Source organism: Limnohabitans sp. Rim11 (assembly GCF_001269365.1).
Lineage (GTDB): Bacteria > Pseudomonadota > Gammaproteobacteria > Burkholderiales > Burkholderiaceae_C > Limnohabitans_A.
In genome coordinates this window covers 1-54,982 of record NZ_CXOM01000006.1, presented here as the reverse complement: position 1 = coordinate 54,982, position 54,982 = coordinate 1, and the positions used below count along the sequence as shown (strand labels likewise).

General features: G+C 49.5%; 64 protein-coding genes and 1 pseudogene (2 of these 65 running past the window's edge). 35 read left to right on the top strand and 30 right to left on the bottom strand.

Going from position 1 to position 54,982, the window contains the following annotated elements; all coding sequences use genetic code 11:
- Positions 1-3, bottom strand: the beginning of a protein-coding gene (gene pyrR, locus AMM03_RS13500; RefSeq protein WP_090132452.1) for a bifunctional pyr operon transcriptional regulator/uracil phosphoribosyltransferase PyrR. The gene continues 501 nt to the left of window position 1, outside the view; 3 of the gene's 504 nt are visible here — the first part of the coding sequence; the start codon lies at positions 1-3; its stop codon lies off the left edge, out of view.
- On the bottom strand, positions 1-416 hold the 5' portion of the coding sequence (gene ruvX / locus AMM03_RS13495) for a Holliday junction resolvase RuvX (RefSeq protein ID WP_090132451.1). It extends 1 nt beyond the left edge of the window; the window shows 416 of its 417 coding nt (coding positions 1-416); it begins with the start codon at positions 414-416; only part of the stop codon is in view: it crosses the left edge, with 2 bases visible at positions 1-2. The genes pyrR and ruvX overlap by 4 nt, the downstream gene beginning before the upstream one ends.
- On the bottom strand, positions 413-1,093 hold the full coding sequence (locus AMM03_RS13490) for a YqgE/AlgH family protein (RefSeq protein WP_090132449.1): 681 nt from the start codon (positions 1,091-1,093) through the stop codon (positions 413-415). Before AMM03_RS13490 ends, ruvX begins: the two co-directional genes overlap by 4 nt.
- Before the next feature lie 26 nt (positions 1,094-1,119).
- Between AMM03_RS13490 and AMM03_RS13485 the strand changes: the two genes are divergently transcribed.
- Positions 1,120-2,610 carry a cryptochrome/photolyase family protein gene (locus tag AMM03_RS13485; RefSeq protein WP_090132447.1) on the top strand — a complete coding sequence of 497 codons (1,491 nt, stop codon included), beginning with the start codon at positions 1,120-1,122 and terminating at the stop codon, positions 2,608-2,610.
- A gap of 39 nt (positions 2,611-2,649) precedes the next feature.
- Here AMM03_RS13485 and AMM03_RS13480 read toward each other — a convergent pair whose 3' ends face one another.
- Positions 2,650-2,802 carry a rubredoxin gene (locus AMM03_RS13480; RefSeq protein WP_055361413.1) on the bottom strand — a complete coding sequence of 51 codons (153 nt, stop codon included), beginning with the start codon at positions 2,800-2,802 and terminating at the stop codon, positions 2,650-2,652.
- 78 nt (positions 2,803-2,880) lie between these two features.
- Here AMM03_RS13480 and AMM03_RS13475 point away from each other — a divergent pair, with 78 nt between their 5' ends.
- Positions 2,881-3,822, top strand: a complete 942-nt coding sequence (locus AMM03_RS13475) for a bifunctional hydroxymethylpyrimidine kinase/phosphomethylpyrimidine kinase (RefSeq protein WP_090132445.1) — start codon at positions 2,881-2,883, stop codon at positions 3,820-3,822.
- A complete protein-coding gene (gene hemL / locus AMM03_RS13470; protein WP_090132443.1) occupies positions 3,806-5,110 on the top strand; it encodes a glutamate-1-semialdehyde 2,1-aminomutase in 1,305 nt (434 codons plus the stop codon). The genes AMM03_RS13475 and hemL overlap by 17 nt, the downstream gene beginning before the upstream one ends.
- A gap of 73 nt (positions 5,111-5,183) precedes the next feature.
- Here the strand turns inward: hemL and purH are convergent, their stop codons facing one another.
- Genes purH through dusB form a run of 3 tightly spaced genes read right to left on the bottom strand, consistent with a single transcriptional unit; the run spans position 5,184 to position 8,045 of the window.
- Positions 5,184-6,764, bottom strand: a complete 1,581-nt coding sequence (gene purH, locus AMM03_RS13465) for a bifunctional phosphoribosylaminoimidazolecarboxamide formyltransferase/IMP cyclohydrolase (RefSeq protein WP_090132441.1) — start codon at positions 6,762-6,764, stop codon at positions 5,184-5,186.
- Between the two features lie 4 nt (positions 6,765-6,768).
- Entirely contained in the window at positions 6,769-7,005 is a 237-nt protein-coding gene (locus AMM03_RS13460; RefSeq protein ID WP_090132438.1) for a Fis family transcriptional regulator, read from the bottom strand.
- Positions 7,002-8,045 carry a tRNA dihydrouridine synthase DusB gene (gene dusB, locus AMM03_RS13455; RefSeq protein WP_090132436.1) on the bottom strand — a complete coding sequence of 348 codons (1,044 nt, stop codon included), beginning with the start codon at positions 8,043-8,045 and terminating at the stop codon, positions 7,002-7,004. The genes AMM03_RS13460 and dusB overlap by 4 nt, the downstream gene beginning before the upstream one ends.
- A gap of 132 nt (positions 8,046-8,177) precedes the next feature.
- On the opposite strand from dusB, the gene AMM03_RS13450 reads away from it, so the two are divergent.
- Positions 8,178-8,690, top strand: a complete 513-nt coding sequence (locus AMM03_RS13450) for a YqaA family protein (protein WP_090132434.1) — start codon at positions 8,178-8,180, stop codon at positions 8,688-8,690.
- 7 nt (positions 8,691-8,697) lie between these two features.
- On the opposite strand, the gene AMM03_RS13445 is transcribed toward AMM03_RS13450, so the two are convergent.
- From AMM03_RS13445 to AMM03_RS13430, 4 genes are read right to left on the bottom strand one after another with little or no spacing between them, the layout of a single operon-like run.
- On the bottom strand, positions 8,698-9,450 hold the full coding sequence (locus AMM03_RS13445) for a sulfite exporter TauE/SafE family protein (protein ID WP_090132432.1): 753 nt from the start codon (positions 9,448-9,450) through the stop codon (positions 8,698-8,700).
- A gap of 21 nt (positions 9,451-9,471) precedes the next feature.
- Positions 9,472-10,464: an ABC transporter substrate-binding protein gene (locus tag AMM03_RS13440; protein WP_090132430.1), complete on the bottom strand. Its 993-nt coding sequence runs from the start codon at positions 10,462-10,464 to the stop codon at positions 9,472-9,474.
- Positions 10,465-10,482: 18 nt separating this feature from the next.
- Complete coding sequence (locus tag AMM03_RS13435) at positions 10,483-11,460, bottom strand: Bug family tripartite tricarboxylate transporter substrate binding protein (protein WP_090132429.1); 978 nt, start codon at positions 11,458-11,460, stop codon at positions 10,483-10,485.
- Between the two features lie 25 nt (positions 11,461-11,485).
- Complete coding sequence (locus AMM03_RS13430) at positions 11,486-12,751, bottom strand: Rieske 2Fe-2S domain-containing protein (RefSeq protein WP_090132427.1); 1,266 nt, start codon at positions 12,749-12,751, stop codon at positions 11,486-11,488.
- A 153-nt stretch (positions 12,752-12,904) separates the two neighbouring features.
- Here AMM03_RS13430 and AMM03_RS13425 point away from each other — a divergent pair, with 153 nt between their 5' ends.
- From AMM03_RS13425 to AMM03_RS13415, 3 genes are read left to right on the top strand one after another with little or no spacing between them, the layout of a single operon-like run.
- Positions 12,905-13,888 carry a PDR/VanB family oxidoreductase gene (locus AMM03_RS13425; RefSeq protein ID WP_090132425.1) on the top strand — a complete coding sequence of 328 codons (984 nt, stop codon included), beginning with the start codon at positions 12,905-12,907 and terminating at the stop codon, positions 13,886-13,888.
- Positions 13,889-13,904: 16 nt separating this feature from the next.
- Positions 13,905-15,119 carry a Gfo/Idh/MocA family protein gene (locus AMM03_RS13420; RefSeq protein ID WP_090132424.1) on the top strand — a complete coding sequence of 405 codons (1,215 nt, stop codon included), beginning with the start codon at positions 13,905-13,907 and terminating at the stop codon, positions 15,117-15,119.
- On the top strand, positions 15,109-15,621 hold the full coding sequence (locus tag AMM03_RS13415; protein WP_090132422.1) for a MarR family winged helix-turn-helix transcriptional regulator: 513 nt from the start codon (positions 15,109-15,111) through the stop codon (positions 15,619-15,621). Before AMM03_RS13420 ends, AMM03_RS13415 begins: the two co-directional genes overlap by 11 nt.
- Before the next feature lie 7 nt (positions 15,622-15,628).
- On the opposite strand, the gene ychF is transcribed toward AMM03_RS13415, so the two are convergent.
- Entirely contained in the window at positions 15,629-16,720 is a 1,092-nt protein-coding gene (gene ychF / locus AMM03_RS13410; RefSeq protein WP_090132420.1) for a redox-regulated ATPase YchF, read from the bottom strand.
- Between the two features lie 68 nt (positions 16,721-16,788).
- Between ychF and AMM03_RS13405 the strand changes: the two genes are divergently transcribed.
- The 5 genes from AMM03_RS13405 to AMM03_RS13385 are packed head-to-tail and all read left to right on the top strand — an operon-like array spanning position 16,789 to position 21,705.
- Positions 16,789-17,511, top strand: a complete 723-nt coding sequence (locus AMM03_RS13405; RefSeq protein WP_090132418.1) for a nucleotidyltransferase family protein — start codon at positions 16,789-16,791, stop codon at positions 17,509-17,511.
- Between the two features lie 21 nt (positions 17,512-17,532).
- Positions 17,533-18,717: an FAD-dependent monooxygenase gene (locus AMM03_RS13400; RefSeq protein WP_090132417.1), complete on the top strand. Its 1,185-nt coding sequence runs from the start codon at positions 17,533-17,535 to the stop codon at positions 18,715-18,717.
- A gap of 34 nt (positions 18,718-18,751) precedes the next feature.
- Positions 18,752-19,465, top strand: coding sequence for a DsbC family protein (locus AMM03_RS13395; protein ID WP_090132415.1), 714 nt, complete (start codon positions 18,752-18,754; stop codon positions 19,463-19,465).
- On the top strand, positions 19,462-19,911 hold the full coding sequence (locus tag AMM03_RS13390) for a DUF3429 domain-containing protein (RefSeq protein WP_090132413.1): 450 nt from the start codon (positions 19,462-19,464) through the stop codon (positions 19,909-19,911). Before AMM03_RS13395 ends, AMM03_RS13390 begins: the two co-directional genes overlap by 4 nt.
- A 15-nt stretch (positions 19,912-19,926) precedes the next feature.
- On the top strand, positions 19,927-21,705 hold the full coding sequence (locus AMM03_RS13385; protein ID WP_090132412.1) for a M61 family metallopeptidase: 1,779 nt from the start codon (positions 19,927-19,929) through the stop codon (positions 21,703-21,705).
- A gap of 38 nt (positions 21,706-21,743) precedes the next feature.
- Here AMM03_RS13385 and paaK read toward each other — a convergent pair whose 3' ends face one another.
- From paaK to AMM03_RS13370, 3 genes are read right to left on the bottom strand one after another with little or no spacing between them, the layout of a single operon-like run.
- Positions 21,744-23,039 (bottom strand): phenylacetate--CoA ligase PaaK, encoded by a 1,296-nt coding sequence (gene paaK, locus AMM03_RS13380; protein WP_090132410.1) that lies wholly within the window; start codon positions 23,037-23,039, stop codon positions 21,744-21,746.
- A gap of 16 nt (positions 23,040-23,055) precedes the next feature.
- Positions 23,056-23,523 (bottom strand): hydroxyphenylacetyl-CoA thioesterase PaaI, encoded by a 468-nt coding sequence (gene paaI / locus AMM03_RS13375; protein WP_090132409.1) that lies wholly within the window; start codon positions 23,521-23,523, stop codon positions 23,056-23,058.
- 2 nt (positions 23,524-23,525) lie between these two features.
- On the bottom strand, positions 23,526-24,329 hold the full coding sequence (locus AMM03_RS13370) for an enoyl-CoA hydratase-related protein (RefSeq protein WP_090132407.1): 804 nt from the start codon (positions 24,327-24,329) through the stop codon (positions 23,526-23,528).
- A gap of 147 nt (positions 24,330-24,476) precedes the next feature.
- On the opposite strand from AMM03_RS13370, the gene AMM03_RS13365 reads away from it, so the two are divergent.
- Together AMM03_RS13365 and AMM03_RS13360 are read left to right on the top strand one after the other, a co-directional pair.
- Positions 24,477-25,256 carry an enoyl-CoA hydratase gene (locus AMM03_RS13365; RefSeq protein WP_090132405.1) on the top strand — a complete coding sequence of 260 codons (780 nt, stop codon included), beginning with the start codon at positions 24,477-24,479 and terminating at the stop codon, positions 25,254-25,256.
- Positions 25,257-25,269: 13 nt separating this feature from the next.
- The gene (locus tag AMM03_RS13360; RefSeq protein ID WP_228764705.1) at positions 25,270-26,598 is read left to right on the top strand and encodes an MATE family efflux transporter; all 1,329 of its coding nucleotides are present in this window, start codon (positions 25,270-25,272) and stop codon (positions 26,596-26,598) included.
- Positions 26,599-26,606: 8 nt separating this feature from the next.
- On the opposite strand, the gene AMM03_RS13355 is transcribed toward AMM03_RS13360, so the two are convergent.
- Positions 26,607-27,359 (bottom strand): formylglycine-generating enzyme family protein, encoded by a 753-nt coding sequence (locus AMM03_RS13355; protein WP_194942906.1) that lies wholly within the window; start codon positions 27,357-27,359, stop codon positions 26,607-26,609.
- Positions 27,360-27,433: 74 nt separating this feature from the next.
- On the opposite strand from AMM03_RS13355, the gene AMM03_RS13350 reads away from it, so the two are divergent.
- A complete protein-coding gene (locus AMM03_RS13350; protein WP_090132402.1) occupies positions 27,434-27,799 on the top strand; it encodes a hypothetical protein in 366 nt (121 codons plus the stop codon).
- A 21-nt stretch (positions 27,800-27,820) separates the two neighbouring features.
- Here AMM03_RS13350 and AMM03_RS13345 read toward each other — a convergent pair whose 3' ends face one another.
- Positions 27,821-28,828, bottom strand: coding sequence for a hypothetical protein (locus AMM03_RS13345; RefSeq protein WP_194942905.1), 1,008 nt, complete (start codon positions 28,826-28,828; stop codon positions 27,821-27,823).
- 152 nt (positions 28,829-28,980) lie between these two features.
- On the opposite strand from AMM03_RS13345, the gene AMM03_RS13340 reads away from it, so the two are divergent.
- From AMM03_RS13340 to AMM03_RS13315, 6 genes are all read left to right on the top strand, one after another.
- A complete protein-coding gene (locus AMM03_RS13340; RefSeq protein WP_090132399.1) occupies positions 28,981-30,303 on the top strand; it encodes a DUF5666 domain-containing protein in 1,323 nt (440 codons plus the stop codon).
- 89 nt (positions 30,304-30,392) lie between these two features.
- Entirely contained in the window at positions 30,393-30,806 is a 414-nt protein-coding gene (locus AMM03_RS13335) for a DUF1924 domain-containing protein (RefSeq protein ID WP_090132398.1), read from the top strand.
- Complete coding sequence (locus AMM03_RS13330; protein ID WP_090132396.1) at positions 30,807-31,274, top strand: diheme cytochrome c; 468 nt, start codon at positions 30,807-30,809, stop codon at positions 31,272-31,274.
- Between the two features lie 36 nt (positions 31,275-31,310).
- The gene (locus tag AMM03_RS13325; RefSeq protein ID WP_194942904.1) at positions 31,311-31,916 is read left to right on the top strand and encodes a cytochrome b/b6 domain-containing protein; all 606 of its coding nucleotides are present in this window, start codon (positions 31,311-31,313) and stop codon (positions 31,914-31,916) included.
- Positions 31,917-31,934: 18 nt separating this feature from the next.
- Entirely contained in the window at positions 31,935-32,600 is a 666-nt protein-coding gene (locus tag AMM03_RS13320; protein ID WP_090132392.1) for a winged helix-turn-helix domain-containing protein, read from the top strand.
- Between the two features lie 2 nt (positions 32,601-32,602).
- On the top strand, positions 32,603-33,958 hold the full coding sequence (locus AMM03_RS13315; protein WP_090132390.1) for an ATP-binding protein: 1,356 nt from the start codon (positions 32,603-32,605) through the stop codon (positions 33,956-33,958).
- A 15-nt stretch (positions 33,959-33,973) separates the two neighbouring features.
- Here AMM03_RS13315 and AMM03_RS13310 read toward each other — a convergent pair whose 3' ends face one another.
- Positions 33,974-34,378 carry a VOC family protein gene (locus tag AMM03_RS13310; RefSeq protein WP_090132388.1) on the bottom strand — a complete coding sequence of 135 codons (405 nt, stop codon included), beginning with the start codon at positions 34,376-34,378 and terminating at the stop codon, positions 33,974-33,976.
- Positions 34,379-34,415: 37 nt separating this feature from the next.
- Positions 34,416-35,156 carry a methyltransferase domain-containing protein gene (locus tag AMM03_RS13305; protein WP_228764704.1) on the bottom strand — a complete coding sequence of 247 codons (741 nt, stop codon included), beginning with the start codon at positions 35,154-35,156 and terminating at the stop codon, positions 34,416-34,418.
- Positions 35,157-35,460: 304 nt separating this feature from the next.
- Between AMM03_RS13305 and AMM03_RS13300 the strand changes: the two genes are divergently transcribed.
- A complete protein-coding gene (locus tag AMM03_RS13300; RefSeq protein WP_090132385.1) occupies positions 35,461-36,066 on the top strand; it encodes an MSMEG_1061 family FMN-dependent PPOX-type flavoprotein in 606 nt (201 codons plus the stop codon).
- A 68-nt stretch (positions 36,067-36,134) separates the two neighbouring features.
- On the opposite strand, the gene AMM03_RS13295 is transcribed toward AMM03_RS13300, so the two are convergent.
- Entirely contained in the window at positions 36,135-36,416 is a 282-nt protein-coding gene (locus tag AMM03_RS13295) for a cupin domain-containing protein (protein ID WP_090132383.1), read from the bottom strand.
- Positions 36,417-36,778: 362 nt separating this feature from the next.
- Here AMM03_RS13295 and AMM03_RS13290 point away from each other — a divergent pair, with 362 nt between their 5' ends.
- Positions 36,779-37,108, top strand: coding sequence for a GYD domain-containing protein (locus AMM03_RS13290; protein WP_090132382.1), 330 nt, complete (start codon positions 36,779-36,781; stop codon positions 37,106-37,108).
- A gap of 86 nt (positions 37,109-37,194) precedes the next feature.
- On the opposite strand, the gene AMM03_RS13285 is transcribed toward AMM03_RS13290, so the two are convergent.
- Entirely contained in the window at positions 37,195-38,043 is an 849-nt protein-coding gene (locus tag AMM03_RS13285; protein WP_090132380.1) for a GNAT family N-acetyltransferase, read from the bottom strand.
- A gap of 95 nt (positions 38,044-38,138) precedes the next feature.
- Between AMM03_RS13285 and AMM03_RS13280 the strand changes: the two genes are divergently transcribed.
- From AMM03_RS13280 to AMM03_RS13270, 3 genes are all read left to right on the top strand, one after another.
- Positions 38,139-39,401, top strand: a complete 1,263-nt coding sequence (locus AMM03_RS13280) for an MFS transporter (RefSeq protein ID WP_090132379.1) — start codon at positions 38,139-38,141, stop codon at positions 39,399-39,401.
- Positions 39,402-39,460: 59 nt separating this feature from the next.
- Positions 39,461-39,730 (top strand): DUF2164 domain-containing protein, encoded by a 270-nt coding sequence (locus AMM03_RS13275; protein WP_090132377.1) that lies wholly within the window; start codon positions 39,461-39,463, stop codon positions 39,728-39,730.
- A 79-nt stretch (positions 39,731-39,809) separates the two neighbouring features.
- Positions 39,810-40,013 (top strand): hypothetical protein, encoded by a 204-nt coding sequence (locus AMM03_RS13270; RefSeq protein ID WP_090132375.1) that lies wholly within the window; start codon positions 39,810-39,812, stop codon positions 40,011-40,013.
- Positions 40,014-40,064: 51 nt separating this feature from the next.
- Here the strand turns inward: AMM03_RS13270 and AMM03_RS14420 are convergent, their stop codons facing one another.
- Positions 40,065-40,328, bottom strand: a complete 264-nt coding sequence (locus AMM03_RS14420; protein WP_090132373.1) for a DUF2855 family protein — start codon at positions 40,326-40,328, stop codon at positions 40,065-40,067.
- A pseudogene (locus AMM03_RS14415) lies at positions 40,241-40,441 on the bottom strand (DUF2855 family protein); the annotation flags it as partial. The pseudogene AMM03_RS14415 and the gene AMM03_RS14420, both read right to left, overlap by 88 nt.
- A 501-nt stretch (positions 40,442-40,942) precedes the next feature.
- On the opposite strand from AMM03_RS14415, the gene AMM03_RS14205 reads away from it, so the two are divergent.
- The 5 genes from AMM03_RS14205 to AMM03_RS13240 all read left to right on the top strand — a co-directional run bounded on the left by AMM03_RS14205 (position 40,943) and on the right by AMM03_RS13240 (position 44,324).
- Positions 40,943-41,134, top strand: a complete 192-nt coding sequence (locus tag AMM03_RS14205) for a hypothetical protein (protein ID WP_194942902.1) — start codon at positions 40,943-40,945, stop codon at positions 41,132-41,134.
- A 162-nt stretch (positions 41,135-41,296) separates the two neighbouring features.
- The gene (locus tag AMM03_RS13255; RefSeq protein WP_090132369.1) at positions 41,297-41,542 is read left to right on the top strand and encodes a helix-turn-helix transcriptional regulator; all 246 of its coding nucleotides are present in this window, start codon (positions 41,297-41,299) and stop codon (positions 41,540-41,542) included.
- On the top strand, positions 41,532-42,074 hold the full coding sequence (locus tag AMM03_RS13250; RefSeq protein WP_090132368.1) for a hypothetical protein: 543 nt from the start codon (positions 41,532-41,534) through the stop codon (positions 42,072-42,074). Before AMM03_RS13255 ends, AMM03_RS13250 begins: the two co-directional genes overlap by 11 nt.
- Positions 42,071-43,984 (top strand): signal peptide peptidase SppA, encoded by a 1,914-nt coding sequence (gene sppA / locus AMM03_RS13245; RefSeq protein ID WP_090132366.1) that lies wholly within the window; start codon positions 42,071-42,073, stop codon positions 43,982-43,984. Before AMM03_RS13250 ends, sppA begins: the two co-directional genes overlap by 4 nt.
- A 52-nt stretch (positions 43,985-44,036) precedes the next feature.
- Entirely contained in the window at positions 44,037-44,324 is a 288-nt protein-coding gene (locus AMM03_RS13240) for a DUF6641 family protein (protein ID WP_194942901.1), read from the top strand.
- 111 nt (positions 44,325-44,435) lie between these two features.
- Here the strand turns inward: AMM03_RS13240 and AMM03_RS13235 are convergent, their stop codons facing one another.
- Positions 44,436-45,320, bottom strand: coding sequence for an NmrA family NAD(P)-binding protein (locus tag AMM03_RS13235; protein ID WP_090132364.1), 885 nt, complete (start codon positions 45,318-45,320; stop codon positions 44,436-44,438).
- Between the two features lie 124 nt (positions 45,321-45,444).
- Between AMM03_RS13235 and AMM03_RS13230 the strand changes: the two genes are divergently transcribed.
- The 4 genes from AMM03_RS13230 (at position 45,445) to AMM03_RS13215 (ending at position 50,076) form a co-directional block, all read left to right on the top strand.
- Positions 45,445-46,323 carry a LysR family transcriptional regulator gene (locus tag AMM03_RS13230; RefSeq protein ID WP_090132362.1) on the top strand — a complete coding sequence of 293 codons (879 nt, stop codon included), beginning with the start codon at positions 45,445-45,447 and terminating at the stop codon, positions 46,321-46,323.
- 430 nt (positions 46,324-46,753) lie between these two features.
- Complete coding sequence (locus AMM03_RS14200) at positions 46,754-47,611, top strand: alpha/beta fold hydrolase (RefSeq protein WP_194942900.1); 858 nt, start codon at positions 46,754-46,756, stop codon at positions 47,609-47,611.
- A gap of 344 nt (positions 47,612-47,955) precedes the next feature.
- A complete protein-coding gene (locus AMM03_RS13220) occupies positions 47,956-49,155 on the top strand; it encodes a calcium-binding protein (protein WP_090132359.1) in 1,200 nt (399 codons plus the stop codon).
- 390 nt (positions 49,156-49,545) lie between these two features.
- Entirely contained in the window at positions 49,546-50,076 is a 531-nt protein-coding gene (locus AMM03_RS13215; RefSeq protein WP_090132357.1) for a hypothetical protein, read from the top strand.
- A gap of 70 nt (positions 50,077-50,146) precedes the next feature.
- Here AMM03_RS13215 and AMM03_RS13210 read toward each other — a convergent pair whose 3' ends face one another.
- From AMM03_RS13210 to AMM03_RS13185, 6 genes are all read right to left on the bottom strand, one after another.
- Positions 50,147-50,251: a DUF4287 domain-containing protein gene (locus AMM03_RS13210; protein WP_090132355.1), complete on the bottom strand. Its 105-nt coding sequence runs from the start codon at positions 50,249-50,251 to the stop codon at positions 50,147-50,149.
- A 299-nt stretch (positions 50,252-50,550) separates the two neighbouring features.
- Entirely contained in the window at positions 50,551-50,742 is a 192-nt protein-coding gene (locus AMM03_RS13205; RefSeq protein WP_090132353.1) for a hypothetical protein, read from the bottom strand.
- A gap of 397 nt (positions 50,743-51,139) precedes the next feature.
- Entirely contained in the window at positions 51,140-51,727 is a 588-nt protein-coding gene (locus AMM03_RS13200; protein ID WP_090132351.1) for a response regulator transcription factor, read from the bottom strand.
- The gene (locus AMM03_RS13195; protein ID WP_194942899.1) at positions 51,720-53,288 is read right to left on the bottom strand and encodes an ATP-binding protein; all 1,569 of its coding nucleotides are present in this window, start codon (positions 53,286-53,288) and stop codon (positions 51,720-51,722) included. Before AMM03_RS13195 ends, AMM03_RS13200 begins: the two co-directional genes overlap by 8 nt.
- Positions 53,289-53,394: 106 nt before the next feature.
- Entirely contained in the window at positions 53,395-54,189 is a 795-nt protein-coding gene (locus AMM03_RS13190) for an alpha/beta hydrolase family protein (protein ID WP_228764703.1), read from the bottom strand.
- A 23-nt stretch (positions 54,190-54,212) separates the two neighbouring features.
- Positions 54,213-54,982 (bottom strand): IS3 family transposase (locus AMM03_RS13185; RefSeq protein ID WP_194942898.1); only part of this gene is annotated, 770 nt, incomplete at its 5' end.

Genomic DNA, 54,982 nt, shown 5'->3' with positions numbered 1-54,982 from the left:
CAAGGCAGACTCCTTAAAAATTGTTCCAAAATAATGCAAGCCGACGCAGCGTCGGCATCCTTCGCGCCATTTGAGATGGCTTCTGTGGTGCTGTAGCGCTCGTCTACTTCGTACACATTCAAACCAAAGCGGCCGCGCAGTTGTCGCGCAAACTTTTGCGCGCGCAAGGTGTTTTCATGGGCTGCGCCATCGGGGTGAAAAGGCACCCCCACCACCAAGGCGTCGGGGGTCCATTCTTTGATGCGTTTTTCAATGAGCGCAAAACGCGCATCGCCTTCGGCCACCACCGTGGCTTGGGGGGTGGCCTGTCGCAACATGCGATTGCCTACCGCTACGCCAGTGCGCTTCATGCCAAAATCAAAAGCCAAAAAACTCTGCTGCGACGCAGGCACAGAGAGCGCCTGGTCTAGGCTCATGCGTGGCCCGCCACTGTAGACAGCATCCAGGGTTGCAAACCCAGCAAGGCCAGGGCTTTTTCGTAACGCTTCTCGATGGGTGTGTCAAAAATAACGGCCGGGTCGGCTTCGACTGTGAGCCAGCTGTTTTCACCAATTTCTGATTCGAGTTGACCTTCGCCCCAAGAGGCATAGCCCAAGGTGACCAGCACGCGCTTGGGGCCAGAGCCGTTGGACATGGCTTCCAAAACATCTTTGGAAGTGGTCATGGCCAAACCGCCTGGTACGGTCAGGGTGGAGGCATAAATGGACTTGGTTTGCGGAGCTGTTTCATTGGCGGCTGAACCAGAAGAAGCTTCAGAGGCTTCAACGGCTTCAGAGAGCTCAGCGCTTTCAGAATTTTCAGAGTCGGCTTCCAACATGGGCTCGTGCAACACAAACCCACGCTCGGTTTGAACTGGGCCGCCATGCAATACATTGGATTGCAATAGGTCTTCTCGGTGTAGGGGCAACTCGACTTTGTCGAACAAATGCTTCAAACTGAGTTCGCCGGGCTTGTTGATGATCAAGCCCATGGCGCCCCGCTCTGAGTGTTCGCACAAATACACCACGCTCTTGGCAAATACAGGGTCCTCCAAACCGGGCATGGCAATCAAAAAATGATGCGAAAGCAGAGTGGAGGCAAAATCGGCAGACATGTCCCAATTTTAACGGCCTCCAACCCATGCACAAACCCTTTTCTACCGGCTTGGTCTGGTTTCGACGCGATTTACGGGTGGCAGACAATGCCGCGCTGTTCCACGCCCTCAAAAATTGCCACAAAGTGCACTGCGCCTTTGTTTTTGACACCGACATTCTGAAAGAACTGCCCACCCAAGACCGCCGGGTGGCCTTCATTCGAGAATCCTTGGTCGAATTGGACGATTTAATACGTCAAGCCGCGCTCCAAGCAGGCGTCGACGCCAAAGTGGCCAGCCAAAGCGGCCTGATTGTGTTGCATGGCCGCCCCCTCCAAGAAATCCCGAACTTGGTCAAGCAGCTAGAAGCCCAAGCCGTCTTTGCCAACCACGACGATGAGCCGCAGGCACTGGCCCGCGACGCCCAAATCAGGGGCGCCTTGGCCAACGCGGGCGTGGCTTTTCACACCTACAAAGACCACGTGGTGTTTGAACGCCAAGAGGTCCTCACCTTGGCAGGCAACCCCTACACCGTCTTCACACCCTACAAAAACGCTTGGCTCAAAAAAATTCAGCCTCAAGACTTGGCCCCTCACCCCGTGGCCGAGCATGCAGCATCGCTTGCCCCCAGGCCCAAGGCCTACCAAGCAGGCGTGCCCACTCTGCCCGACATCGACTTTGAAGTCATCGACCTTGCGGCGCTGCATTACAAACCTGGTGTATCGGGCGCCCAAGCTTTGCTTCAAGACTTCTTGCACCGCATCGACCGCTACGAAGAAACTCGCAACTTTCCCGCCATCAAAGGCCCTAGTTATTTGAGTGTTCACTTGCGTTTTGGCACCATCTCTATTCGCCAATTGGCCCAAGAGGCCTACCAACGATACAAAACCAGCGAAGGCGCCAGCGTGTGGTTGTCCGAACTTATTTGGCGCGACTTTTACGCCCAAATTTTGGCCAACTTTCCGCACGTAGCACAGCGCAGTTTCAAGGCCGAATACGACCAAATTAAGTGGGACCACGGCCCTCATGGCAAGGCCTTGTTTGCAGCTTGGTGCGAAGGCCGAACTGGCTACCCGCTAGTCGATGCCGCCATGGCCCAAATCAATCAAACGGGTTACATGCACAACCGCCTGCGCATGGTGGTGGCATCATTCCTCACCAAAGACCTCGGGGTCGATTGGCGCTGGGGCGAGAAATACTTTGCCCAGCACCTCATTGACTTTGACTTATCGGCCAACAACGGCGGTTGGCAGTGGGCCAGTTCTAGCGGCTGCGATGCCCAGCCCTATTTCCGAATTTTTAACCCCGTCACGCAAAGCGAAAAATTTGACCCCAAAGGCAAATTCATCAAGCGCTATTTGCCGCAGTTGGCGGGTCTAGAGGGTGCCGACATTCATGCGCCATGGGAAGCCAAGCCCCTGGCTTTGCAGGCGGCCGGCATTACTTTAGGAAAAGACTATCCCTTGCCCGTGGTCAATCACGCAGAGGCCCGAGAGACTACATTGGCGCGTTACGCCGTGGTGAAAAAAATCGCTTAAGACAGCCTGCAAGGCTGTCGAAGCTGGCCTTGGATAGCCTTAGATGGCCACCATTTCAAAGTCTTCTTTGCGAGCGCCGCACTCTGGACAAGTCCAGTTCATGGGCACATCGGCCCAGGCAGTGCCGGGGGCAATGCCGTCTTCAGGACAACCAGCGGCCTCGTCGTAAATCCAGCCGCAAATTAAGCACATCCAAGTTTTAGTATCAGTCACAGAGTGTCACCAGTGTCGAATAGAATGAAATGATTGTATCGGGCTTGACTGTAACCCATGACCACACCTTTACCGCCGTCAGAACTGCCAGAGGAAACCCTCGAAGGCGAAGAAGAAGCCAGCATTGCTTGCGTATTGGTGTTCAATGCCTCCGATCCCAGTGGTTCTAGCGGCATCAGTGCCGATGTTTTGGCCATTGCCTCAGTAGGTGCCCACGCCCTGCCCGTTCTGACGGGCGCTTACGCCCGCGACTCCGCCCAAATTTTTGATTTCTTTCCCCTAGACGAAGAAGCTGTGGGCGATCAAGCGCGGGCCGTTCTAGAAGACATTCCCCCGCAGGTCATCAAAGTTGGCTTTGCCGGCAGTGCCGAAAACATCAGCATCATTGCCGAACTCACCGCCGACTACGACGGCGTGCCGGTGGTAGCGTACATGCCCAACTTGTCTTGGTGGGAAGACGACCAAATCGACCAGTACCTCGACGCCTTCCGAGAACTGCTGTTGCCTCAAACCAGTATCTTGGTGGGCCATCACAGCACCTTGCGCCGTTGGTTGTTACCCGACTGGGCCAGCGACAAAAATCCAGGCCCGCGCGACATCGCCAAAGCCGCTTCAGAGTTGGGCGTGCCCTACACCCTGGTCACTGGCATCACCCTGAACGACCAACACATTGATAACGTCTTGGCCACCCCCGAAACGGTGGTGGGACACGAAAAGTTTGAGCGCATTGAAGCCGTTTTCAGTGGTGCAGGCGAAACACTTTCTGCCGCACTGGCTGCTTTAATTGCTACAGGGCTTGATTTATCAGCAGCCACAAGCGAAGCTCTGCATTATTTAGACCGCTGCTTAGACGAGGGCTTTCGCCCTGGCATGGGCAAAGTCATTCCCGACCGCCTGTTTTGGGCACTGCCAGATACCGAAGACGATGAGTCTGAGGAAGATGGCCCAGACATGAACGCCGATTTTTTTGAGATGCCAATCAATGACACAAAACACTGACCTGAACGACACCCTGTTTGAACGCGCCCGCAAAGTGATTCCTGGCGGCGTCAATTCACCTGTGCGCGCATTTCGCGCCGTCGGTGGCACTCCGCGTTTTGTGAAGCGCGCTGAAGGCGCTTACTTTTGGGATGCCAATGGCAAAAAGTACATCGACTACATCGGCTCTTGGGGCCCTATGATTTTGGGTCACGGCCATCCTGCCGTTTTGGAAGCTGTGCAAAAAGCGGCCTTAGACGGCTTCTCTTTTGGTGCTCCCACCGAGCGCGAAGTCGAGTTGGTCGAAGCCCTGCTCAAATTGGTCCCGTCCATGGACATGGTGCGCTTGGTTAGCTCGGGCACCGAAGCCGGCATGAGCGCCTTGCGCTTGGCCCGTGGCGCCACAGGCCGCAGCAAGATCATCAAGTTTGAAGGCTGCTATCACGGGCATGCCGATGCTTTATTGGTCAAAGCCGGTTCGGGCTTGGCCACCTTTGGCAACCCCACCAGCGCAGGCGTACCGCCCGAAGTGGTGCAACACACATTGGTGCTCGAGTACAACAACATCGAGCAACTGGAAGACGCTTTCAAAATTCATGGCAACGAATTGGCCTGCCTGATGATTGAACCCATTGCGGGCAACATGAACTTTGTGCGCGCCAGCGTGCCTTTTATGAAACGCTGCCGCGAGTTGTGCAGCCAATACGGCGCACTGCTGGTGTTTGACGAAGTGATGACCGGTTGCCGCGTGGCCTTGGGCAGCGCGCAAAGCGTTTATGCCAAAAGCATTCCTGGCTTCGAGCCCGACATGACGGTCATGGGCAAAGTGATTGGCGGCGGCATGCCTTTGGCAGCCTTCGGTGGCAAGCGCGCCGTCATGGAACAACTGGCGCCTTTGGGCCCTGTGTACCAAGCCGGCACTTTGAGTGGCAACCCTGTGGCCACGGCATGCGGCTTGGCCACCTTGGCCGAAATTAGCAAGCCTGGTTTCTTTGATGCTTTGAGTGCTCGAACTCGTTCATTGGTCGACGGTCTGTCGGCTGCTGCAACGGCAGAAGGCGTACCTTTTGCAGGCGACTGCGAAGGCGGTATGTTTGGCTTCTTCTTGTTGCCCACCTTGCCCAGCAACTATCCACAAGTGATGAAAACCGATGGCAGCAAGTTCAACACCTTGTTCCACGGCTTGCTTGATCGCGGCGTGTACATTGCCCCTGCGCTTTACGAAGCTGGCTTTGTAAGCGGCGCTCACACGGCGCAAGACATTGCCGATACGGTCAGTGCTGCAAGAGAAATTTTCAAAGCGCTTTAAACCAAACCGCTTGATACAAAAAAGGGCTCAGTTCATTAACTAGAGCCCTTTTTCTTTGCTGGTTAAGAAGCCATCAGTGACGGAAATGGCGCACACCCGAGAACACCATGGCCACACCGCGCTCATCGGCGGCAGCAATCACCTCGTTGTCGCGCATCGAGCCACCGGGCTGAATGACGCAATTGGCGCCTGCGTCCACCACCACATCCAAACCATCGCGGAACGGGAAGAACGCATCACTGGCCACCACGGTGTTTTGCAAACTCAAACCCGCATGACCGGCTTTGATGCTGGCAATGCGTGCTGAATCCAAACGGCTCATTTGGCCGGCACCTACACCCATGGTCATGCCATTGGCGCAGAACACAATGGCGTTACTCTTGACGTACTTGGCCACTTTCCAAGCAAACAGCAAGTCTTGCAGCTGCGTAGGTGAAGGCTGCACTTTGGTGACCACTTTAAGGTCGGCCAATTGCAACTCGTGGTTGTCGGCGGTTTGAATGAGCAAACCAGAACCCACGCGCTTGATGTCTTGCGCATTGCGGCCTTGTTCAAAAGGCGTGCCGCCTGCTTTGAACTCGGGCAAGGCAATTTGCAACACGCGAACATTGGCTTTGGCTTTAAAAATTTCCACCGCTTCGGGCGAGTAAGCCGGTGCCATCAGCACTTCGACAAACTGCTTGCTAATTTGCTGCGCAGCGGCTGCGTCCACAATGCGGTTCAGCGCAATGATGCCGCCAAACGCAGAGGTTGGATCGGTTTGGAAAGCTTTGCTATAGGACTCGAGGGCATTGGCACCGACGGCCACACCGCAAGGATTGGCGTGCTTCACGATGACGCATGCCGATTCTGTGAAGCTCTTGACGCATTCCCAAGCCGCATCTGCATCGGCAATGTTGTTGTACGACAGTTCTTTGCCTTGCAATTGCACAGCGGTGACCAACGAGCCAGGCGCTGGGTACAGGTCGCGATAGAACGCGGCTGTTTGATGCGGATTCTCGCCGTATCGCAAGTCTTGCAACTTGACAAAGCGGCCATTGGACTGCGCTGGATATTCGGTGCGCGTGCCGTCTTCCAAGTTGTACGAAGACAAGTAGTCGCTGATGGCCGCATCGTAATTGCTGATGCGATTGAAGGCAGCCACAGACAAAGCAAAACGAGTTTTGTCAGACACTTTGCCGCTGGACTTGAGCTCTTCAATGACAGTAGGGTATTGCGATGCATCGGTGAGCACGGCCACGTCTTTCCAGTTCTTGGCCGCACTGCGCACCATGGCAGGACCACCAATGTCGATGTTTTCAATGGCGTCTTCTAAAGTGCAACCGGGCTTGGCCACGGTGGCTTCGAAGGGGTACAAATTGACGATGAGCAAATCGATGGTTTGAATGCCGTGCTCTTTTAAAGCCGCCATGTGCTCGGGCACATCGCGACGCGCCAGCAGACCACCATGCACTTTGGGATGCAAAGTTTTAACGCGGCCATCCAGCATTTCTGGAAACTCAGTCACTTGCGCCACTTCGGTCACGGGCAAGCCTTGCTCGGCCAGCAACTTGGCGGTGCCACCGGTGGACACCAACTCCACCTTGAGTGCATGCAGCGCTTTGGCCAGCTCAACGATGCCAGTTTTGTCGGAAACAGAAATGAGTGCTTTCATTTTTTTACTTCAAAAGTTTGTGATCTAAAAGTTTTTTACGCAGCGTGTTGCGGTTCAAGCCGAGCCACTCCGCAGCGCGCGATTGATTTTGCTCAGCGCGTTGCATCACCACTTCTAGCAAAGGTTTTTCTACGGCATTCAGCAGCATGTCGTACATGCCGTGAGGTTCTACGCCATTCATGTCGTGAAAGTAAGCATTCAAACTATCACGGATGCATTCATCAATTTTCTTCTTGCTCATTCCATCGTCTCCAAAGCCATTTCAGGGCGAATGCCTGCAACAGCCTGAGGCATGCGCTCTATGCGCGCTGCCATCTCTTCAAAAAAATCGGCCACTGCACGAGATTGCATCTCGGCGGTTTCCAAAGTGTTCATGTGGTCTCTAAATTCATCGCCACCCGGCAAATCACGCACATACCAACCAATGTGTTTGCGCGCAGAACGCACCCCGGTCAGCTCGCCATAGAGGCCGTAGTGATCTTGCAAATGTTCCAGCAAAGCGCGCCTCACTTCTGCTACCAAGGGCGGGGCCAAGTGTTCGCCCGTGGCCAGGAAATGCACAATTTCGCGAAAGATCCAAGGACGACCTTGCGCAGCACGTCCCACCATCAACGCATCGGCGCCGGTGTACTTTAAAACTTGCAATGCCTTTTCGGGGGAGTCAATGTCGCCATTGGCCACCACAGGAATATTGAGGGCAGCTTTGACGGCGGCTACGGTGTCGTATTCGGCAAAGCCTTTGTAACCTTGCTCGCGCGTGCGGCCATGCACCGTCACCATTTGAATGCCGACGCTTTCAAAAGCCTTGGCCAAGACCAAAGCGTTCTTTTCTGTGTCGCACCAACCGGTGCGCATCTTTAAGGTGACAGGTACACCGCGGGGCGCACATGCGGCCACCACAGCTTCAGCAATTTCGATGGCCAAGCTTTCGTTTTGCATCAGCGCAGAACCCGCCCATTTGTTGCACACCTTTTTGGCGGGGCAACCCATGTTGATGTCAATGATCTGCGCACCTTGGTCAATGTTGTAAGCCGCAGCCTCGGCCATCATGGGTGCATCGGTGCCCGCAATTTGAACGGCAATGGGCCCCGGCTCACCCTCGTGATTGGCGCGGCGCGAGGTTTTCAGACTCTTCCACAAATCTTTGCGCGAGGTGACCATTTCGCTCACGGCATAACCCGCACCAAACTGTCGGCACAGTTGGCGAAAAGGCCGATCTGTGACACCCGCCATGGGCGCCACAAAAACAGCATTGGGTAAGACGTAGGGTCCGATTTGCATGGACTAGGAAGGAAGAGAAGAAAGGGCAGGCTGCTTAAAAAGGAGGCACGATTGTATTGCCTATTTTTTAGGCAAGGGAATTATTTTGAAAGAAATTTCAAAATAGAAACCTTTGGCTACACTCTGGAGCAAATGGAAGCATGGTTCACACCTTACATCACGCAATTGCTGGCTTGGCTGGCTTTACCCGAACACGGTTTGTCTACCGTGTTTGTGATCTCTTTCATTTCTGCCACCCTGCTACCTTTAGGCTCTGAGCCTGCGGTCTTTGGGCTTGTCAAAATAAATCCCGATTTATTTTGGGCAGCCATCTTTGTGGCCACCATTGGCAACACCTTGGGCGGGGTGGTCAGTTGGTGGATGGGTTATGGCACGCACCACGCCATCGATCGGCTGCGCCAAAAGAAAATAGTTAACGGTGAATCAGTCAGCTTGAATGACAAAATGAACTCACGCGCGCTTCAATGGTTAGAACGCATGGGCCCCAAAGCCTGTCTGCTGTCCTGGTTACCAGGCGTAGGCGATCCGCTGTGTGCTGTAGCCGGTTGGCTCAAAATGCCGCTTTGGCCCTGTGCCGTTTATATGGCCATCGGCAAATTGATGCGCTATGTGGTGATGACGAGTTTGTTAATGTGGGTTTTTTAAAGTTCAACTAGCGCAACACCAACAAAGTTGCCACAAAAATCAAGAAGGCCAGCAGCACTTTCCTGAACGCGTCTTCACTGAGCCGATGCCTTAGCTTTTGCCCAATGGTCAAACCTACTGCCATGGGAACCAATGCCAAAACGGAGTAACCCAGATCAACGGTTTCCATTCGACCAAAACTGAACATGGCCAAATACAAAGGCCATGCTGCATTGAGATAAATGATACTGATAGCACCCACAAACTCGTCTCTTTGCATCTTCAAAGACATGGTGTAGCTAATCAGAATAGGTCCCATTAGAGACGAAACACCACCCAATAAACCTGAAGTTGCGCCAACCAACGCACCCACCCATTTTTCACGCTCGGGCGGTATATTGAAACTGGGTTTGAACAACATGGCGACCACAGCCAACACCACAGCAAAGGCAACCAACATGTTGAGTTGCTTGACACTGAAATCCAAAGTCCATTGAACCGCCAAGACCGTCATCATGCCCTGCGTCACCATGAGGGGCCAAAAACGTTTGACGCTGGCTTTCCAATTACCTTCTTGCCAAGCTTGCCAAATATTGGACACCAAAACGGGCACCGCCACCAATGCAATGGCCTGGGTGCTACCAATCATGAGCGACATGATAGGGACAGCAAACAAGGGCAAGCCCACACCCAAGGTGCCCTTGACAAGGCCGCCCAGCATAATGGCCAGCGCGCAAGCCGCAGCGATCAGCACCCCATCGGGGCTGAGAAGAAAATCCATGTGCGGCTCTTTTCGTGCAGATTAAATTTTGAAAGCCTCGAGAGACTCAGGTGCAAATAATTCTTGCGGACTGAGTTTTCGGGGTGAGAGGCCTTGTTCGTGGTGGTAGCGCGTGAAGGTTTCAAGCACATCCACATTTTTTTCCAAACCGTAAGACCACCAATCGTTGCCAAACTCTTTGCGTGCGTCTTCGACGTGTGCAGTCAACCAAGGCAACATGGCTTTGAGGGCCGCAGTTTCATAAAGATCTTCATAGGTTTTACGCTGCGCTTCCATGAAGGCTTTGGTGAGCGACTGCGCAATCCAGCGATTGGCTTCGTAGACTTCTCTGCGAATCACCACTGTGTGCATGATGGGGAAAATTTTAGTTTCACGGTAATAAGCGCGCTCAATGTCGACATAGTTTTCAAACAAGCGCTTGACTTTGCCATCGCCCTTCAAAAAAGACGAGGGCATGCGGGCGGTATAGAGCGCATCAAGTTCACCATCGTGCAACATTTGAGACAAAGTTTGATGGGGCCCAATAGGGTGCACCTGAATGTTTGGCGGCAAGTTGAGCTTTTGCTTTTCGATGCGACCCGTTTCTTCCTCACCCCCAAAAAGATAGGGCTGGGCATCGACAGGCACCCCATAGTGATCCTGCAAAATGCCCCGTATCCAGACCGGAGCGGTCATTTGATATTCAGGACTGGCGATGCGTTTGCCAATCAGGTCTTTAGGCTCTTGAATGCCAGAGTCGGCATTGATGTAAATGCAAGAGTGTCTAAAAAAACGAGATGGGAAAATGGGAATGGCAATGAAGGGCTTGTCGGGCTTGTGCAGTGAAACACAGTAGGACGACAAAGACATTTCGCAAACATCAAACTCACGAAAACGTGCCATGCGGAAGAAAGTTTCTTCCACAGGCAAGTTCAAATAATTGAGATCAATGCCATCGACTTGAACACTGCCGTCCATCAAAGCGCGGGTGCGGTCGTAATTCCAACATGCAAAGCTGAGAGGCAGTTTGGCCATGGTGCTCTTCTATCTTCGTTATTCGGGTTTTAAGCCAGCCAGCGCCACGGCTTTGGCCAAGCGTTCGTTTTCAGACTGAATGGCTTTGGCGTAATCTGCGGCCGAACTGCCCACTGAGTCAATACCTGCGGTACCCATGGTGGCCAGCAATTCAGGGTGGTTTTTGACCGCTGCGGCTTCTGCACTGAGGCGTGCAATAGCGCCAGCGGGTGCATTGGCAGAAGCCAGTGCGCCAATAATGACAGCAAAATCAAAGCCAGGAATAATTTCTGAAATACTAGGCACCTGTGGCATCAAGGCCGATCGTTGGCCAGCATTGCTGCCCAAAATTTTGACTTGGTTGTTTTTGGCAAAGCCTGCCAAGGAAGGCAAGGCAGAGAACAAACATTCAACTTGGCCGCCAATCAAAGCAGGCACTGACTGACCCGAACCTCTGAATGGGACATGCGTCATTTGAAGTCCCAGAGCCGACTTCATGGCTTCCATGGTGAGATGGTGACTACTACCAATGCCAGATGAACCGTAGTTAATTTGATCTGGCTTTGATTTGACGTATTGCACAAACTCTTGCAATGTATTGACGGGCACTTTGGGGTGAACTGCCAAATACAAAGGTGAACGCGCCAACAAAGACACAGGCGCAAAGTCACGCTTTAAGTCATATGCAAGACTTTTGTAGATGAGTGGATTGATCGAAAACATCGAACCATCGGTGACCAAAAAAGTGTGGCCATCGTTGGGGCTGCTGGCCAAGGCCTGCGCCGCGACCACACCATTGCCACCAGGCTTGTTTTCAATGACAACACCTTGACCAATGCGTTCCCCAATGCGCAGTGCAAAAACACGCGCCACAGTATCTGGCAAGCCACCGGGTGCGTAAGGAACGATGAATTTCACTGCTTTGGTGAAATTGAAACCAGCTTGACTCCATGCTGGCAGTTGAAGGCCGGCCAACAAAGGGGCTGCTGATGCAGCCAATAGATCACGACGTTTCATTGAGATGTCTCCTGGTGTTAATTGGTTAAACAGGCTTTGCGTCAAATTGACGCCAGTCTGTGGTTTTGGGGATGATAGATTGATATGCACAAACCTGTACAGGAATACGGTTATCTCCCGTACCTATGGGCGCCTCGCCCGCCATGAAACTGCGCACAGCCTGCAGCATTCTTTGTCTGAATTCCACAATGGCCAAGTCGGATGCACCCAAGCGATCGTTGGTTCTGTCCACGATGGGGCCCATGGACACCCACATGGCCATGTCTTGATTGGGAATGCCTTGAATGCCCGTGAAGTTGCCTGCCTTCATCGCTTCGCGGTCTTGGTTGAAGCGGTTGGCATGGGTTCGTTTGGGGTTAAATTGAGCGTCTAAATCGGGACCTACTTGCGCATGCAAAAACGCACGCCATGCTTCGTGATCGGGTGTTGTGTCTGGCGACCCCCAAGCCATAAAGTGAAAGGCTGTATGGTGATCGTCTATCGGCACATTCAAATTGGCCACGTTGTACTGATCATTGGGAGGGATGAGCGCTGAGGCGGGAGCAACAAACACCGTGCTACGGATGTAATCGTGGGTTTGCGCATCTTTAATGGGCCTTCGAATAGCCGCATATCTAAAACCGTAGGGCGTACGCTCAACTTGCATGCGCGGCGACTTGTCGGTGGAGGGACGCAGCCACTGCGTATCGGTGGCCTTAGCGCCATCAACGCGTGCCGGCACCATGTCAGAGGAATGCAAACTGGAGCTGTGGGCTGAATCAATTTGGCCTTCTAAAATTTGCGCCCAGTTGCATGGAATGATAATTTTGGCAACCGCCAAGCGAGACGCCTCATTGGGCGCCCAAGGTGGTGGCGTGAATTCAGGTTGGTGCTCGGGTGGGCCCATGTAGGCCCACACAAAACCGCCCCACTCTTTGGTCGGAAATGCACGGTGCTTCACCTTCTCGACCAAGCCACTGCCTGCAGGCTCAGAAGACATGTCCACCACATTGCCCGCGACATCCATCTTCCAACCGTGATAAAGGCAGCGCAGTCCACAGTCTTCATTACGGCCATAGACCAACGAAGCTTTGCGGTGAGGGCAGTATTCATCCATGACACCGACTCGGCCTTTGGTGTCCCTGAAAACCACCAAGTCTTCACCCAGAATACGCGCTTTAATGGGGGCGCCATCGGGCTCGGACACTTCCTCAATCAAACAAATGGCGATCCACTGACGGCGCATGAGTTGCCCCATAGGCGCATTGCCTTCAACACGGCACAACAAGTCATTTTCTTCTGGGGTTATCATGATTTTTCAATTCTTGGAGGCGTTCAAACAAAGGCTTGTTTTTTAACAAGCGATCAATTATTCTTAGGTATCTAAGATAATATATAAACATGACATTTGTCAAGTTTTAGAAAAACTTTTCTTTGATTTGTTTGACTCACGGCCCTTTCAACAATGACTCAAGTTACCGACCCAGATTTTTCTTCTTTGCTTGTGCAACACAAATGCCAAGTGGCCAAAGACATTTGGTTCTTCAGGCTGGTCCACCCCCAAGGACAAAATTTGCCCAGTTTCAAAGCGGGCGCTCATATCACTGTCGAGACACCCGCGGGCCAGCGTCGCAATTACTCCCTTTGCAACGACCCTGCTGAAACCAGCTTTTGTGAAATTGCCATCAAGCATGAGCACAATGGAAGGGGTGGCTCAAGAAGCATGATTGATCAAGTGCAAGTGGGGCATTTACTCAATGTCAGCGCACCCAAAAACGATTTCGAATTGTTAGATCCTGCGCATGAGGTGATTTTCATTGCAGGCGGCATTGGCGTGACGCCTTTGCTTTCCATGGCCAGACAAATGTCCAGACTTCAAGCCACAGGTGGCCAAGGACGTTTTCGTTTTTATTATTGCGCGCGCGATGCTGAAGGTGCCGCATTCATGGACGAGCTACAAGCCTTGCAAAATGCGGGCGAAGTGAGCTTTCATTTTGACGGGGGCAACCCCGATGCTGGCCTCGACTTTTGGCCCTTGCTAGAAAAACCAAGTCAAGCGCACATTTATTGTTGCGGACCGCAAGGCTTGATGGACGCCATCAAGGACATGAGCGGACACTGGCCACAAGATCGTGTTCACTTTGAAAGCTTTGGCGCTAACGCGGCCCAACACGCCAGCAACAGCGCTTTCCAAATTAAGCTTTCGCAATCTCAAACAGTGTTGCCCGTGACAGACAAGGAAAGTATTTTGGAAGTGCTGCGCAAAGCTGGGCACAGAGTTCCTAGCTCGTGCGAAAGTGGCACTTGTGGCAGCTGCAAAACTGGCTTAGTGGCTGGCCAAGTAGACCACCGCGACTTTGTCCTAACAGATTCAGAAAAATTAAATCACATCATGGTGTGTGTGTCTCGCGCATGCCATGCCAACGATGAAATTGAGATAGACCTTTGAAAAAAGTGCAAGCTCTATGACGCAAACTAAAAGCTCTCCTCTTAAGATTGGTATTGCTGGATTGGGCCGTGCATTCACTTTGATGCTTCCAACCTTTCTGCAAGACTCGCGCATCCAGTTGGTTGCGGCAACTGACCCCATTGCAGTGGCGCGAGCACAGTTTGAAAAAGATTTTCACGCAATCACTGTTGACAGTGTGGAAGCCCTTTGTAAATTGCCAGAGGTAGAAGTGATCTACATCGCCACGCCGCATCAATTTCATGCCGAGCATGTGGCGTTGGCGGCACAACATGGCAAACACATTTGGGTTGAAAAACCCATGGCCATCTCATTGGAAGAATGCACCCGCATGATGGCTGCCTGCCAACAAGCCGGCGTGCAAATGATGGTGGGGCACAGCCACAGTTTCAATGCACCCGTTCTGCATGCACGTGCACTGATTGCTTCAGGCCAATTAGGCGCAGTGCGCATGATCACTGCCATCAATTACACCGACTTTTTGTACCGCCCCCGACGCCCAGAAGAGCTCAACACATCTCTGGGCGGTGGCGTGATTCACAGTCAAGCAGTACATCAAATAGACATTGTCAGGTTGTTGGGCGGCGGCAAAGTCAGCAGCGTACAAGCATGTACCGGTCAGTGGGACCAGACCCGCCCCACAGAGGGTGCTTACAGCGCATTGTTGCAATTTGAAAACGGTGCTTTTGCCAACGTCACCTACAACGGCCATGGCCACTTTGACAGCGATGTTTGGATGGACCACGTAGGCGAGATTGGCAACCCAAAACCTGCAACAGAAAGCCTGCAGCGCTATGGTCAAGCCCGTAAAAGACTTGCATCAGCACCCAGCGCTGAGCAAGAGGCCATCCTTAAAGCTGCGCGCAATTATGGCGGCCCCCTCTATGCTCCTGCATCACTGCAGGCTAAGGCCTACCAACACTTTGGACCGGTGGTGGTCAGTTGCGATCAAGGCGACATCAGGCTCACGCCTTTGGGCGTTTGGGTCTATGGCCCAGAAAAAGAATATTTTGAAGAACTGCCTGCACCAGCCTATCCTCGCAAGGAAGTCATTGATGAATTGTTTCAAGTGCTAAGAAACTCTGGCACATTGATACACAGCGGCGAGTGGTCACGCGCAAGCACAGAGGTATGTTTGGGTATTTTGCAAGCTGCACAAAATCAACAGGCTGTTCGCATGCATCACCAAATTGGATTGCCAAATGGCTTCTGAAATAACCAGCAACACCCAAAGCATTTTGAAGCACTGGCATGAATCTGTGCCTGATGATCGCTTGGCGCATTTGGTCAAAGACACCGCACGGGCCTTTAACAAGAGACTACAAGTCAGATTACAAAAACACAATATCCCATTTGGACACTGGACTTTTTTGCGAATTCTTTGGTCTTCCGATGGACTGACACAAAAAGAGTTGAGCGACTTAGCAGGTGTGATGGAACCCACCACATTCAGTGCCATCAAGGCCATGGAAGCCCTGGGCTATGTTGAACGCAAACAGCGGCCAGACAATCGAAAGAACATGTATGTTCACTTGACACAGACAGGCAAAGCTTTAAAAAAGAGATTGGTACCCCTGGCTGTTGAAGTGAACCATGTTGCAGTCCACGGCGTATCGGAAGCCGAATTGCTCACCACACGCAAAGTACTTTTGCAAGTACTTGAGAACCTAGCGCTGGACGAGACGCAGATGGACACCAGTCCATCTGCTAAATGACAGCCACTTAACTGCTGAACAAGAAGTTCATCACGTCGCCATCTTTGACCACGTATTCTTTGCCCTCAGCGCGCATCTTGCCAGCATCTTTGGCGCCCTGCTCGCCTTTGTAGGCTATGAAGTCGTCATACGTAATGGTCTGCGCGCGGATGTAGCCTTTTTCAAAGTCAGTGTGAATCACACCGGCTGCTTGAGGTCCTGTGTCGCCCACATGAATGGTCCATGCGCGAACTTCTTTGACGCCAGCCGTAAAGTAAGTTTGCAAACCCAACAATGAATAGGCAGAGCGAATAAGACGGTTCAAGCCAGGCTCGGATTGACCCAACTCTTCCAAGAACATCTGACGGTCTTCGTCTGACATCTCGGACATTTCGGCTTCCAGCTTGGCGCAAATGGCAACCACGGGCGCATTTTGTGCAGCAGCGTAGGCCTTCAATTTGTCGAGCAAGGGGTTGTTTTCAAAACCATCTTCGGCCACATTGGCCACAAACATGGCGGGTTTGGCGGTGATCAAGAAAAACTGGTCTAGCAAGGGACGCTCTTCTTTGCTGAAGTCGATGGTGCGAACAGGCTTGCCTTCGTTCAAAGCGGCTTGGCATTTTTCCAAAATGGCCACCAACTTGATCGACTCTTTGTCGCCAGAGCGTGCTGTTTTCTGCACGCGGTGCAAACCTTTTTCCACCGCAGTTAAGTCGGCCAAGCACAGCTCGGTTTGAATCACTTCAATGTCAGAAATAGGATCGACACGGCCGGCCACGTGAATCACGTTGTCGTCTTCAAAGCATCGCACCACATTGATGGTGGCGTCGGTTTCGCGAATGTGCGCTAAAAATTTGTTGCCCAAGCCTTCGCCTGTGCTGGCACCAGCTACCAAGCCGGCAATGTCCACAAACTCCACAATGGCGGGCACGATGCGCTCGGGGGTGATGATGGCGGCCAGCTCTTGCAAACGGGGATCGGGCACTTCTACCACGCCGGTGTTGGGCTCAATGGTGCAAAAAGGATAGTTTTCGGCCGCAATACCCGCTTTGGTCAGGGCGTTAAAAAGGGTGGACTTGCCAACGTTGGGCAGGCCCACAATGCCACATTTGAGGCTCATGGAAGACTTTCTTGGATTCTGCGAATAATCCGTGATTTTAAAGGGTGTGCGTGGTCTAATTTCTCACCATGACGCTCAATCAAGCTTCTTGCACCCTTAGAACCCCCAACGCCCCCTGCCCCCGCAAGCGGGTGGTGGCCGTGGTATTGGCTGCAGGCACGGCCTCCCGCATGGGCGGCAGACCCAAAAGTCTGCTTCAAAGGGAGGGGCAAACCCTGCTGGCAAGGCTTCTCAGCAGGCTGGCCGAAGCCGGCATTGACGAAACCGTCTTGGTTTTGGGTCACCATGCCAGCACCCTTCAAGAATCCCTTTTGCAGCATGCCCCCAAGCTTTCAAGGCCTCAAGGAACAAACACCATGCCGCTGCATGTGGTGATCAACCCCACTCCAGAAGCCGGGCAAAACAGCTCTTTGCACTTGGGCCTAGCCCAGGCTGAGGCCTTAGAACCCGAATGGCTCATGGTGGCCTTGGCCGATCAACCGCTGCTTGAGTCGGGTGATTTGAAGGATTTGATAGCAGCCGTTAAACAGGCACCTGCAGGCACTCAGATGTTGCAGCCCACCATCAATGGCCAGCCAGGCAATCCCGTGATGTTGTCTAACAAGGCCATGCAGGCTATTTTGCAAACGCCTCAGTCAGGCGGCAAAGCATGGCGGCAACAAAACCCTGAACAAGTTTTTGCATGGCCAAGCACCAATGTTCATTACTGCATTGACACGGACACTCCAGAAGATATCGCAAAGCTGGCCCTAGAGCATGGCATTCAGCTTAACTGGGGGCAAATAAGCTGATCGCCTCCTACAATCATCCCTATGGCCTCCACCTCCGCCCATTTCGCTAGCCAATCCGACACTCGCTTTGACGTCTGCATTCGCGGCGCCGGTATTGTTGGCCGCAGTCTTGCACTGTTGCTAGCCGCTCAGCGATTGAAAGTTGCCTTGGTTCACAACCCGGCCAGTTTGCCTGCAGGCCACAGCGATGTTCGCGCCTACTCACTCAACTTGGCCGCCAAACAATTGCTCACCGATTTAAGGTGCTGGCCTGAAGGGGCCGCTTGCACGCCCATTCTCAAAATGCACATTGAAGGCGACCAGGGTGGCGACCTTGATTTTGAAGCCAGCCAACAAGGTGTTGACGCGCTCAATTGGATGGTCGATGTGCCAAGCCTCGAAAAAAATCTGGCTGCCGCAGTGGGCTACCAACCCCTAATTGAAGAGCGCCAAGAACCCGTCAGTGCGCCACTGACCGTTATCTGCGAAGGCCGCGCCAGCCAAACACGCGCCGAGCTGGGCGTGCAGTTTGATATCAAGCACTACAGCCAACATGCTCTGGCCTGCCGCATTCAAACAGCTGCACCGCATGGCCAAGTGGCTAGGCAATGGTTTCAAAACAGCCACGGCCCCGAAATTTTGGCTTTCTTGCCGATTGGCGGCGAAGCCAGCCACCAGTGGGCCATCGTTTGGTCTTTGACACCCGACCGTGCGCAACAACTTTCAAAGCTTGAAGCCGATCAGTTTTGTCAGCAACTTTTTGCGGCCAGTCAGGGCATTGCTGGCAGCGTGCAACTCATTAGCGAACGCGCGGTTTGGCCACTTCAGTTGGCCCGCGCCAGTCAGTGGACCGGTCTAATTGCGCCTGCATCGAGTGCCGCACCCGCCCAGGCCTTTGCACTGGCAGGTGATGCAGCGCACGCCATTCACCCATTGGCAGGACAAGGATTGAACGTGGGCTTGGGCGACGCCATGGCATTGGCCCAAGTCATTCAAGCCAAAGAATTCTGGCGCCCCTTAAGCGACCTCAAAATGCTGCGCCGATACGAGCGCGCACGCCAAGCCGAAGTGCTGGCCATGGGCTGCGTCACCGATGGCTTACAAGTGTTGTTTGCACAACCCGCGTTGCCCATTCAAAAAATTCGAAACTGGGGCATGTCTGGTTTTAACCAACTGCTTCCCTTGAAAAATTGGATGGCCCGCAAAGCCATGCAAACCAACAACTAAACCTTTCACAATAGATTTGTAGGACAAGCTCCCCATGCGTTTGATCAATGCCTTGATGGCCGCCTTGCTGTTGATGAGCAGCCATAACCTTTGGGCACAAGATGCCAATCTGAAAAAGAACTTGGCAGAGCGTTTGCCTTCTTTGCCCAAAATTGAAGAGATCAGCAAAACGCCCATGCCCGGTGTGTTTGAAGTTCGCGTGCAAGGGAATGAGCTTTTTTACACCGATGCCAAAGGCGACTTTCTGATTCAAGGCGCCTTGATTGACACCAAACAAAAACGCAATTTGACCGAAGAGCGCACGGACAAATTGTCTGCAGTTGCCTTTGACAACATTCCCCTTAAATTTGCTTTTACACAGGTAAAAGGCAATGGCAAGCGCAAGCTGGTGGTCTTTGCCGATCCCAATTGCGGCTACTGCAAGCGCTTTGAAAAAGACCTGCAAAAAATTGACAACGTAACCATCTATCACATGATGTACCCCGTGCTGGGCGAAGACTCCAAAACCAAGTCACGCAACATTGCGTGCGCCAAAGACCGCGTCAAAACTTGGAACGATTGGATGCTGCTGGGCGTTACACCGCCGGCTGTAGCATGCGACAACCACAACATCGACGCCATTGTGGAGTTTGGTAAAAAACACCGCATCAACGGCACACCCACGCTGTTTGTGGCCGATGGCACACGCGTGCCTGGTGCCATCGATGCCGCACAAGTTGAAACCTTGTTGAACTCGGTCAAGCCATGAGCGCACACGCAGATCAAACTCGCAAGCAGGTCAAGCTCTTGGCTTATGCCGGGCTACTCCCGTTTATGGGGCTGTCGGTGTTGTTGTGGTTAGTCGACCCCGACCTGCATCCGTTTGTGGCTTTGGCCTTGGCGGGCTATGGCGCCAGCATTGTGTCTTTTCTGGGCGGCATCCATTGGGGCATTGGTTTTAGAAACGCCTCGCGCATGCACAACGCACCGCTGTTTAATTTTGGCTGGGGCGTTGTGCCATCTTTGTTGGCTTGGATTGCCATCACCATGCCCGCCTACGCAGGCTTGCCTTTGCTGGCCCTTATCTTGGGCCTTTGCTATGCCGTCGATCGCAAAACCTATCCTGAGGCGGGCCTAGAAGAATGGCTGCCCATGCGATTGCACCTGACTGTGGTGGCCGCCATCAGCTGCCTCATGGGTGCTGCTGCAACCTAACTCATTGCGTTCAATATGAAACCTGACGTTCATTACACCGTCGATGCAAGCCAGCAACACACGCATCTATTTAAAGTCACTTTGCAGATTGACAAACCGCAAGCGGGGCAAATCGTTTCCTTGCCTGTGTGGATTCCTGGCAGCTATTTGGTGCGTGAATTTTCTAAAAATTTGCAAAACCTCAAGGCCAAGCAAGGCGGCAAATTTGTAGCGGTTCATCAGGAGAACAAAAGCCAGTGGCAAATTGAATCCAAGCCCGATTTAGCGCTGCAATTGAGCTACGAGGTCTATGCCTTTGACAATTCTGTGCGAACTGCATGGCTAGACATGCAGCGCGGTTTTTTCAATGGCACCAGCCTTTGCTTGCGTGTGCATGGCCAAGAAGAACTGCCCCATGCACTGACGCTCTTGCCCTTCAAAAACAGCGACTGGACTGTGGCCACAGGCCTTAGCCCTGTCAAAGTCAACAAGCAAGGCTTTGGTGAGTACTTAGCTACAAATTACGACGAACTGGTCGACTGCCCCTTTGAAATGGGCAATCTCTGGCGCGGCCAATTTACCGCCTGCGGCATTCCCCATGAATTTGTGGTGGCGGGTGCGCTGCCGTCTTTCGATGGCAGCCGCCTCTTGGCCGATACCCAAAAAATTTGTGAAACCGAAATCAATTTTTGGCACGACAAAAAGCCGAAAGCCCAAGCGCCCTACAAACGCTATGTGTTCATGCTCAATGCCGTAGAAGATGGCTACGGGGGTTTGGAACATCGCAACTCCACGGCGCTCATTTGCAATCGCCGCGACCTGCCCAGCATCGGTATGAAAAAAATGCCAGATGCTTATGTCACTCTGCTGGGCCTTATCAGCCATGAGTACTTTCACACTTGGAACGTCAAGCAACTGCGTCCCGCCGAATTTAAGCGCTACGACTACACCCAAGAAAACTACACCCAACTGCTGTGGTTCTTTGAAGGCTTTACCAGCTACTACGACGACTTGTTGTTGCGCAGGGCCAAGCTGATTGATGACAGCACCTATTTCAAGTTACTCAACAAAACCATCAACCTGGTTTTGCAAGCCCCTGGCCGCCAAGTTCAATCGGTGGCCCAAGCCAGCTTTGATGCGTGGGTGAAGTACTACCGTCAAGACGAGAACACACCCAACGCCACCATCAGCTACTACACCAAGGGTGCTTTGGTTGCCTTGTGCCTAGACCTCAGCATGCGTGCAGAAGGCACCGCCAATTTAGACCAAGTGATGCGAGGGCTCTGGCAACGCTGCCAAGGCGGCCCCATGAGCGAAACCGATTTGTTGGCCGAGCTTGAAGCCCAAACGGGTCGCAGTTGGAAAAAAGAAATCAAGGCTTGGGTGCACAGCACACAAGAGTTGCCGCTCAAAACTTTGTTGTCATCGCACGGTGTAGTGGTTCACGAAGACCCACCGCAAATGGCACAACGCTTGGGCCTTCGCGTGGCAGAGACGCAAGGCGTGGTGCAAATTAAAGCTGTGCTTCGCGGCGGCGCTGCAGAAAAAGCAGGCATGGCCGCCGGAGACGAGTGGTGGGCAGTGGCCAGCAGCAAAGCCAAATCGACGCATTGGCGCTTGAAGAAACTAGAAGACTTAAGCTTGCTTTTAGGTACTGACAAAAAAGCCAAAGCCACCATCAGCAGGGATCAAAAAGTTTTTGAATTGGACCTCAGCATGCCAAGTGATGTTCACACTTGGCGCCTGAGTGCTGCACCCGCTCAAGGTGCTGCGGTATCCCGCACCAGCGCATGGCTAGACGGGACGGCGCGCTAAGCTAGTACTAGCCCTTGACCCTTAGTGAAGGGGTCAACTTATTTGCCGCGCAGGTCTAGCACTCGCTTGGCCTTGCCTTGGCTGCGCTCTACGCCGCCTTCGGGTCGCACATCAATTTCAACACTCGAGCCAATGTAAACCTTGATCTCGTGCTGCAACATTTTGGCGGCGGCACGCGCCTCAGCGCTGTCGGGTTGAGTGCCTGGCTTGGTCTCGACAGCCACTTTCAAATTGTCCATGGGGCCTTCGCGCGTGAGAACACATTGGTAGTGCGGCGCCAACTCGGGACGCTTCAAAATGAGTTCTTCAATTTGCGAAGGAAACACGTTGACACCCCGAATGATCATCATATCGTCGCTGCGGCCTGTGATCTTTTCCATGCGGCGCATGGTGCGCGCAGTGCCTGGCAACAAGCGCGTTAGGTCGCGGGTACGGTAACGAATAATGGGCAAGGCTTCTTTGGTCAAACTGGTGAACACCAGCTCGCCCATCTCGCCATCGGCCACGGGCTCGCCTGTTTCGGGATTGATAATTTCTGGGTAGAAATGATCTTCCCAAATGGTGGGGCCATCTTTGGTTTCAATGCACTCGCTGGCAACGCCTGGGCCCATAACTTCGGACAAGCCATAAATATCGACGGCATCAATGCCCATGCGCTGCTCAATGGCTGAGCGCATGTCATTGGTCCAAGGCTCGGCCCCAAAAATACCAATGCGCAATGAACTGCTGCGCGGGTCAATGCCTTGGCGTTCAAACTCATCGGCAATGGCCAACATGTAGCTGGGCGTGACCATGATGATGTCGGGCTTGAAGTCTTGAATCAATTGCACTTGACGCTCGGTTTGACCGCCGCCAAAAGGCACCACGGTGAGGCCCAGTTTTTCGGCACCGTAGTGCGCGCCCAAACCGCCCGTGAATAAACCATAGCCATAACTCACGTGCACCATGTCGCCTGGCTTGGCACCACCTGCGCGAATGCTTCGCGCCACCACCGTGGCCCAAGTGTCGATATCGCGTTGGGTGTAGCCCACCACAGTTGGCTTTCCTGTCGTGCCGCTAGAAGCATGAATGCGCGAGCAGCCCGAACGCGGCACCGCAAACATGCCGTAGGGGTAGCTGTCGCGCAAATCGGCTTTGGTGGTAAACGGAAACTTGGCCAAATCGGCCAATGACTGGCAATCGCTGGGATGCACACCCGCCTTGTCAAACTTGGCTTTGTAAACCGGAGAGTTGTCGTAAGCGTGTTGCAGCGTGGCTTTCAAGCGCTTGAGTTGCAAGGAGCGCAACTCGTCAATGCTGGCTTTTTCAATGGGCTCTAAAGGCAACTGACTCATTTCAATAACTCCCGCTTTATTCTGGAATGACGGTGCCTGCAATTTGAGCACTCTTGCCTCTGAACATGGCAATGACTTCGCCTTTTTGATTGGTCACTTTCATGTCGTAAATGCCATGGCGCCCACTCAAGGTTTGCTCTTGGCCTACGCAAGTGAGCACATCGCCCAACTGGCCTGACTTTAAAAACTCAATACTGCAACCTGCGGCCACGGCCACTTTGTTGTAACTGTTGCACGCAAAGGCAAAGGTGGAATCGGCCAAGGTAAAGATAAAACCACCATGGCAAATTTTGTGGCCATTCAAATGCAGTTCTTTGACTTCCATTCGAAAAACCGCACGGCCTGGTTCGCACGACACCAATTCCATGCCCATGGTGTCTTTGGTAGCGATGTCCACGGCAAACATCGACTCGCCCACTTGGCGCGCCAGATCGATGGCGGCTTGGGAAGGCCCGGCAGAGACGCCAGTAGTTTGTGTGTTCATGCTTATTCGCCTTTGAATGTGGCGGGGCGTTTTTCTAAGAAGGCTTTCACGCCCTCAAAGTAATCGTGGGTTTGGCCCATGGCAGATTGCGCATCGCGCTCTTGGTCCAGTTGCTCTGACAAGCTGCGTGTGTGCGCACCCATCATGAGCTTGCGGGTGGCCACCAAGGCCTTGGTGGGCATGACAGCCAATTTGTCGGCCATGGCCAGAGCCGCGGCCACACAGTCGTCGGCCACGTCCCAAATCATGCCCCACTCCTTGGCTTGTGCGGCACCCAATTTGTCGCCGGTCATGGCCAGTGCCAATGCGCGGGGCATGCCCAAGCGCTCGACCATCAACCAACTGCTGCCCGCATCGGGAATGAGACCAATCTTGCTGAAAGCCTGAATAAAACTGGCTTGGGGCGAAGCGATGGTGATGTCGCAGGCCATGGCCACTGAGGCACCAGCGCCAGCCGCCACACCATTGACGGCAGCGATGACAGGCATGCGCATGGCTTGCAAGCGGCGTGTGGTGGGGTTGAAGGCTTGCTCAATGATGGGGCCAGGATCGGCGCGCTTGACCATGTCTGGGCCGGGTGTGAAATCAAATTCGGACAAATCGGCACCGGCACAAAAACCGCGGCCAGCGCCCGTGAGCACCAGCGCCCGAATTTCGGAGTCGGCTTCGGCTTGGTCCAAGGCAGCCCACAAGTCGTGGTGCATTTGACGCGTAAAGCTGTTCAAGGCTTGGGGGCGGTTGAGAGTGACCAGGGCCACGGCGCCGCGCTTTTCGAAGGTCACTGACAAAGAAGTGTCTTGGGTCATGGTGCAAACTCTATAAAAGCATTCAAGGGTCAAAATGTACCATTAACCGACCGATCGGTTGGTTAATGTTTTCCCTTGATTTAAGCATCTTTTTCATCCCGTTATAGTTGGGGTTAGTTGCACTCAGTATTTGATTGGAGAAACGTTTTGACCTACGAAAACATCGAAGTCCGCACCGAAGGCGGCAAAGTTGGCATCATCACCCTGAACCGCCCCAAAGCCCTGAATGCTTTGAATGGCGCCCTGATGGATGAGTTGGGTGTAGCCCTCAAGGCCTTTGATGCCGACGAAGCCATTGGTTGCATCATTGTGACCGGCAGCGAAAAAGCCTTTGCCGCAGGTGCCGACATTTCGGTCATGGCCAAGCACAACTTCAACAACGTCTACAAAGAAGATTTCATTACGCGCAACTGGGAAACCATTCGCAGCATTCGCAAGCCCGTGATTGCCGCCGTGAGTGGCTTTGCCTTGGGCGGTGGCTGCGAGTTGGCCATGATGTGCGACTTCATCATTGCCGCAGAAAACGCGAAGTTTGGTCAACCCGAAATCAAACTGGGCATCATTCCTGGGGCCGGCGGCACACAGCGTTTGCCTCGCGCAGTGGGCAAATCCAAAGCCATGGACTTGGTGCTGACTGGCCGCATGATGGACGCTACCGAAGCCGAGCGCGCCGGTTTGGTCAGCCGCGTGGTGCCTACCGACAAATTGATGGAAGAAACTTTGGGCGCTGCGCTCCTCATTTGCAGCATGGGCCAACTGGCTGTCATGGCTGCCAAAGAAAGCGTCAACCGCGCCTTTGAAAGCGGCCTTAGCGATGGCGTGATGTTTGAACGCCGTTTGTTCCACTCTTTGTTTGCCACCGACGACCAAAAAGAAGGCATGGATGCTTTCTTGAACAAACGCGCCGCCAACTTCACACACCGTTAAGCCTGGCATCGCATTGCAAAACGCCCTCACCACAGCGCCTATCGCACCCACCCTCTGGCGACTGGCGCTGCCCAACATGCTGGCCATGACGGCAGCGGCATTGGTCAGCATTGCAGAAACTTGGTATGTGGGCTACTTGGGCACCCTGCCCTTGGCTGGCATGGCCTTGGTATTTCCTTTGGTCATGCTGCAACAAATGTTGTCGGCTGGCTCCATGGGCGGCGGCATTACTTCGGCCATCAGCCGGGCATTGGGCGCCAATGATTTAGAAAAAGCCAACGCATTGGTGCTGCATGCTGCCATCATTGCGGTGAGCATCGGTGCCTTTTTTACGCTTTTGTTTAGCGTGTTTGGACATGCCATATTCAGTGCCATGGGCGGTCAAGGTGAAGCGCTGACGGAATGTTTGTCGTATGCCCACATTGTGTTTTTGGGGTCGGTCAGCATTTGGCTCACCAATGCATTTGCAGCGGTCATTCGGGGTTCGGGCAACATGCGCGTTCCGTCAAAAATTTTGCTCCTTGCGGCGCTCTTGCAAGTCTTATTAAGTGGCCTGTTGGGATTGGGCTGGGGTCCAGTACCCCGCTTTGGCATGGCGGGTATTGCGTCTGGTGTCTTGATTGCCTTTACCGCCAGTGCTGTTTATTTCTTTTTGTACCTTCGATCTGAAGGCAGCAAACTCAAACTCAGTTTGACGACACGTTTGTCTGGCCCCTTGTTCATGGACATCCTCAAAGTGGGCGCCATGTCGAGCATCTCCACTTTGCTCACTGTAGCCACCATCTTGATCTTGACCAAGTTGGTTTCTAACTTTGGCCCTGAAGCTTTGGCCGGCTATGGCATTGGCACGCGGTTGGAATTTTTGCTGGTGCCCATTACCTTTGCGTTTGGCGTTGCGTGTTTGCCCATGGTGGGCATGGCCTTGGGCGCCAAGATGGTGGAGCGCGCCAAGCGGGTGGCGTGGACAGGCGCCTTGATGGCCTGCTTGCTGGTGGGGTTCATCGGTTTGTTGGTCACCGTCTGGCCTGGCTTGTGGTCGAATATTTATACCGACAACGACCAAGTACTGCACACCGCTAGCCAATACTTTCAATGGGTTGGCCCCTGCTACGGCTTCTTTGCTTTGGGCTTGTGCTTGTACTTTGCATCGCAAGGTGCGGGCAAACTGATTGGCCCTATCATGGCAGGCACGGTGCGATTGGTGCTGGTCATTGTGGGCGGTATTTGGCTCACTCAAAACAACGGCAGCGTGGCGCAAATGTTTGGCCTGATCGCTCTGGGCATGGTGAGCTATGGAGTGCTCACTGCTATCGCTGTTTGGAAAACCAACTGGGCTCGATAAGTTGCTGATTATTTGACACACCTAAAACCGATGTACCCCACGCGCGTGTCTTTGGGCTTGGTGGCCACATTGGTTTCTTTTTGCATGTCTGCGTCGTACCACCATGACGCACCGCGAGTTACTCTTTCAGAGCCCTGACCTGTGTCGACCCACTCCCAAGCATTGCCGCCCATTTCATAGAGCCCATTGACACCTGGCGGCGTGGTCATCACCAAAACATGCCCCACACCGCGCGTGAGCGACCCTTGCGGTGCTTGGCCTTTGTAATTGCCGCAACCATTCAGGCAGTGACTCTCGCGGGCACTTTGTCCATTGGGGTAAGGATAGCGCTGGCCTTTCACAAAGCCTGCAGGCGGATTGTCTCTTTGCTCCACAAATGCGGCTTTGACCCACTCGGTATCGGTGGGCAATCGCTTGTCCTGTGAACGACAAATTTGCTGCGCCTCATCGAATGTCAAATGAACCGCAGGTTCTGCATCTTGCGCCGGTGCACCAAAAGGTGCACGCCAATTCCAACCCTTTTTTTGAGCCCAACCCGACTCGTAAATAATGCCGCTGCCTTCTTTTTCGGCCAGGCTCAAAAAGCCATTGGCAGCCGCAAAACGCTTGACTTGCGCCACAGTCACTTCATGCACATCCCACAACAAACCATGAACCAGCGTTTGTGCGCCTAGTTCTTTGGGAGGCGTGCGGCCTTGCGCCATGGCATCGTTAGCAAGGAATGAGAGCAACAACACAATTTTGAGTAAAGAGGTATTCATTTTTGACATTTACCTAAGAGGTGTAAACCGATATGCTGGTCAGTGCGTTATTGAAGCATAAACAGGAGAACCCCATGAAAAAACTGATTGCACTTTTACTGCTCACGCTCAGTGCTTCTGCTGCCATGGCGCAGCATCATGGGTATGGGCATGGGAAGGGCCATGGGAATGTTTACCGCAACCTTCATGGCCACCACGGTCACGTGGGTGGCGGTTGGGGCTGGGCGGTGCCGGCTGCCATTGGCGGCCTCATTGTTTATCAGGCCACCAGACCCCAATCGGTCATAGTTCAGCCACCCCCTGTGGTTTACCAACAAGCGCCTGTAGTCATTCAACAGCCATCCGATTACAGCAATTTGCAAAACCAAAATTGCACAGCATGGACTGAGGTTCAAAGTTCCGATGGCTCAATCACTCGCACCAGAACCTGCACGCAATAAGCAGTTTGATGGCTACGGGCTTTAAGTCGCCTTGCCCAAATTCAAAACAGCATCGGCCACTTTGCCGGTGTCTCGCTCCAAAGCCAAGATGTCTCCGCCTACGCGGACAAACGTATAGCTGGGATCAAAGTTGAGTTTCTCAACCAGCTTGGGTTCAACAGGAAAAGTTTTGGTGCCTTGCGGCAATTTTTCACCAAATTTCCAAGCCACTTTGAAGCCAGTTTCGCAGGCGTCATTGCGCCAGTTCATGCCTTCAGGACATTTGCCGGGCGACAAAGTTTCCATAAAGAATGAACGCACAAACTGCCGCCTGATTTTTCCAAAATAATTCAGCGCAGGTACGCCAAACTCTGGTGGAAAAACAAACATAGGTTCAGTGGGCAAGGGGTACTTGCGAGACATGTCTTCTTCGGGTGGCTTGGCGCCGCCCATGTTGATGTTGATATTGGGTCCGCCACCTGCAGCGGGCATAGCAGCAGGTGCGCCGGCTACCGCCACCACTGTAGGAGCAGCACCAGCGCCAGCGGCGCCCACAGTAGCAGCCGGAGCGGGGCCTGACTCGGTGGTTTTGGCAGGTGCTGCATCTTCACGGCCTTTACCTGGGCCTTGAACTTCAGGACGGTAGTAGCGACTGACGGCGGCATGATCTCCGCCCATTCGCTGTTCCATGATGCCATCAATGACCGCACCCAATGCAACCGTGTCAGAGGTTCCCAATAAGGAAGCCTTGCTAGAAATTAGAATGGACATTTGCATGGGAGAGCAAAAACTGCCGTTCTTTTTTAACCACTCTATCGCCTTGTTCTGGCGCTCAAGGGGGTCATGGTGGGTTAAGGCGAGATGCCTAAATTCGGCAATGACACACGAACCAGTTGGGGCAGCGGCAGCGGCAGCAGGCGCACCCCTAGCGCGGGTCTGCGCATGCGCTGTAGCAAGCATCAGTAATCCGACGGTACAAGCTAGCCAAAACTGAGTTCGATAGTGTTTCAAGTATTTAACTTTCAATTCGAGCGAAGGTGAACCAAACATGTGGCCACATAGTCTTATCGACAGTTGGCAGAATATCTAAAGCTTAGCGGCTTAAGAATTCCTTAATGTGAGGACATGAAACTACAGCCATCTTAAAAGGTGGTGTTGAAATGTCAAATTCTCATTTAAAAACAAAGGTTTGGATCGCAGCAATGCTTGCTGCAGGCGTCTTGAGTGGCTGCGGGGGTGGTACTGGCGATACATCGGCAGCTGTCGACAGCTCAATTTCCATTGCAAGCAGCAACACCTTGCCTATAGCGGGCATGGTAAGTGGTTTGGGCTCCATTGTGGTCAATGGCGTGCGTTATGAAACCATTGGAGCCAATGTTTACGATGCCGATGACAATCATGTCCTGAACAGCCCTTTGGGCATTGGCATGACAGTTAGCCTTGAAACAGCCAGCAACACCACTTTCAACACGGCCAACTCAATCCATGTTCAAAGTGGCATCCAAGGCACTGCCGCCAATTTGAATGCGTCAACAAATACGCTCACAGTGGCTAGATTACCAGTGAGCACCGATGCTTCCACCTTGATAGTCAAAAGCAATGGCACTGTCGGCGTCTTTGCAGACTTGGTGAGCGGGCCTGTAGAAGTTTACGGACTGCCCCAAACAGATGGCAGCTTTAAGGCCACTCGCATCGAGATTGAAACCAGCCCCGCCAATGTGCAGTTGGTGGGCGTGATCAGCCAATTGAACACCAGCAACGGAACCTTCACATTGGGAACCGGTAACAACTCTGTCAGTATTAGCTACGGCACATCAACGCCCTCAACGGGATTGACCAATGGCGTGGTTGTCTCAGTTAGAACCAATACGCTAGTCAATTCAAGCCAATACGCAGCCACACAAATCTATTTACGCGCTTCAACGGCAAGTGTGTTTACTGAGTACCAAACCAATTACACAGGCACATCGGGCGTTCGAAATGAAGCCAACGAGCTCTACGGCATGGTCAGCGGTTTAACCAATTCAAGCACTGGCTGCTCGCTGCAGGTTCAAGGTATTCCGGTTAGCGTTACAAGTGCCACACTCTGCAGCTCATTGCAAAATGGCGACTACGTTGAGGCCAAAGGTTTACTTAGCAACGGCTCTTTGGCGGCCTATCGAATTGAATTCAAAACAACTGGCGGTGAGCGCAATTTAGGCAACTACGCTGACGATGAAAACGACAATGACCATGATGATTTGAAGTACCGTCGAATTGCTTCAACCACACCCTCAAACAATTCATCGTCATCCGATAACTCAAGTACCAACATGGGCACTTATGAGGTTTACGGCACTCTGAGCAACTGCACCACAAGCACCTGCTCGTTCACGAGCAACGGGGTTGCCATGAGCATTGATATCAGCACCGCTATTTGGGAACATGGCATGCAGGTCACCAGCGGCGTCGTTGAAGCCAAAGGTTATATGCTGAGCAACAATGTTTTCAAGGCCATCAAAATGGAAAGCAAAAACAGAAGTTAATTTTTCTGAAACTTGAATAAGCCATCCACGTTCAATGGGTGGCTTTTTCATTTAAGAATTTCTTCAGACTGGCTTGTCATGATCACACCATGACATCAAGTAACAAACTTTCACATTCAAGACGCTGGCTGACCTTGATCACGTGTTTTTGGACCGGTATAAACGCATACGCCGCAGACACTTCGCCTGCCACGCTTCAAACCCAATACGAAAAACTGTCGGGTCAGCCTGCGGATTCTGCGCGCGGACAGAAGTTCTTCAACACCACGCACGCCAGCGAATGGTCGTGTGCATCGTGTCATGGCAATCCTCCCACACAGGCCAGCAAGCATGCCAGCACAGGGAAAAGCATCGCTGCACTGGCGCCTAAATTTAATCCTGATCGTTTGACAGACAACGGCAAGGTCGAAAAATGGTTTCGCAGAAATTGTAAAGACGTCCTCAACCGCGAATGTACAGCCAATGAAAAAGCAGATGTCGTCGCATACCTTCGGAGCCTATAAATGAAAGCTTACTTTTTAAAAATAGCAAGCGCTTGCCTCGTTTCATGCACGGTGTTTTCTGCATCTGCAGATCGCCCTCTGATGCCCGCCAAAGTATTGCCAGCCTATCAAACCGAATGTGCTTCATGCCACATGGCCTACCCACCAGCCTTGTTGTCCAAGCCGGCATGGCAAAAAATAATGTCTGGCTTAGACAAGCATTACGGCACAGATGCCTCTTTAGATGGCCCCACACAAAAGCAAATAGGTGTATGGCTGCAGGCTCAGGGTGGCACCTACAAACGCGTTGAAACCAGCTCCCCCGAGGAGCGCATCACAAGCACGCAGTGGTTTGAAAAAAAACATCGCAGCATCGATAAAAACGTATGGCTTCGAAAATCCATCAAAGGAAAAGCCCAGTGCCAAGCCTGCCACACCAGCGCAGACATTGGCGATTTTGAAGACGACCGCGTTCGCATTCCGCTCTAAACAAAGGTCTATATGACATTCAATACAACTAGCACCATGTCAACAGTCGCATCGACTGAAAAAGCGCCCACCCGACTGATCGTCGAACTTCCCATGAGAGTGTTTCACAGCCTCATGGCACTGTCATTCACAGGCGCCTACATTACTGCAGAAAGTGAACGCTTTAAACTGCTCCATGTCAGCCTAGGCTACGTTCTCTTTGGTTTGGTAGTTTTTCGGCTGCTTTGGGGATTTTGGGGGCCACGCCAATCGAGCTTGACTTCGACTTGGCGCAAATTAACCTTACCGCAAAGTTTTCGTCAACTGCTTAGCGTCACTCTTGCAGGCGCGGCATTATTGACGCTAGGTGTCGCCATCCTTTTGTCGGCCAGTGGCTATCTGATTTACAACGAACTGGCCGGTGAGTGGATGGGTGAAATGCATGAGTTTTTTGGCAATTCTTTGTTAATGCTGGTCTTCGTACATTTGGCCGTGATTGCATTTTTAAGCTTTACCAAACAGTCGCAAAGCTTGCGCCCCATGTGGTCAGGTCGCAAAGCAGGGAATGGCCCCGATTTGGCCAAAAGCAACCACTACGTGGTGGCTACCCTGTTAAGCTTAGGTGTCGTTGTGTTTTTGTGGTTCCAGTTCACTTCCAATTAATTTGCTAACGCTTTCACCATGCGCGTACTTCTGGCTGAAGATGATGAAACACTGGGCTCCGGTATCAAAGCCGGACTGGCTCAACACGGCTTTCAAGTTGATTGGGTCAGAGATGGTGTGGCTGCCGAACGCGAAATCCTGGCTCAAATGCACGAGGCCATCATTTTGGACATGGGCTTGCCGCGCCAGGATGGCATGCAAACTTTAAAAAATGCTCGGCTTCATAAAGTCAAAACACCTGTGCTCATTTTGACGGCACAAGACGCCGTAGCATCTCGCATTGAAGGCCTAGACGCTGGTGCAGATGACTATTTGGTCAAGCCAGTTGACCTGTTGGAATTGGGCGCGCGTCTTAGGGCTTTGGTGCGGCGCTCGCATGGTGAAACTCAAAGTATCCTGACAGTCAATGGAATTTGTCTCAACTCAACAACACGTACGGTCACTTTGCAAGACAGCACCGTGGAGCTCTCGTCCAGAGAATTCGATTTGCTGTTGACCTTCATGATGCATGCTGGCAGGGTACTCACCAGAGAACAGCTAGAGAAGCACCTTTACAGCTGGGGCACGGAAGTCAGTAGCAATGCCATTGAAGTTCACATCTATCACTTGCGTAAAAAATTTGGCAACGATGTCATCCAAACCATTCGAGGTGTTGGGTACGTCATGCCTAAATCTCAAACTTAAAAATGACGCATCACAACCGGTCTTTGCAAAATAGATTATTGGCGTCTTTGTTGGGCGTCACAGCCGTTGCATGGTTCGCGGTCTTAGGATTAACTTGGTATGAAACCGATCACGAATTAAATGAATTGTTGGATGCGCACCTGGCGCAAACCGCTTCATTTTTGGTAACACAGGTGGGCGATGGCCACGAAGATCACGACGACTTCACAACGACCCCCACACTTCACAAATATCAGCCCAGAGTGGCCTTTCAAATTTGGCACGAGAACCAGATTTTGGCGCGCTCAGAAAAAGCACCCCAAAAGGCATTTCGTTCTGACTTCCAAAATGGTTTTGCCAATTTAGAAATTGATGGTCAAGTTTGGCGCGTCTTTAGCACTCAGGGGAATGCCCAAGATGTTTGGATTCAGGTGGCTGAGTTAGGCAAATATCGACAAGACATTTTGTACGCTGGTTTAAAGAGTGCCATTTATCCCTTGTTCTTTGCATTTCCTTTACTGGCACTTTTCATTTGGTGGTCCATTAGAGTTTCCTTGTCGCCTCTGCGCACTCTAGGACAAGAGATTGGTGCCAGAAAAGTATCGTCTCTAGAACCCCTTGCAGAAGTTGAAGCCGTAGCGGAAGTGCAACCTTTGGTCAAAGCGCTCAACTTGTTATTCAAGCGCGTGGACGTTCAAATGGCCAACGAAAGGCAATTTACTTCCGATGCTGCCCATGAACTCCGAACACCCATCGCTGCCATTCGCATGCAAGCACAGGTTGCCTTGGGTAGCACGCAAGCTGATGCTCAAAAAGCGGCCCTAGATGCGTTGATTCATGGTTGCGACAGGGCCACCCGACTTATTTCGCAGATGCTGGAGCTGTCTAGATTGGATGCCATTGAATCCACTCACGAACAATCAGAGTGTGAACCTGTCGATGTGGTCTCTATCACGCGAACTCAATTGGCAGAGTCGGGCGCAGCTTGGATGGAAAAAAATCAACAGCTTAGTTTTGAGTCACCAGACAATTTGCACCTTCGCATCAATCCGGCTTGGCTGGCCATCATCATTCGAAACTTGGTCGACAATGCCATTCGATACAGCCCGGTGGGTTCAAGTATTCGAGTTAAATGGCTTGAGGGGCCGGCCCATACTTTGCTGGTCGAAGACAGCGGACCAGGCATGAGTGCGGCAGACATGAACCGACTAGGCGATCGCTTTTTTAGAGTACCAGGGCATGACACCACGGGTTGTGGACTAGGTTGGTCTATTCTGAAGCGCATCAGCAGAATTTGCCATATCCAAATAACGCTGAGCAAAAGCGAGGCGTTGGGGGGCTTAATGGTTCAGCTGACTTGGCCTGCTGAGGCGATCTAAGCTCAATCAGTTAGGTTAAGCAGCCTCTACTTGCTTAAACTGAACAATGTTTCCCTCTGGATCCCAACCATCCAACACCACAAAACCTCGAAAACGCCAAGCTTGCTTGAGGGGTTTAAGATGACCGCCCGTTGCTATGGCTGCAGCCCGAACAACTTCTAAGTCTTCCACTACAAACGTAGGCTTCATGGGTGTCTCATCACGGGGAACCGGCGGTGAGGCTATTTCGATGCTGTTGGCATAGGTTTTTGAAATGGCATGTATCACCACTTCATGACCCTGCCCCACTAACAAGTCATGGGTTTTGTCAGACTCTTCTAACTTTAAGCTTAAGGCTTGTTGATAGAACGCAGAAACTTTTTCCTTGTTCTTGGCAAAGATGACAAGGCCTTGGAGGGGTAAGTTCAGTTTATGAGACATATAGGCTGTTCGTTCTGGATAACTCTAAACGAGTGCTTCAATTGAGTCTTCGTCCCTCAATCTTGACGGGCAATTGCTGGATATCGTGCATGCCATAGAGCCCCACTATTTCGCCCGACAATCTATCACCATCAATTTGCGCTTTCACTGATTTCAATAGTTTGTCTTGGTTCAAATAGCTAAAGTGCAATTGCGCACCCTCTAAGCGAACACCCACCAAATTTTGTTGTTGACCTTGAAACGCAAGCGTGCCAGCTGCCCTTTGAAAAACTTGATCAAATTTGACGGTTACGAAAGGCATGCCCTCAAGACCCGTGATATTCCAAGTGCCCCCAACTTTGGCTGGCACGGTCCAGAAATAACCCGTTTCTCTGCCTGCACGAATCACCTGATCGGGCTCCCAGTCGGCCATAGAGAAGGTGTTTGATAAAACACGAGTGCCAGGTTTCATGGCCAAAATGCTGGGTCGGAGTTGTGCATTCAATTCCTCCAGCAAATACAAAGTAAGCACCGTGGCTTTAGAGAAATCTTCTTTGAAAATATCGCCATGAATAACGCGTACTTTGTCTGCAACACCAGCGCGTTGCGCGTTGCGGCCGGCCAGAGAGGCCAGCTCTTTGTTGTATTCAATACCCAATGCTTGGGCGCCAAAGTTTTTGGCAGCTGCAATAGGAATTTTTCCGTCGCCTGCACCCAAGTCAATTAACAAATCGTTGGGCCCCACTTGAGCTGCTTCCAACAACTTATAAACAAGATCGTCGTTGGTCGGGAGCCACATGACATCCTTGCCCATTTGCCCTCTTTTAGGAACATAACTTTCTGTTGGCAGCGTTCCACATGATTGCAGCAGAAAAATAATAGGCAAAAAGAAAACAAGCCGGATATTGAAAGTCATATGTTCAGGGGGTAGTCGTTTTACTCAAAACGCTGATTGCTTACAGATTTCAATCTGCTTGCGATTTCCATGTATGGTTAGTCTATCTTGATATATAAACTTCGTCATTAATATTAGCAATTGGATCAAGCAGCCATGCAGTTGATCAAGGTCACCTATCTAAAAATAAACTAATTACGTTTTTCGTATGCAAATTCAAACTCTTGAACAATTGCGCGCCCTTTACAAGACACCCTCTGAACGCGCTGTCTTGAAGGAGTTGACGTACATTGACAAACACATCCAAAGATTCATTTCTTTGTCACCTTTCCTGACCATCAGCAGCGGCAATTTGCTTCATCAAATGGATTGCTCACCGCGAGGTGGAGAAGTAGGGTTTGTCAAAGTTTTAGATGTACAGACCCTTCTGATTCCAGACTCTCCGGGCAATAACAGACTGGACACTTTATCGAACATTATCGAAACCTCTCAGGTCGGATTGCTGTTTTTTGTGCCAGGCATTGACGAAGTGGTTCGTGTGAATGGCAAAGCGACTCTTCAGACCGACCCTGATCTACTAGCGCACTTCAATGACATGAAGAACAGGCCCAAACTGCTGATCAAAGTTGGGGTAGAGGCAGCCTATATGCACTGCCCTAAAGCAATGATGCGGTCCACGTTGTGGTCAGTTGAAAGCCATCAAAAATTTGATGCAATGCCAACACTGGGTGAGATCATTCAAGATCAAACCAAAATGACTTCGCCCGTCGAAACGCGCGAGGAAATGTTGAAGCGTTACTTGCCTGAGCTTTAAATTAAAGATGGACTTCAGGTAGGTAGCGCGTATATGACAAGTACGGAAGCAATGCCGAAAACAATGGTTTATGTCTTTCGTGCCACCCAAAAAGTAGCACCGTTCGGGCCATACTGCTCGGCATGCTCGGTGCCTCGGGCGATAAAAAATCCTTGGCCAGGCTCTAATGTCTGAGAACCCTCAGCTAGCTCTAACTTGACCTGACCTGCCACCACCTGAACTCTGGCATCAAAAGGGTGGACATGCTTTTCAAGGACAAGGTTTGGCGCCCATTCTTTTTGAACGACCTCATCAAAACCGTCGTCCATAGCTTGTGCTGTAAATTCAATGAGGTTTTCGCATGACTTCATCTAGATAGCTCCAACCGATGCATGAGCATCAGAAATTTTGAATGAGAGTGTGGCGGTGAATTTTGAGGATGAACCATTTACCGATTGGATACATCTTATGACAGGATGATGAAAGCATTCAACCTATTTTCATTTGACGCTCAGTGAGTCATCACTCTGGAAAACCCTTGTTAAATGATTCCAAAAAGCTATTTCATTTCTATCTCAGCAGCGTTAAATTGAACCCTGCGGTTCATCGCGAATTACTTTTTAAACTTGAAGAAATTCAAGATTGGTCTGCTCGGGCTACTGGCAGCGGATTAAGCAGCTGGGTTCGCAGCAACTTAGCGCGTCAATTACCTATCTAAAAACGGAGACACATCATGGCTTTGTATCTAGTTCGTTCACGCTACACAACCACAGCTTTCCAAGGCATGCTTTCTGCACCTAGCGATAGAGGCGAGGCAGCGAAAGCACTGTTCAAATCTTTGGGCCTTAAAACTTATGAAGTTATGTTTTCAATTTCCAATGGCAGCATCGTTTGCTTAATTGAAGGCACTTCTGAGCAAATTACGGAAGCCCAGATGATCACCATGGCAAGCGGTGCATTCCAAGAAATTCAAGTAGAAGAATTGGTTTCAACCAAAGCGATGAAAACAGCGATGACCAACGCTGGTGCAAAAGCAGCCAAATACAAAGCGCCCAATAAATAATTGGCGAATCTGCTTTGAGCTCAATTCAAGGAAGGCAAGCTGTCGAAAAAAACGACACTTGCCGACCAGAACTTGAACCCTGCATATCAACCCAACAGGGAAGATGACGTTTCAGCTTTCAAAGCAATTTGACAACTAACAGCTTTAAATCCTAACTTGCTGTAAATCTTATCTGCCGTCGAATCAGGCTCGCTAACAATGATGAGTTCCTGCACTTGACTCTGCTCAAAAGAATGCTGCGCAAGCATGCCACAAAGCTTGGTTGCAAATCCGCGACCACGCCATTTGGGATGTGTGATGACATCTCTGTATCTTCCCTTAGAGCCATCTTGATCAAAGAATAAGCCACAAGAAGCAACAGGCAGGCCTTGATACAACAGGAGCCACCAATTGCCCTGGCCCAAATTTGCTGCCTTTAGTCGCTGATCAAATTGCCACTCAATAAAATCTGCAGTAACGCCTGTTTCAGGTGATGCCTCAAGATCGGCCAATGCAATCTTTAATGCACTTTTGGCTTGATCTTCGGTATTTACTTGGATCAATTCAACTTCAGATTCCAACGCAGCACTACTGACATGAAATTGAAAGTCGCTTCTTTTTGCAAGCCTCACCATGGTCACATCTAACTCAGCATTTGAAGCTGCTGCTATTTTTGAAACATCAGGCATGACTCCATCAAAAGGAATTTCCCACTCTAATATCTGCCACAAAATTCCTTTTTCTTGAGCAAAATGTTCTAACCATTGACTTCTGATATGAGGCAAAGACGCAAGCGTGACTGGGCTATTCGATACGAGGTAATTGCCAAACCAATAGTCTGATCGCGACTTGGTTTTGTAAACGATAAATTGATCCGTCACCTCTGCATTTGTATCAGGGCAACGCGCAAAGCAATCACTCAATGAGCCCAATCCATATTCTTTGGGGAGAGACATTTTCAATTTCCTAACAATCAGATTTATCTCACATAATGCAAGTAGCTAGATTCAGAGTTTAAAACGCTTGAGCTCAAAAACAGGTAATTGACTGTATGACAAACTTAACCTCAATTGAAGCCCCAAAAAATAGCCACCCCCTGGTCTATTTACTTTTGATCATTCCGTTTGGCGCGTCCATGGGGTTCTTGACTGTCACCGTTGTGTATTTACTGGGGCGGGCAGGTGTTGATGCTGTGGCCATTGCCGCACTGGTGGCTTTGAGTTTTTTGCCGCACACCCTTAAATTTCTTTACGCACCTTTGGTAGACCTCACCCTCACCCGCAAAAAATGGTTTGGTCTATCCAGCATTACGAGTGCTATCAGCCTTGCCATGCTGGGGTGGGTTCCTGCCATTGAAGCCAACCTGCCATGGCTAGAAGTTTTAGTTCTGGCTTCTGGCATTTCAACAGCGTTTTTGAGCATGTCCGTTGAAAGCCTGATGGCGCACAATACTTCGCCCGAGCAATTGGGTCGCACAGGGGGTTGGTTTCAAGCTGGCAATTTGGGTGGCGGCGGTCTAGGGGGCGGCTTAGCTTTAGTCATTGCAGAAAACACGACGCACCAGTGGCTGCCGGGCTTGGTTCTTGCCACCATCTGCTTGCTGACGGGACTGGCTGTTCGCTATACCCATGAACCTCAGCAAGAGCCTGCCCCTCAAGCGCCGACCGTTCAACCGGTTGGCATCATGGCCCAATTTCAACTGGCTTGGAACGGTCTAAAAATTGTTTTTTTAGACTTGTGGCAAGTTGCCAAGTCACACAGAGGCTTTCTGGGCTTGTTCATTTGTTTTTTACCCATTGGTTCAGGTGCAGCTGGCATCTTGTTTCCCCTGATTGCTGAAGAATGGGGTGCCAATGCCAATGATGTGGCCGTAACCAGTGGCGTTCTTAGTGGCTTGCTGTCTGCCTTAGGTTGCTTGGTGGGAGGCTATTTGTGCGACAGGATAGACCGCAAGATTGCGTACTGCTTGTTTGGCCTTTTCATGTCTGTGTGCTCAGTAGGCATGGCTTGGGCGCCACACAACCTGTCCATGTATTACGTCTTTGTAATGGCCTATGCATTCATTACTGGACTGGGGTATGCGGCGTTCACAGCAGTTACTTTAGAAGCTATTGGCACAGGTGCTGTGGCTACCAAGTTCAGTATTTTTGCATCGCTTTCAAACACACCCATCGCCTATATGGGCCTACTCAACAGTTACTTTTATAAAAACGCAGGCAGCAATGCCGGTTTGTATTCAGATGCTGCAATGGGCGTTGCGGGTGTAATGCTCTTTTTGCTAATCCGGAAAATAATACCTTTTCGCAATTCTTAGGATTTAACTATTTGAATTGATCGTAAAAACTAATCTTTAATTTAATTGAGAGACCCAGCATGACCATTGAACTGTCCAAAGAAGTAAGGCAGCAAGCCATTTCCTCCATTGAGCGATATTTTTTAGAGAACATGGATGAAAAGATTGGCAATATTGCGGCTGGTGCGCTGCTTGGTTTTTTTGTTGATGAAATAGGTCCTGTGATCTACAACATGGCTGTTGCCGAGGTGCAAGAACGAATTCAAACGCGGGTGATGGAAATTGATTTAGAGGTCAACGAAGACCCATTTCAGTATTGGCGTAAATACGACCATATGAAAAAAAGATAGGCCAAAACCTGATGGCACCTTGCATTTCAGATGTAGCATTGATACTATATATTGACTTGACTTAAAAGAGGAAATTTCCATGTTCGATTGGATTTCAAAAATTTTCAATTCAAAGCCTGAGCAACCCATCGAACTGTCCGAAGACGAAAAAAAAAGCTCAAGTGATGACTTCATGACTCAAGCGCTTGTTTTTCCTAGTGCCAACAACGCACTACACCCCAATGGCTCAGCCGATAGTTCAGATGCGGGCAGCAGCGATGGCGGGGGCTCTGCTGGAGATTGATGGGGCTTGCCCCTAAAACCCAGTAACGCTACAGCCTTACCTGTTCAAACCCTAGCTTTTAAGTGACAACATCAGGCCCACTTTTGGATCCACATTGCCTGATAACACTTGTGAATAAATATTCGATACAGCCGCTGGTCCGTTATGAGCCTCAACTGACAACCAAGGCGCATGAGGGTTTGTAACCCTATCAATGAACGATTTCCAATCCGCAATAATCCGCTGCATCAGGACAGCATTGCCCCATTCGCCACTCCGCTTTGCAACCTGTGCTGGTGCAAAAAAGAATGTAGCTCGCGGCCCAGGCTTTGGCAAAAATTCAGATTCGCAGCAGAGGTAAGCCCTACTACCTTAATGTTAGATCGATGTTGAAGCTGAACTGCTGTGGCGTAGGCTATTTTGCTGGATGCGCTAGAAAGCAAAATCGTATCAGCCTCAAAGAAGTTCTAATCAGCCAGAAAATCAATGCTTTTCATTTGTGATGCCATAACAATTAAATTTGAAAACTAGATACTTCTGCGAGTGGCGTTATCTCAATCTAACTGACGAGCGTATTTAGACCTATCAAGATGGGGACAGTGATGGAACCCAGCACCACGAACCGTCGTTTTATACGACACTGATTGACCACGTCAACCCACGAGCATGATTGACCCGATGAACTTAAACTTGACTCAACGATTCTTACGCAGGGCTAAAAATCGGCGCTTAAATTCTGCTTTGTAATACCCTTTGGAACTAACTTCGTTTTATCGCACCAAGACATCCCTGAATACCCCAAAATTTATTCAAAAGTTGTAAGAGTCAAAATAAACTAGCTATTTCCAAGAAATTCAAAAGGCTATGCCAATTAAGTCAAAAGGTGGAAAGTAAATCTAGGCTATCTTAGGGTATAGATTTATTTTTCTCATCAACCTTAAGGAGCCAATATGTTTCAAGTAGTCGTTCAGTCTGCTATGCGTCAATTGAAATCAAAATTGCGCTTACCTGCACCACCTACGCAGTCAACGGAAACAGGTAAGAAACCTGAATCCAAAGACAAAACAGGGCTCATCTTGGTGCTTGCGATTGGTGGTGGAATATTGATGATGGCTATATTTTCAAATCTTCCGACAAACTAGGTTCGGAGTTGTTGGGTCAACCCAATCTCACGGTTCACGCGAGTTAGCCTAACCTGAATCAACGAGTTTTACTGATCGTTTGACCTTTTGAAGGACGTCCTCCAAGGCCTCAAACTTTATTCAAAAGTACCATGAGTGCTATGTAGCATTTATACTATCTTCATGAGCCGCAATGAAGAAATTCCCGTTTACAACCGCATTGCCGAGCAGCGCGAGCTGCTGGGCATGTCGCGCCAGCAATTGGCCGAATCTGTGGGCGTGCACTATCAAACCATTGGCTACCTAGAGCGGGGCGAGTACAGCCCCAGCTTGGTGCTGGCCATGCGAATTGCCGATGTTTTGGGAAAAGACATTCAAAGCCTCTTTTCTATCCAACCTTTTCCAAAAGGCAAATCACATGACAGATAAAAAAGGCAATAAATATTATTGGTCTGCAGGTGTCACCAAGAATGAAGTCATTGAAAGCTTGAACGACAACAGGCCGTCTAGGTTTCGCAATCAGTTCAACCGTCGAGTTTTGGTGCTCTTCACGGCGGCTTGTCTCATCGGTTTGAGTTTTGTTTTCTTCATTGACCAACCCAAGCTGAAATCCTATTTAGAAATTGTTTTGCTAGTCATTGTGTTTCTTCTGTATTTCCAATTGCGCAAGTCGGTTAGAAATGTGGCAGACGCTCCTGACGAGTTGTTAGATGAACGGCAAATAGCCATCCGAAATTCAGGCTATCTGCATGCTTACCGCTGGTTGTCGGCGGTCATATTTGTATATGCCATTGTGTTTATTGGATTTTTTGAAATATTTTCTGGCTCTTTGAATGGAGCCACCAATGTCAAATTCTCGCAGCCACTCATTGCTTTTTGCATGTGGGTGGCTTGCTTGCCTTCCATGGTGTTAGCGTGGTTACTGCCTTCTGAGCATTCAATTTCTGAGGAGTCAAAATGAAAACCCTTTTTCAAAAAATCAAAAGCCTTTATGCGCTGATCAATCGGGGCATTCTCAAAGTGTCCGACTGGATGATCAGTGGGTTTCGCGTGGCGCTGGTCTTTGGTTTTGTCTTGTACGCAGTAGGTATCGGTTGGTTTGTTCTTTATTCAGACAAAGTGAGCCTTGAAGATCACACGGTTTTGGTCATGGACCTCAAAGGTGTCTTGGTTGAAGAATCGCCAGGCGGCCTGAAAGACAAGCTCATTGGTGAGCTTCAAGGCAATACCCCTGAAACAGTCCGACTGCGCGATATTGTCATGACGCTTGAGCTGGCAGCCAAAGACAAGCGCATCGACAAAGTGCTTTTAAAACTCAACGACTTTCAAGGAGGCGGTTTGGTTTCTTTGCGCGAGGCAGCCAGTGCCATTGAAAAATTCAAAGCCTCAGGCAAGCAAGTGGTGGCATGGTCTAGCTTTTATGACCAACGCCAATATTATTTGGCGGCGCATGCCAACCAAGTGCTATCGCACCCCATGGGCGGTGTGCTCATTGAAGGCTTGGGCAGAAGCCGCAATTATTACAAAGATGCATTAGACAAACTTGGAATCAAAGCCAACTTAATTCGAGTGGGCCAATTTAAATCTGCTGGTGAACCTTATGTGTTGAATGCTCCCTCGCAGCAAGCCTTGAAAGCCGAGGCCCATGTGTATGACGCGTTGTGGGCTTTGTACACAGGCGGCGTTGAAAAGGCGCGCAATTTGCCTGCAGGCAGCATTGATCAAAACATTGGCAAGCTGCCCGACGCGCTCATCAAGGTCAAAGGCAATCCAGGCCAATTGGCACTCGATTGGAAATGGGTCGATGGTTTGCAGACTTTTGAATCATTGCGTGAAACGCTCATGAAAGAAGTGGGCAAAGACGAAGACATTCAATCTTTCCGTCAGGTTGGCTGGAAAGACTATCTCACCTCTGAAGTGAAGAGAGTCAAAGGGGAGCACATTGCCATTGTGGTGGCCGAAGGTGAAATTGGCGATGGCCGCGCACCAGCCGGCAAAATTGGTGGTATCTCCACATCTGAGCGCATTCGAAAAGCGGCTGAAGACAAAGATGTCAAAGCCATTGTGCTCAGAGTGAATTCTCCTGGTGGCAGTGTTTTGGGCTCTGAACTCATTCGCGAGCAGCTGCAAATTGCCAAAGACAAAGGCAAACCCATTGTGGTGTCCATGGGCAACTTGGCGGCATCCGGTGGCTATTGGATCTCAATGGCGTCTGATGTGGTCATTGCTGATCCGGCTACCATCACTGGCTCTATTGGTGTGTTTGCCATGTTGCCCACTGGTGAAGGTTTGATGAGCAAAATTGGTATCAATACAGGTGGCTACCAAACCAGCTGGCTTGCGGGTGCTTACGATCCTCGAAAAGCCTTAGACCCCCGCATGCAGTCTTTGGTGCAGTCGAGCATTGAACACATCTATACCGATTTTATTGGCAAAGTGTCTGCCACTCGCAGCATCGAGCTTGCCAAAGCAGACGAGCTAGCCCAAGGCAGAATTTGGACAGGTGCGCAAGCAGCCAATCACAAGCTGATTGATCGACTCGGAAGTTTTTCCGATGCCGTTGAAGAGGCCCGAAGCCGGGTTGCCAAACTGGATGGTGCCAACGCCAACGGGAAAGAGCTCCCTATTCGTTATGTGGGACCCCAAACCTCACCTATCGAAAAATTTGCCCAAAAATTCATGGGTCAGATTGGCTGGATTTCTGCTGAATCAGTGGCCCCTCCAGCTTGGAATGTGTTGTCAGGACTTTCGGGCGCTGATGCTTTGATGCTGAACAGATTGGGACAAGATTTGAGCTGGTTGCAAACGGTTATTGACAAAAAACAACCCTTTGGTGCTGCGGCGCACTGCTTGTGCAATGTGTTGCCCTAAAAGGTGGAGCGTTTGATGGAGGCATGCCATATTCAGATTTTGACAATAATATTTGTCTACTGAATTGGGGGAACGCCACACTGGCATACGCCGTCAGGTGGAAATGCCCAAGCGTGTTCGACCTTGGTGGTTTACTACTGAATCAGGAAAACTTGCCTTGTCAGTGCGTTATGGCACTCGGGTGCTGGAACTAGCTCGGGGCAAAGTGGCAGTGGAAGTTGGCAGCGAGAAAGATTTAGTGCCCACACTAGAACTAATCAAGACTGCCGTGCTCAATGGAGAGTTGGACACACAAATTGATGCCGCTGCCAACAAGCTGCGGGATGGGTTTAGTCAGTAAATGTCGCAAATTGAACAAAGGTGCTTGATTGCACCTTTGTTCGTTCATCGTCCCGTTGCTGGACGATCATTCCAAACCACCAGCACCATCAACTGTCGTGTAAAACGACACCTAAGCCTGAACAATTCGCTCACCGTTGGCATATTTGCCATGGAAACGAAACCAATCTTCCGCCGACATTGCATCAGGCAGAACTTTTTTAAACGCTTCCGGCGTGCCAAGCGGCCCTTTCTGCACCTCGTAATATAAAAACATATGATGCAAATCTTTCAAGAACAGTCGACGGAAAAAGATGGGCATCGCCAGCTTGGCCTTAACAGGCACTCCACTGACTTTGGACAACGCCTCAGCCACCTGCTCCAAATTGCCTTGCCAACCAATGACGTCGAGTGACTGACTCAGCCATTGATCAGGTGCCTTCAATTGAATGGCCGCCGCCCTGCCAATGTCATAAGTGGCGCAGAACTTATTGTGATGAAGCGACAAGAACTTCACAACGCCTTTCTTCAAAGGATTCCAATTGGCCGCGTCGTCTAAATTTTCAAAAAAAGCACAGGGGCGCAATATTGAAAACGGCACTCCCGACGAACGTAAATATTTTTCTAGATCTACTTTGGCATGCAAGTGAAGCACGTGCTCGTCAAAAAACTCTGCGTCAGCCACACTCATAAATATCAAATGATTGACACCCGCAGCCTTTGCAGCATCTATCGCGGCACGACCCTGTTCAAACTCTAAGTTGGCATTCTTTTTAGCTGCCGCAAAATAATCAGTGATGACGAATACTTTTTTAGCACCGCTCTGCGTAAATGCTTTGTCTAAATCTTCTCGCTGGGTGTAGTTACACACAACTGGCTTAACACCCATTCCAGGTAAGCTGCTATTGCTAGACCTTGTGGTTCCATAGACTTCAAAACCAGCCTCTAGAAATGCCTTGCTGACATTGCGTCCGACCTTACCCGTTGCGTTGAGTACTAAGACTTTTTCTGATGACATTGCGTGACCTTTGATTGATTCTTGAGTTGCTTAAAGCAAGCGACTCATTGGAAGTGATCTTATGCGCTCAAATAAGGAACGAAAGACCTTAAAATGAGACGAATCATCCCAATAATGAAACGAAATGAACCTTGAAGATTTGTCCGACTTTGTGCTGGTTGCCACGCATGGCGGCTACGCACAGGCGAGCCGCGTAAGTAGTCGGCCCAAGGCCACACTGTCTCGGAAAGTCATGTCGCTAGAGTCAGCATTGGGTGTGCGTCTATTCGAACGGGGCGCTCGAGCCGTCCATCTCACTGAGGAAGGCGCTTTGCTTTTAGAACGCGCTGTGAACCCATTGCACGAGCTTAATGAAGCCGCGCAACAACTGCGAGATGGCAGCTCAAAACCCCAAGGTCGTTTGAGAATCAATGTGCCGACACTGTTTGGGCAAATGTTCATGGGTCGATTGGCGGCCCAATTCACCACGGCATATCCAGAGGTTCAACTTGCAATCACCATGGAAGATCGCGCAGTAGATCTGGTCACAGAAGGCTACGACTTAGTGATTCGCATCAATCCTGAAACCAACTCAGAATTGGTAGGACGATGTTTTGTGCAGGACGAGGTGCTGGTGGTATCTACACCGCAATTCAAGAAGAAATTTCTCAATGTCAAAAAACACAATCAACGCTTACCGGTTGTGGTTCGCTCATCCCTGATTGCCAAATCTGTTTGGCAAGTGGGTGACAAGCAACAGCAAGATTTAGAGGCCCAAGTTGTGCTTGAGTTGCCAACACTCACGATGATTCGCGATGCGTTACTTACTGGCATAGGCGCAGCCAAACTCCCAAGTTTATTGATCGCCAAAGATCTTGAAGCGGGGCGCTTGGTGAGTTGGGGTCCTTCATTTGACAAGCCTTCTGAGCTTTGGGTGCTTCACGCCTCCAGAAGATTTTCAAGCGCGAAGGTGAATGCATTCATTCGGTTTCTTGAGACGGCGTTTCCTCAGGATTGGATTTAAACGCTGCTGCTTGGCTAGAGCGTTGAACAGCAAAGCTACGGACATCTATCAGTCAAAGCGTACGTTGAGAGTGTGAATCGGTCATTCAATGTAAGTTGAACTTCAATAGGTGATCTCTGTGCTTTTAAATTCAGATCAAACCCCAGACTCGGTTAAAAAGTGTCATCACACACCAACTGTCGTGTTAAACGACACCTGATCTCCACATCAACCCGACAGCACGGTCAACCCGCAGAAATCCGACCTGACAGAACGATTTGTACGCAGCGGGCAAAATGGGCTACATCCTTAAAGACCCCAAACTTTATTCAAAGGCTCTGAGAATCAAAACTCAGGGTTTTCTATAATTTAATGGGCTACACAACTCAGAACTCAACTATTTTTTGTACATGCTGTTACTGTTAATGTCCAAATACGAGAAATGTAAATCATGAATTGGGGAATACAAATGAAAAAAATACTTGCATTAATTTTTGGTTTCCTAATCAATTTCACGTGTATTGCGCAACCAATATTGATCGAAGAAAAACTAGACAGGATGCAAGGATTTTTAACGAAGAGTCCAGTTTATATAAGAGCGTTAGGATGGATGCCAGAAGAAAAAACAGACACAGCAATCTTATATTTCAATGGTTGGCCTTCCATTTCAAGAATCGAATCTGATAAAACATTCTTTAATGGAGTGAATAGATTTATGCGCGTGAGCATGCTAACAAAAGAAAATATCGGCTTTGTACTAATGGATTGTCCAACAGACCAGTGGGGAAATAAATCGTGGGACACACCAACAGCTTGTGACGATTCCTATAGAAGCTCAAATCAACATGCAGAAGATATTCAAAAAATTATCAATTCATTGAAAGAAAATCAAGGAGTCAAAAACTTTTATTTGATGGGTCACAGTCACGGAACAATAAGTGCAAAACTATTAGGAAAAAATATAAGAGGCGATATAGCTGGAGTCATTAGCAGCGCCGCAGTGACGGTTAGATATAGGGGAGCTGTATCAAATTTTGGATGGGCTGGTGAAGCATTTAACATGAGGGAATTAAACGTTCCAGTTTTAAATATTCACCATGAGGAGGATGGATGTTTTGTAACGCCTTACTTAACTGTAATAAAGTATTCAGAAAAAAACCTGGTCACTGTTAATGGCGGCACAAAGAATGGGCCTGTTTGTGGAGGGGGACATTACCATTCTTACGAAGGAAATGAATTTGAAGTCAACAATGCAATTATCAGATGGATTAAAACACGCGAAGTTACACCAAGCATTGGTACAAAATAAATCAGATATCAAACCTGCATCCGTGATTTATACCGATCGCTTGGAATTGACGATGAGTTTTCAGTTCAACTCAACCCCCATCCTTGGAGACCCCAAACTTGATTCAAAAATTCTGAGAATCTGTGAGTTGATCCCTGCTTAAGAATTAAGCACTATCTGCGATTAGTTTGTCTCAAATTTAGATGCCATTCGCTAATCGCTCCCTAGGACCAAGAGAGATATTGGATTCTTTACGGCTTAATTGAACTTAAATTCAAAACATTGCGTCTTAAGAATTCCTTCAGCTGAGCTCATTAAATTCTAGTTCTCAGCAAAGCAATTTCATTGCAATCAAAGGGAACTATATGAGCAACGATTCAAACAAAGGCTATAAATTCAATATTTTGAATGGTGCCGTCACAGCAGTTTATGAGATCAAAAATGGACGCACTAAGTTTGAAAAAATGGACAGGGATGAAGCCTGGTCAGTTGATGGTGGCAATGTCGTCAAAACTGAGTATGAACACGGTCGCGCTGAAACTACCATTTACAGCGACATTGACGGAGATGGAATTTTTGCCAAGATGTCCAAGTCTTATTCCACTGATAGCTCATCAATCTCAAACTCAATAACAACACAAAATTCAACTACCAGCCAATTGCAAAATGGCTATCAATTTGATGTTGTCAATGGCGCTGTAGCTGCCGTTTATGAAATTGAACGCGGCTATAAATCACAAGAAAGAATTGACTTAAACGAAACTTGGACAATTGACGGCTCCAACATCATCAAAACAGAAGTAGAACGTGGCATTACAGAAACCTCAATCTACTCAGATTTAGATGGTGATGGTGTGTTCGCTAAGGTTTCAAAATCTTATGTTGCGACAGATGGAAGTGTTTGGAGTGGAAGCGCTTCAGGCACTGACAGCGATGACCAGTGGCGCGGTAACAATAGCGATGCTCACTACTATGCAGGAAACGGCAATGATCGCTTGTCAAGTGGCAACGGTAATGACGATCTATATGGCGCCGATGGCGATGATCAATTAAATGGCGAATCTGGCTCTGACGACCTTTATGGCGGTATAGGAAATGACCGTTTAGACGGTGGTAATGGCGATGACTACTTGAACGGTGGAGCTGGTATTGATGCACTGACAGGTGGCATTGGCAGTGACGACCTGTATGGTGAAGATGGTGACGACATCTTAATTGGCGGAGCAGGTTCAGACGATCTTTATGGCGGATTGGGGAACGACACATTCAGAATTACAAATGTGTTTGAATCAGGTCTGACTAGCACCACTCGCGATCATATTTTTGACTTTACCAATGGCGACAAAATTGATCTATCAGCCATTGACGCTACAGTTGGAAATTGGACAAATGATGTCTTTATATTCATCGGCAATGCTTCTAACTTGTCACTTGCCAACGCAAACGGCGCTGTATGGTTTGAAAATGGCGTTCTGTATGGAAGCAACGACAGAGATACAGCCGCTGAATTTCAAATAGAGCTTGTTGGTGTAACTTTAATTAGTCAAACCGATTTAGTTCTGTAAATTTCCATTGCTGGGATTAAGGCGCCTTCGGGCGCCTTTTTTGCCTATGAAGACGTCAACCGTTTGTCCTTTAAAAGGACATCACCACCAACTGTCGTGTAACACGACACCCCTTGACCACCCCAACCCACGAACACGGTAGACCCCCTGAAACCAAACCTGCCTCAACGATTTATACGCAGGGTTTAAAAATCGGCGACGAATTTTTAAACCACCGAACTCTCAAACTATCAGCTTCAGAGCTAGTGCAAGTTTTCTATTTTATTGATACAAAACAACTTGCAATTTGCACCTTTAAGATACAAATCATCTATTCGTAAAACCTTGAACTTACATTTTCCAAATGTTAAACAACACTTGCATTAGCCAAGTGCTAGTAATTTATAACAAATGAACAAAAGACAACTATTGTCTGCAGACGAGTTAGAAGCCCTGCTTGCCAGACCAGGGCAGGCAGATCTAAATCCAGACAAATTTTTCCCCTTGCGTCTTTGGCTCGTCTGGATAGCTGGACTTATCTGGTTCATACGATTGACTGTATTTACAGATGAAGTGGCAAGCAGCCTTTTCACAGACCCCTTGGTCAGGGAATACATGAAGTCTGCTCTTTATTTCAGGGCTTGGATCATGTTTGCATTTATGTTCATAGGATTTATTGCCTACAAAACCGAGAAATATCCTGCACTTTTCTTTTTAGCAATGTTCACTGTGGGTTCGATTAATTTCATTGCCGACATGACAATCTTCTATAAAGATCAATTTGCGAACCCAACTATAGGCTTCAACCTATTACTCGTATTTAGATTTTTTATGTGCTATTTGATGTTTGTTTCAGTTCGCAATGCCAACCGCATCCCCAAAGGCGACGACAAGTGGAATCCGTTTCTACCATTCAAGAGAACAAGCGCCCCACAAACTTGAAGACCCGAAAATTTATTCAAAGGCTTTGACATTCAGTGGCTATAAAGGCTATCCGTAAGCTCCACGGGTATCACGCTGACTTCTGGGCAAAGCAATAGCCCACGATTGCATTGGCGTGTCCGTGTCCAAGACCATGCTCAGTCTTCAGCCAATTCACAACTTCCATGTGTTTCATGCTTTTTTTTGAACAAGTTTGATCCAGTGTTCAATGCGACAGAAAGTCCAATCTAACGCTGTTAAATCCAAGCCTAAGACGACTTCTGCGCCAAGTAGTAGTGCGAGTGCTTCAGTTGGGAACAATCAGTTAAAACGAGTTATTCACAATCCCAACTCAGTTGCCAATATTCAGCGCCAACTTGATCCACTTGCAGTTGATCCAACGATAAAGAAATTGACTAACTGAAACCTGATAAATCTATCGCTGTCCTCGCATCCTTCTAGATCTCAAACAAATGAACACTACCTAAAAAGCAATTAGTTGCTTGGTAAATTTGAGAACATAGCCATCAACAATATTCCGCCGCCAATCATAAGAATCAGAATAAGCCCTGTTTTGTCTTTAGATTCAGATTTTTTATCTGTTTCTGATGAGCTTGTGGGTGGGGCAGGTAAACGCAATTTTGATTTCAATTGACGCATAGCAGACTGAACGACTACTTGAAACATATTGGACCCTTAAAGACGATATAGAAGTTAGACCTTCATTGCAGGATAGCTTGACTTTACGTGTGACTTATTGATCCAAACGAAATAATCCTCTGAATTACATTTAAAAATTATTTAAACTGCAATACTTTGATTCATTCGGTTTCACTTGTATTTACAAGAAAACCAATTACAAACATTCCCAATGAAAAGTAATACAAGGCAGTGAAATTTTCAGTCAAGGCGTGAACCAGAAGCGCAACAAGAAGCACCAATACCCCGACCATTGTGCAGCCGATAGAAAATGGATTTGAACTTGAAGTGGTCATTTGCAACTTTCGTTAGTTGCCCCAATGTAGAAAAACCACCCAAGTTTGTAAATTCGCCCCAAGCCGTAAGGGCAAGCCCTTATATCAACTTAAGATTTGACAGAAAGCCGCAGAAGGTCAGCAAGCGTCTTTATTCCCAGCTTTTCCATCACTCTAGCCTTATGAACCTCTACAGTTCTAGGGCTGATTTTCAGCAATTCTCCGATTTCACGATGACTTTTTCCTTGGGAAAGAACATCAAAGACTTCTTTCTCCCGAGGTGTCAGCAAGCTCAGTTTTTGATTTTGTTGGATATTTTCGGTAGTGGCAGATAGATTTTGAAATGAACGGTTGATAGATTCCAAAAGCTGTTCAAGTACAAATGGCTTTTCTAAAAAGTCCACAGCATTGCCTAAAAATGCTTCACGCATCACTTGAACATCTGCAAAGGCAGTTAGAAAAATGATTTGAACTGGTGTCTTTAAACTAAGCAAACGGTTTTGCAGTTCTAGTCCACTCATTCCCGTCATCTTCAAATCCAAAATGATACAAGCGGGACGATTGGGCAAACTAGATAGGAAAGACTCAGCACTTTCATAAGTCCGGCAGTCGTAGCCCTTTAAACCAAGCACCAAGCTCAGTGAATCACGCACAGACGCATCATCATCAACAATACAAATCAGTTTGTTTTCAAACATCTATTTTGTTCCCTGTTGGCAATGAAACAACAAAACATTTTTTAGGTTTTGATCTGTACGAAATTGATCCATCATTGTTTTCAATCAATGACTTACTGATAGACAAACCTAATCCCAAGCCATCTTTTTTATCACTGTAAAAAGGTTTGAAAATAATTTCACTTTCGTAGATATCCAGTGTTTTACCTGAATCAAAAATGCTTATTTCAATTCGCTGTTGCTTATCAAACGCAAACATTACTTCAACGACACCATCCGAGTTGGCTGACTCTATAGCATTCTTGATCAAGTTGCCTAATGCTGTTTTAACCTGAGTGATGTCAACCATCACCCACACTGGTTCGCGGAGCTTTTCTATCTTTAACTGGACATTTAGCTTTTGAGCGTAGCTTTCTAACTGAAAAACTGTATCTGTCACCAACTGGTCAACATCTGCCAACTTGATGTTTGATGCACCACCGATGAAAAAACTTCTCAAACCACGAACAATCTCAGAGGCACGAATTGATTCTTTGATGATTTGATCTAGTGTTTTCCGCAATGTATCTTTGTTTTTTCCGTTTAGCTCGTTGTGTTCACTTGACGAAAGCAACATCGCAGATTCTGCATAGGCATTGATAGCACTCATAGGCTGATGCAGTTCGTGTGCGAGAGATCCTGCCAACTCACCCGCTGCCACCAACTGCAATGTTTCTTTCAATTTTTCTTGTGTATTCAAGCGCTCATCTACAACCGTACCAATGAGCAATCCCGTCATTGACAAAGTAAACATCACAATTTGCATATCAATCAAATCACTGGGCAGCACACCAATCTGGGTAAAACTGATGACTAAAGGTATTTGCACCACAGCCGCGGCAAATGTGGCGCCTGGCAGAGAATGAGCGGCGCCAATCAAGCCAACTGCAAAAAACAGCGGGAAAAAATATTTCATCTGCAATGCAATAGGCAAAGAAAAAACGAAATATTCACATACTAGAAGCCCCAAGAACAATAGCCAAAATGATTGACTCTTGAACATTTGCTTGAATTGATTTTGTCTGTATTGATTTAAAAATAAAAGAGACAACGGAAGTACGACAACCAGTCCCAATAGATCGCCTACAAAAAAACGATAACTTGCCTCTGCAAAATCTTCTTTGACTAATTTTCCTATTAAAGTTTGAAATCCAACATACAAGATTGATGTAATTGCCGCACCAATCACGCTAACCAAACTTAGCTTAAAAACTTCAACTCGGTTTTGAAGTCTTGGAACACCTTTCATTAGCTTGATCAATACATACGAAATACTTGCGTAGCATCCGATCAATATCGTATTTCCAATCAAAACAGAAGATGAGAAAATGATTGAATCGCGGATTAACCAGTCAGCAAATCCGATTGTGATAAACACCCACGGAGCCCAATTCAATCCCGCCCAAGTTAAGAAAAGTACTTGAACTGCGGCTGGCGGGTTCCAAGGTGTGATGTTGAGCTGCCCCATTGGATGAATGAAACTAAGCCAGTCAACGCACACAAATACAAGCGAGAACAACATCGCTAGCTTTAAGTTTTTCATTGAATGAGTCATCATTTGTAAAGTTATACCCTATTCAATCCACAGCAGCCCCGCCATCCCTATAGACCCCAAACTTTTTTCAAAAGTTTCGGGAATCAACTTTTCATCACTTCACCGATATCGTCATTCCTGATATCTGATTCAATAGTTTGCAGTCACCGGCTTGGACACCTGTCAAAAAGTCACGAATTACCTGCAAAGTCAATGTCTCCGTTTTTTTTGATATGCCTCGCCCAGCAAAGTTCATATGAGTGGCACCACCAATGACGCCAAGCCACTTGCATCCTGCTTTCATATTATTAAATGGCTCGGTTCTTGTTTCCCAAGATAACCCACCCAATTCCTTGTCTTGAGTACCCGTCAGCATCAAAACAGGTGGACTGATATCGCTCCACGCCATTTCAGGAAATATCAATCCAGAACCTTGTGGAGAAATTGCGATGTAAGCCGTGAAATTAGAAACTTCAGCAATATTTAATTTGTTGCGTGCACCTGCAGCCATCATCACAGTCGCTGCACCCATTGAGTGACCAATCAAAACAGCCACTTTAGAATTGCACTGACTTTGAACCCATTCTTTCGCAACAGCAATGTCCATAAATCTAGCTTGGTAAGCCTTTGGGTCTGTAATAAGTTTGGCTAAGCCTTCGCTTAGTGTTGTTCCGCTGGTTTGCTCTTTAACAACTTGAAGCCCACTTTCTTGATGACCAACAACTACCGCAAGATAACCAAAATCAGACATCGCTGATCCGAGATAGTTATAGCCTTTTTCAGACCCACCTGCTCCGTGCGAAATAATTGCAACGCCTTTGCATTCACTTGCAATGGGCTTGTAGACCATTGCCGAGACTGTCTTTGAATCTTTGCGTAGTAAGCTAATTAAATCTTGTCCAATTGGCATTCCCCCAATTTTGTAGACACTCTTCATAACGCAATTTGACGTCTCTCGAACTCAAGGGGGCTGAGTTGGTCAAGATGTTTGTGACGCCGAACTGGATTGTAGAAGCCTTCAATGTACTCAAAGACCTCAGACTTGGCCTCCTGCCTTGTTTTATAAATCCTCTTTTTGATTTTTTCACTCTTCAAGTTACTGAAGAACGATTCAGCCACCGCGTTGTCCCAGCAGTTGCCTCTTCTGCTCATGCTGGGGCTCAATCGGTTTTCCTTGCACCAACGGCTGAACTCGTCACTGCCAAACTGCGAACCCTGATCCGAGTGAATGATCACGGAACCCTTTGGACGGCGACGCCACACAGCCATCGTCAAAGCATCAAGAACTAAAGTGGTCTCCATGCTGCCTCGCATGCTCCAACCCACCACCGCCCTTGAGTGCAAATCCAGCACCACCGCCAAGTAGAGCCACCCTTCATATGTGCGGATGTACGTGATATCGGTCACCCAAACTTGATCCGCCGCGTCTTGCTGGAACTGGCGCTGCAACTGGTTGGGCGAGACCTGTGAGGGCCGGCCCACCTTGTAGCGAGGCCGCTTGTAGCCCCGCACAGACTTGATTTGAGCCATCCGCATCAGTCTGGCCACTCGGTTCTCGCTGCACTGAACTCCTGCCTCCCTCAAATCACAAAAGATTCGGGGGCTGCCGTAGATACCCATGCTCTGCTCATAGAACTCTTTGATCTGCGCTGTCAGGGCTTGGTTCTCCACAGCCCTTGCCGACAAGGGCTCCAGCAACCAGG

Bases quoted from the DNA above. Each gene is read 5' to 3' on its own strand.
- AMM03_RS13490 (WP_090132449.1), bottom strand. From the start codon at position 1,093: ATGTCTGCCGATTTTGCCTCCACTCTGCTTTCGCATCATTTTTTGATT.
- AMM03_RS13485 (WP_090132447.1), top strand. From the start codon at position 1,120: ATGCACAAACCCTTTTCTACCGGCTTGGTCTGGTTTCGACGCGATTTA.
- AMM03_RS13480 (WP_055361413.1), bottom strand. From the start codon at position 2,802: ATGTGCTTAATTTGCGGCTGGATTTACGACGAGGCCGCTGGTTGTCCT.
- AMM03_RS13475 (WP_090132445.1), top strand. From the start codon at position 2,881: ATGACCACACCTTTACCGCCGTCAGAACTGCCAGAGGAAACCCTCGAA.
- hemL (WP_090132443.1), top strand. From the start codon at position 3,806: ATGACACAAAACACTGACCTGAACGACACCCTGTTTGAACGCGCCCGC.
- purH (WP_090132441.1), bottom strand. From the start codon at position 6,764: ATGAAAGCACTCATTTCTGTTTCCGACAAAACTGGCATCGTTGAGCTG.
- AMM03_RS13460 (WP_090132438.1), bottom strand. From the start codon at position 7,005: ATGAGCAAGAAGAAAATTGATGAATGCATCCGTGATAGTTTGAATGCT.
- dusB (WP_090132436.1), bottom strand. From the start codon at position 8,045: ATGCAAATCGGACCCTACGTCTTACCCAATGCTGTTTTTGTGGCGCCC.
- AMM03_RS13450 (WP_090132434.1), top strand. From the start codon at position 8,178: ATGGAAGCATGGTTCACACCTTACATCACGCAATTGCTGGCTTGGCTG.
- AMM03_RS13445 (WP_090132432.1), bottom strand. From the start codon at position 9,450: ATGGATTTTCTTCTCAGCCCCGATGGGGTGCTGATCGCTGCGGCTTGC.
- AMM03_RS13440 (WP_090132430.1), bottom strand. From the start codon at position 10,464: ATGGCCAAACTGCCTCTCAGCTTTGCATGTTGGAATTACGACCGCACC.
- AMM03_RS13435 (WP_090132429.1), bottom strand. From the start codon at position 11,460: ATGAAACGTCGTGATCTATTGGCTGCATCAGCAGCCCCTTTGTTGGCC.
- AMM03_RS13430 (WP_090132427.1), bottom strand. From the start codon at position 12,751: ATGATAACCCCAGAAGAAAATGACTTGTTGTGCCGTGTTGAAGGCAAT.
- AMM03_RS13425 (WP_090132425.1), top strand. From the start codon at position 12,905: ATGACTCAAGTTACCGACCCAGATTTTTCTTCTTTGCTTGTGCAACAC.
- AMM03_RS13420 (WP_090132424.1), top strand. From the start codon at position 13,905: ATGACGCAAACTAAAAGCTCTCCTCTTAAGATTGGTATTGCTGGATTG.
- AMM03_RS13415 (WP_090132422.1), top strand. From the start codon at position 15,109: ATGGCTTCTGAAATAACCAGCAACACCCAAAGCATTTTGAAGCACTGG.
- ychF (WP_090132420.1), bottom strand. From the start codon at position 16,720: ATGAGCCTCAAATGTGGCATTGTGGGCCTGCCCAACGTTGGCAAGTCC.
- AMM03_RS13405 (WP_090132418.1), top strand. From the start codon at position 16,789: ATGACGCTCAATCAAGCTTCTTGCACCCTTAGAACCCCCAACGCCCCC.
- AMM03_RS13400 (WP_090132417.1), top strand. From the start codon at position 17,533: ATGGCCTCCACCTCCGCCCATTTCGCTAGCCAATCCGACACTCGCTTT.
- AMM03_RS13395 (WP_090132415.1), top strand. From the start codon at position 18,752: ATGCGTTTGATCAATGCCTTGATGGCCGCCTTGCTGTTGATGAGCAGC.
- AMM03_RS13390 (WP_090132413.1), top strand. From the start codon at position 19,462: ATGAGCGCACACGCAGATCAAACTCGCAAGCAGGTCAAGCTCTTGGCT.
- AMM03_RS13385 (WP_090132412.1), top strand. From the start codon at position 19,927: ATGAAACCTGACGTTCATTACACCGTCGATGCAAGCCAGCAACACACG.
- paaK (WP_090132410.1), bottom strand. From the start codon at position 23,039: ATGAGTCAGTTGCCTTTAGAGCCCATTGAAAAAGCCAGCATTGACGAG.
- paaI (WP_090132409.1), bottom strand. From the start codon at position 23,523: ATGAACACACAAACTACTGGCGTCTCTGCCGGGCCTTCCCAAGCCGCC.
- AMM03_RS13370 (WP_090132407.1), bottom strand. From the start codon at position 24,329: ATGACCCAAGACACTTCTTTGTCAGTGACCTTCGAAAAGCGCGGCGCC.
- AMM03_RS13355 (WP_194942906.1), bottom strand. From the start codon at position 27,359: ATGAATACCTCTTTACTCAAAATTGTGTTGTTGCTCTCATTCCTTGCT.
- AMM03_RS13350 (WP_090132402.1), top strand. From the start codon at position 27,434: ATGAAAAAACTGATTGCACTTTTACTGCTCACGCTCAGTGCTTCTGCT.
- AMM03_RS13345 (WP_194942905.1), bottom strand. From the start codon at position 28,828: ATGTTTGGTTCACCTTCGCTCGAATTGAAAGTTAAATACTTGAAACAC.
- AMM03_RS13340 (WP_090132399.1), top strand. From the start codon at position 28,981: ATGCTTGCTGCAGGCGTCTTGAGTGGCTGCGGGGGTGGTACTGGCGAT.
- AMM03_RS13335 (WP_090132398.1), top strand. From the start codon at position 30,393: ATGACATCAAGTAACAAACTTTCACATTCAAGACGCTGGCTGACCTTG.
- AMM03_RS13330 (WP_090132396.1), top strand. From the start codon at position 30,807: ATGAAAGCTTACTTTTTAAAAATAGCAAGCGCTTGCCTCGTTTCATGC.
- AMM03_RS13325 (WP_194942904.1), top strand. From the start codon at position 31,311: ATGTCAACAGTCGCATCGACTGAAAAAGCGCCCACCCGACTGATCGTC.
- AMM03_RS13320 (WP_090132392.1), top strand. From the start codon at position 31,935: ATGCGCGTACTTCTGGCTGAAGATGATGAAACACTGGGCTCCGGTATC.
- AMM03_RS13315 (WP_090132390.1), top strand. From the start codon at position 32,603: ATGACGCATCACAACCGGTCTTTGCAAAATAGATTATTGGCGTCTTTG.
- AMM03_RS13310 (WP_090132388.1), bottom strand. From the start codon at position 34,378: ATGTCTCATAAACTGAACTTACCCCTCCAAGGCCTTGTCATCTTTGCC.
- AMM03_RS13305 (WP_228764704.1), bottom strand. From the start codon at position 35,156: ATGTGGCTCCCGACCAACGACGATCTTGTTTATAAGTTGTTGGAAGCA.
- AMM03_RS13300 (WP_090132385.1), top strand. From the start codon at position 35,461: ATGCAAATTCAAACTCTTGAACAATTGCGCGCCCTTTACAAGACACCC.
- AMM03_RS13295 (WP_090132383.1), bottom strand. From the start codon at position 36,416: ATGAAGTCATGCGAAAACCTCATTGAATTTACAGCACAAGCTATGGAC.
- AMM03_RS13290 (WP_090132382.1), top strand. From the start codon at position 36,779: ATGGCTTTGTATCTAGTTCGTTCACGCTACACAACCACAGCTTTCCAA.
- AMM03_RS13285 (WP_090132380.1), bottom strand. From the start codon at position 38,043: ATGTCTCTCCCCAAAGAATATGGATTGGGCTCATTGAGTGATTGCTTT.
- AMM03_RS13280 (WP_090132379.1), top strand. From the start codon at position 38,139: ATGACAAACTTAACCTCAATTGAAGCCCCAAAAAATAGCCACCCCCTG.
- AMM03_RS13275 (WP_090132377.1), top strand. From the start codon at position 39,461: ATGACCATTGAACTGTCCAAAGAAGTAAGGCAGCAAGCCATTTCCTCC.
- AMM03_RS13270 (WP_090132375.1), top strand. From the start codon at position 39,810: ATGTTCGATTGGATTTCAAAAATTTTCAATTCAAAGCCTGAGCAACCC.
- AMM03_RS14205 (WP_194942902.1), top strand. From the start codon at position 40,943: ATGTTTCAAGTAGTCGTTCAGTCTGCTATGCGTCAATTGAAATCAAAA.
- AMM03_RS13255 (WP_090132369.1), top strand. From the start codon at position 41,297: ATGAGCCGCAATGAAGAAATTCCCGTTTACAACCGCATTGCCGAGCAG.
- AMM03_RS13250 (WP_090132368.1), top strand. From the start codon at position 41,532: ATGACAGATAAAAAAGGCAATAAATATTATTGGTCTGCAGGTGTCACC.
- sppA (WP_090132366.1), top strand. From the start codon at position 42,071: ATGAAAACCCTTTTTCAAAAAATCAAAAGCCTTTATGCGCTGATCAAT.
- AMM03_RS13235 (WP_090132364.1), bottom strand. From the start codon at position 45,320: ATGTCATCAGAAAAAGTCTTAGTACTCAACGCAACGGGTAAGGTCGGA.
- AMM03_RS13230 (WP_090132362.1), top strand. From the start codon at position 45,445: ATGAACCTTGAAGATTTGTCCGACTTTGTGCTGGTTGCCACGCATGGC.
- AMM03_RS14200 (WP_194942900.1), top strand. From the start codon at position 46,754: ATGAATTGGGGAATACAAATGAAAAAAATACTTGCATTAATTTTTGGT.
- AMM03_RS13220 (WP_090132359.1), top strand. From the start codon at position 47,956: ATGAGCAACGATTCAAACAAAGGCTATAAATTCAATATTTTGAATGGT.
- AMM03_RS13215 (WP_090132357.1), top strand. From the start codon at position 49,546: ATGAACAAAAGACAACTATTGTCTGCAGACGAGTTAGAAGCCCTGCTT.
- AMM03_RS13210 (WP_090132355.1), bottom strand. From the start codon at position 50,251: ATGAAACACATGGAAGTTGTGAATTGGCTGAAGACTGAGCATGGTCTT.
- AMM03_RS13205 (WP_090132353.1), bottom strand. From the start codon at position 50,742: ATGTTTCAAGTAGTCGTTCAGTCTGCTATGCGTCAATTGAAATCAAAA.
- AMM03_RS13200 (WP_090132351.1), bottom strand. From the start codon at position 51,727: ATGTTTGAAAACAAACTGATTTGTATTGTTGATGATGATGCGTCTGTG.
- AMM03_RS13195 (WP_194942899.1), bottom strand. From the start codon at position 53,288: ATGAAAAACTTAAAGCTAGCGATGTTGTTCTCGCTTGTATTTGTGTGC.
- AMM03_RS13190 (WP_228764703.1), bottom strand. From the start codon at position 54,189: ATGCCAATTGGACAAGATTTAATTAGCTTACTACGCAAAGATTCAAAG.